Annotated in this window: 58 protein-coding genes and 1 pseudogene; 35 read left to right on the top strand and 24 right to left on the bottom strand. The window is 64.2% G+C overall.

Features of this window, described 5'->3' with window-relative positions; all coding sequences use genetic code 11:
- Window positions 1-599: 599 nt before the first annotated feature.
- From ACFQX9_RS19515 to ACFQX9_RS19530, 4 genes are all read left to right on the top strand, one after another.
- Window positions 600-1,220, top strand: coding sequence for a TetR/AcrR family transcriptional regulator (locus ACFQX9_RS19515; RefSeq protein ID WP_039799656.1), 621 nt, complete (start codon window positions 600-602; stop codon window positions 1,218-1,220).
- Between the two features lie 52 nt (window positions 1,221-1,272).
- On the top strand, window positions 1,273-2,466 hold the full coding sequence (locus ACFQX9_RS19520; RefSeq protein WP_018456177.1) for an MFS transporter: 1,194 nt from the start codon (window positions 1,273-1,275) through the stop codon (window positions 2,464-2,466).
- Window positions 2,467-2,602: 136 nt separating this feature from the next.
- Window positions 2,603-3,013, top strand: coding sequence for a hypothetical protein (locus ACFQX9_RS19525; RefSeq protein WP_026233102.1), 411 nt, complete (start codon window positions 2,603-2,605; stop codon window positions 3,011-3,013).
- A 138-nt stretch (window positions 3,014-3,151) separates the two neighbouring features.
- Window positions 3,152-3,361: a hypothetical protein gene (locus ACFQX9_RS19530; RefSeq protein ID WP_018456179.1), complete on the top strand. Its 210-nt coding sequence runs from the start codon at window positions 3,152-3,154 to the stop codon at window positions 3,359-3,361.
- 257 nt (window positions 3,362-3,618) lie between these two features.
- Here ACFQX9_RS19530 and ACFQX9_RS19535 read toward each other — a convergent pair whose 3' ends face one another.
- Complete coding sequence (locus tag ACFQX9_RS19535) at window positions 3,619-4,590, bottom strand: LysR family transcriptional regulator (protein WP_377790125.1); 972 nt, start codon at window positions 4,588-4,590, stop codon at window positions 3,619-3,621.
- 121 nt (window positions 4,591-4,711) lie between these two features.
- Between ACFQX9_RS19535 and ACFQX9_RS19540 the strand changes: the two genes are divergently transcribed.
- From ACFQX9_RS19540 to ACFQX9_RS19580, 9 genes are all read left to right on the top strand, one after another.
- A complete protein-coding gene (locus ACFQX9_RS19540) occupies window positions 4,712-5,749 on the top strand; it encodes a class 1 fructose-bisphosphatase (RefSeq protein WP_018456182.1) in 1,038 nt (345 codons plus the stop codon).
- Between the two features lie 13 nt (window positions 5,750-5,762).
- On the top strand, window positions 5,763-6,638 hold the full coding sequence (locus ACFQX9_RS19545; RefSeq protein WP_018456183.1) for a phosphoribulokinase: 876 nt from the start codon (window positions 5,763-5,765) through the stop codon (window positions 6,636-6,638).
- Between the two features lie 16 nt (window positions 6,639-6,654).
- Complete coding sequence (gene tkt, locus ACFQX9_RS19550) at window positions 6,655-8,676, top strand: transketolase (RefSeq protein ID WP_018456184.1); 2,022 nt, start codon at window positions 6,655-6,657, stop codon at window positions 8,674-8,676.
- Window positions 8,677-8,690: 14 nt separating this feature from the next.
- Window positions 8,691-9,776, top strand: a complete 1,086-nt coding sequence (gene fba, locus ACFQX9_RS19555; protein ID WP_018456185.1) for a class II fructose-bisphosphate aldolase — start codon at window positions 8,691-8,693, stop codon at window positions 9,774-9,776.
- A gap of 31 nt (window positions 9,777-9,807) precedes the next feature.
- Complete coding sequence (locus ACFQX9_RS19560; protein WP_085352576.1) at window positions 9,808-11,268, top strand: form I ribulose bisphosphate carboxylase large subunit; 1,461 nt, start codon at window positions 9,808-9,810, stop codon at window positions 11,266-11,268.
- A gap of 11 nt (window positions 11,269-11,279) precedes the next feature.
- The gene (locus tag ACFQX9_RS19565; protein WP_018456187.1) at window positions 11,280-11,687 is read left to right on the top strand and encodes a ribulose bisphosphate carboxylase small subunit; all 408 of its coding nucleotides are present in this window, start codon (window positions 11,280-11,282) and stop codon (window positions 11,685-11,687) included.
- Between the two features lie 98 nt (window positions 11,688-11,785).
- Complete coding sequence (gene cbbX / locus ACFQX9_RS19570; protein ID WP_018456188.1) at window positions 11,786-12,721, top strand: CbbX protein; 936 nt, start codon at window positions 11,786-11,788, stop codon at window positions 12,719-12,721.
- Window positions 12,718-13,455, top strand: a complete 738-nt coding sequence (rpe, locus tag ACFQX9_RS19575; protein WP_018456189.1) for a ribulose-phosphate 3-epimerase — start codon at window positions 12,718-12,720, stop codon at window positions 13,453-13,455. The genes cbbX and rpe overlap by 4 nt, the downstream gene beginning before the upstream one ends.
- Before the next feature lie 279 nt (window positions 13,456-13,734).
- A complete protein-coding gene (locus ACFQX9_RS19580) occupies window positions 13,735-13,947 on the top strand; it encodes a hypothetical protein (RefSeq protein ID WP_018456190.1) in 213 nt (70 codons plus the stop codon).
- 114 nt (window positions 13,948-14,061) lie between these two features.
- On the opposite strand, the gene ACFQX9_RS19585 is transcribed toward ACFQX9_RS19580, so the two are convergent.
- On the bottom strand, window positions 14,062-14,898 hold the full coding sequence (locus tag ACFQX9_RS19585) for a universal stress protein (RefSeq protein WP_377790129.1): 837 nt from the start codon (window positions 14,896-14,898) through the stop codon (window positions 14,062-14,064).
- A 209-nt stretch (window positions 14,899-15,107) separates the two neighbouring features.
- Between ACFQX9_RS19585 and ACFQX9_RS19590 the strand changes: the two genes are divergently transcribed.
- Together ACFQX9_RS19590 and ACFQX9_RS19595 are read left to right on the top strand one after the other, a co-directional pair.
- Window positions 15,108-16,646 (top strand): Do family serine endopeptidase, encoded by a 1,539-nt coding sequence (locus ACFQX9_RS19590; protein ID WP_377790131.1) that lies wholly within the window; start codon window positions 15,108-15,110, stop codon window positions 16,644-16,646.
- Between the two features lie 267 nt (window positions 16,647-16,913).
- Entirely contained in the window at window positions 16,914-17,288 is a 375-nt protein-coding gene (locus tag ACFQX9_RS19595) for a hypothetical protein (protein WP_026233103.1), read from the top strand.
- A 6-nt stretch (window positions 17,289-17,294) separates the two neighbouring features.
- Here ACFQX9_RS19595 and ACFQX9_RS19600 read toward each other — a convergent pair whose 3' ends face one another.
- Window positions 17,295-17,612 (bottom strand): DUF6496 domain-containing protein, encoded by a 318-nt coding sequence (locus ACFQX9_RS19600; RefSeq protein ID WP_018456194.1) that lies wholly within the window; start codon window positions 17,610-17,612, stop codon window positions 17,295-17,297.
- Window positions 17,613-17,697: 85 nt separating this feature from the next.
- Window positions 17,698-17,892, bottom strand: coding sequence for a DUF3072 domain-containing protein (locus tag ACFQX9_RS19605; protein ID WP_377790133.1), 195 nt, complete (start codon window positions 17,890-17,892; stop codon window positions 17,698-17,700).
- Window positions 17,893-18,007: 115 nt separating this feature from the next.
- Here ACFQX9_RS19605 and ACFQX9_RS19610 point away from each other — a divergent pair, with 115 nt between their 5' ends.
- Entirely contained in the window at window positions 18,008-18,229 is a 222-nt protein-coding gene (locus ACFQX9_RS19610; protein ID WP_018456196.1) for a hypothetical protein, read from the top strand.
- Window positions 18,230-18,247: 18 nt separating this feature from the next.
- Entirely contained in the window at window positions 18,248-18,457 is a 210-nt protein-coding gene (locus ACFQX9_RS19615) for a hypothetical protein (protein WP_039799669.1), read from the top strand.
- Between the two features lie 130 nt (window positions 18,458-18,587).
- On the opposite strand, the gene ACFQX9_RS19620 is transcribed toward ACFQX9_RS19615, so the two are convergent.
- Window positions 18,588-18,836, bottom strand: coding sequence for a hypothetical protein (locus ACFQX9_RS19620; RefSeq protein ID WP_377790136.1), 249 nt, complete (start codon window positions 18,834-18,836; stop codon window positions 18,588-18,590).
- Between the two features lie 95 nt (window positions 18,837-18,931).
- Window positions 18,932-19,189 (bottom strand): hypothetical protein, encoded by a 258-nt coding sequence (locus tag ACFQX9_RS19625; protein WP_018456199.1) that lies wholly within the window; start codon window positions 19,187-19,189, stop codon window positions 18,932-18,934.
- 138 nt (window positions 19,190-19,327) lie between these two features.
- Between ACFQX9_RS19625 and ACFQX9_RS19630 the strand changes: the two genes are divergently transcribed.
- Complete coding sequence (locus ACFQX9_RS19630; protein WP_018456200.1) at window positions 19,328-19,549, top strand: hypothetical protein; 222 nt, start codon at window positions 19,328-19,330, stop codon at window positions 19,547-19,549.
- On the opposite strand, the gene ACFQX9_RS19635 is transcribed toward ACFQX9_RS19630, so the two are convergent.
- Both ACFQX9_RS19635 and ACFQX9_RS19640 read right to left on the bottom strand, forming a co-directional pair.
- The gene (locus ACFQX9_RS19635; protein WP_085352570.1) at window positions 19,546-21,036 is read right to left on the bottom strand and encodes an HWE histidine kinase domain-containing protein; all 1,491 of its coding nucleotides are present in this window, start codon (window positions 21,034-21,036) and stop codon (window positions 19,546-19,548) included. The two genes, ACFQX9_RS19630 and ACFQX9_RS19635, sit on opposite strands and share 4 nt — an antisense overlap.
- A 13-nt stretch (window positions 21,037-21,049) precedes the next feature.
- Window positions 21,050-27,337, bottom strand: coding sequence for a HAMP domain-containing protein (locus ACFQX9_RS19640; RefSeq protein ID WP_085361356.1), 6,288 nt, complete (start codon window positions 27,335-27,337; stop codon window positions 21,050-21,052).
- 282 nt (window positions 27,338-27,619) lie between these two features.
- Between ACFQX9_RS19640 and ACFQX9_RS19645 the strand changes: the two genes are divergently transcribed.
- Entirely contained in the window at window positions 27,620-27,916 is a 297-nt protein-coding gene (locus ACFQX9_RS19645) for a hypothetical protein (RefSeq protein ID WP_085352568.1), read from the top strand.
- A gap of 4 nt (window positions 27,917-27,920) precedes the next feature.
- On the opposite strand, the gene ACFQX9_RS19650 is transcribed toward ACFQX9_RS19645, so the two are convergent.
- The gene (locus ACFQX9_RS19650) at window positions 27,921-28,433 is read right to left on the bottom strand and encodes a DUF4142 domain-containing protein (RefSeq protein WP_377790138.1); all 513 of its coding nucleotides are present in this window, start codon (window positions 28,431-28,433) and stop codon (window positions 27,921-27,923) included.
- A gap of 96 nt (window positions 28,434-28,529) precedes the next feature.
- Here ACFQX9_RS19650 and ACFQX9_RS19655 point away from each other — a divergent pair, with 96 nt between their 5' ends.
- Both ACFQX9_RS19655 and ACFQX9_RS19660 read left to right on the top strand, forming a co-directional pair.
- Window positions 28,530-28,724, top strand: a complete 195-nt coding sequence (locus tag ACFQX9_RS19655) for a hypothetical protein (protein WP_026233106.1) — start codon at window positions 28,530-28,532, stop codon at window positions 28,722-28,724.
- Window positions 28,725-29,039: 315 nt separating this feature from the next.
- A complete protein-coding gene (locus ACFQX9_RS19660; protein WP_007594775.1) occupies window positions 29,040-29,246 on the top strand; it encodes a hypothetical protein in 207 nt (68 codons plus the stop codon).
- Window positions 29,247-29,383: 137 nt separating this feature from the next.
- Here ACFQX9_RS19660 and ACFQX9_RS19665 read toward each other — a convergent pair whose 3' ends face one another.
- The gene (locus ACFQX9_RS19665) at window positions 29,384-29,632 is read right to left on the bottom strand and encodes a hypothetical protein (RefSeq protein WP_018456205.1); all 249 of its coding nucleotides are present in this window, start codon (window positions 29,630-29,632) and stop codon (window positions 29,384-29,386) included.
- A gap of 175 nt (window positions 29,633-29,807) precedes the next feature.
- On the opposite strand from ACFQX9_RS19665, the gene ACFQX9_RS19670 reads away from it, so the two are divergent.
- The gene (locus ACFQX9_RS19670; protein ID WP_162847273.1) at window positions 29,808-29,975 is read left to right on the top strand and encodes a hypothetical protein; all 168 of its coding nucleotides are present in this window, start codon (window positions 29,808-29,810) and stop codon (window positions 29,973-29,975) included.
- Here ACFQX9_RS19670 and ACFQX9_RS19675 read toward each other — a convergent pair.
- From ACFQX9_RS19675 to ACFQX9_RS19705, 7 genes and pseudogenes are all read right to left on the bottom strand, one after another.
- On the bottom strand, window positions 29,972-30,460 hold the full coding sequence (locus ACFQX9_RS19675; RefSeq protein WP_018456207.1) for a DUF3147 family protein: 489 nt from the start codon (window positions 30,458-30,460) through the stop codon (window positions 29,972-29,974). The two genes, ACFQX9_RS19670 and ACFQX9_RS19675, sit on opposite strands and share 4 nt — an antisense overlap.
- Window positions 30,460-30,807: a DUF3147 family protein gene (locus ACFQX9_RS19680; protein WP_018456208.1), complete on the bottom strand. Its 348-nt coding sequence runs from the start codon at window positions 30,805-30,807 to the stop codon at window positions 30,460-30,462. The genes ACFQX9_RS19675 and ACFQX9_RS19680 overlap by 1 nt, the downstream gene beginning before the upstream one ends.
- Complete coding sequence (locus ACFQX9_RS19685) at window positions 30,804-31,388, bottom strand: phosphatase PAP2 family protein (RefSeq protein WP_018456209.1); 585 nt, start codon at window positions 31,386-31,388, stop codon at window positions 30,804-30,806. The genes ACFQX9_RS19680 and ACFQX9_RS19685 overlap by 4 nt, the downstream gene beginning before the upstream one ends.
- Window positions 31,389-31,522: 134 nt before the next feature.
- A pseudogene (locus ACFQX9_RS19690) lies at window positions 31,523-31,621 on the bottom strand (NAD(P)-dependent oxidoreductase); the annotation flags it as partial.
- 188 nt (window positions 31,622-31,809) lie between these two features.
- Window positions 31,810-32,361 (bottom strand): DUF4142 domain-containing protein, encoded by a 552-nt coding sequence (locus tag ACFQX9_RS19695; protein WP_085352563.1) that lies wholly within the window; start codon window positions 32,359-32,361, stop codon window positions 31,810-31,812.
- An 87-nt stretch (window positions 32,362-32,448) separates the two neighbouring features.
- Window positions 32,449-32,676 (bottom strand): hypothetical protein, encoded by a 228-nt coding sequence (locus ACFQX9_RS19700; RefSeq protein ID WP_018456212.1) that lies wholly within the window; start codon window positions 32,674-32,676, stop codon window positions 32,449-32,451.
- Window positions 32,677-32,684: 8 nt separating this feature from the next.
- A complete protein-coding gene (locus ACFQX9_RS19705; protein ID WP_018456213.1) occupies window positions 32,685-34,472 on the bottom strand; it encodes a thiamine pyrophosphate-requiring protein in 1,788 nt (595 codons plus the stop codon).
- A 156-nt stretch (window positions 34,473-34,628) separates the two neighbouring features.
- Between ACFQX9_RS19705 and ACFQX9_RS19710 the strand changes: the two genes are divergently transcribed.
- The 7 genes from ACFQX9_RS19710 (at window position 34,629) to ACFQX9_RS19740 (ending at window position 40,837) form a co-directional block, all read left to right on the top strand.
- Window positions 34,629-35,003 carry a PRC-barrel domain-containing protein gene (locus tag ACFQX9_RS19710; protein WP_007594753.1) on the top strand — a complete coding sequence of 125 codons (375 nt, stop codon included), beginning with the start codon at window positions 34,629-34,631 and terminating at the stop codon, window positions 35,001-35,003.
- A gap of 24 nt (window positions 35,004-35,027) precedes the next feature.
- Window positions 35,028-35,186 (top strand): hypothetical protein, encoded by a 159-nt coding sequence (locus ACFQX9_RS19715; RefSeq protein ID WP_204513880.1) that lies wholly within the window; start codon window positions 35,028-35,030, stop codon window positions 35,184-35,186.
- 198 nt (window positions 35,187-35,384) lie between these two features.
- Complete coding sequence (locus tag ACFQX9_RS19720; protein ID WP_377790144.1) at window positions 35,385-36,539, top strand: HlyD family secretion protein; 1,155 nt, start codon at window positions 35,385-35,387, stop codon at window positions 36,537-36,539.
- Window positions 36,536-38,155: a DHA2 family efflux MFS transporter permease subunit gene (locus ACFQX9_RS19725; RefSeq protein WP_018456216.1), complete on the top strand. Its 1,620-nt coding sequence runs from the start codon at window positions 36,536-36,538 to the stop codon at window positions 38,153-38,155. Before ACFQX9_RS19720 ends, ACFQX9_RS19725 begins: the two co-directional genes overlap by 4 nt.
- 107 nt (window positions 38,156-38,262) lie before the next feature.
- Window positions 38,263-39,264 (top strand): nitronate monooxygenase family protein, encoded by a 1,002-nt coding sequence (locus ACFQX9_RS19730; protein ID WP_018456217.1) that lies wholly within the window; start codon window positions 38,263-38,265, stop codon window positions 39,262-39,264.
- 107 nt (window positions 39,265-39,371) lie between these two features.
- Entirely contained in the window at window positions 39,372-39,791 is a 420-nt protein-coding gene (locus ACFQX9_RS19735; RefSeq protein ID WP_026233109.1) for a hypothetical protein, read from the top strand.
- A gap of 227 nt (window positions 39,792-40,018) precedes the next feature.
- Window positions 40,019-40,837 carry an aldo/keto reductase gene (locus ACFQX9_RS19740; protein WP_085352693.1) on the top strand — a complete coding sequence of 273 codons (819 nt, stop codon included), beginning with the start codon at window positions 40,019-40,021 and terminating at the stop codon, window positions 40,835-40,837.
- A 235-nt stretch (window positions 40,838-41,072) separates the two neighbouring features.
- Here the strand turns inward: ACFQX9_RS19740 and ACFQX9_RS19745 are convergent, their stop codons facing one another.
- Window positions 41,073-41,300, bottom strand: coding sequence for a hypothetical protein (locus tag ACFQX9_RS19745; RefSeq protein ID WP_026233110.1), 228 nt, complete (start codon window positions 41,298-41,300; stop codon window positions 41,073-41,075).
- A 96-nt stretch (window positions 41,301-41,396) separates the two neighbouring features.
- A complete protein-coding gene (locus ACFQX9_RS19750; RefSeq protein WP_377790146.1) occupies window positions 41,397-41,849 on the bottom strand; it encodes a hypothetical protein in 453 nt (150 codons plus the stop codon).
- A gap of 157 nt (window positions 41,850-42,006) precedes the next feature.
- Here ACFQX9_RS19750 and ACFQX9_RS19755 point away from each other — a divergent pair, with 157 nt between their 5' ends.
- On the top strand, window positions 42,007-42,279 hold the full coding sequence (locus tag ACFQX9_RS19755) for a helix-turn-helix domain-containing protein (RefSeq protein WP_018456224.1): 273 nt from the start codon (window positions 42,007-42,009) through the stop codon (window positions 42,277-42,279).
- Window positions 42,280-42,283: 4 nt separating this feature from the next.
- On the opposite strand, the gene ACFQX9_RS19760 is transcribed toward ACFQX9_RS19755, so the two are convergent.
- Window positions 42,284-43,516, bottom strand: coding sequence for a PLP-dependent aminotransferase family protein (locus ACFQX9_RS19760; protein ID WP_377790147.1), 1,233 nt, complete (start codon window positions 43,514-43,516; stop codon window positions 42,284-42,286).
- Between the two features lie 91 nt (window positions 43,517-43,607).
- Window positions 43,608-44,135, bottom strand: a complete 528-nt coding sequence (locus tag ACFQX9_RS19765; RefSeq protein ID WP_026233112.1) for a DUF3124 domain-containing protein — start codon at window positions 44,133-44,135, stop codon at window positions 43,608-43,610.
- Window positions 44,136-44,202: 67 nt separating this feature from the next.
- On the opposite strand from ACFQX9_RS19765, the gene ACFQX9_RS19770 reads away from it, so the two are divergent.
- From ACFQX9_RS19770 to ACFQX9_RS19785, 4 genes are all read left to right on the top strand, one after another.
- Entirely contained in the window at window positions 44,203-45,930 is a 1,728-nt protein-coding gene (locus tag ACFQX9_RS19770) for a cation:proton antiporter (protein WP_085352555.1), read from the top strand.
- 153 nt (window positions 45,931-46,083) lie between these two features.
- Window positions 46,084-47,160 carry a 3,4-dihydroxy-2-butanone-4-phosphate synthase gene (gene ribB / locus ACFQX9_RS19775; RefSeq protein ID WP_018456228.1) on the top strand — a complete coding sequence of 359 codons (1,077 nt, stop codon included), beginning with the start codon at window positions 46,084-46,086 and terminating at the stop codon, window positions 47,158-47,160.
- Window positions 47,161-47,320: 160 nt separating this feature from the next.
- Entirely contained in the window at window positions 47,321-48,535 is a 1,215-nt protein-coding gene (locus ACFQX9_RS19780; RefSeq protein ID WP_007594720.1) for an acyl-CoA dehydrogenase, read from the top strand.
- A 149-nt stretch (window positions 48,536-48,684) separates the two neighbouring features.
- Window positions 48,685-49,608: an MBL fold metallo-hydrolase gene (locus tag ACFQX9_RS19785; RefSeq protein WP_085352554.1), complete on the top strand. Its 924-nt coding sequence runs from the start codon at window positions 48,685-48,687 to the stop codon at window positions 49,606-49,608.
- Between the two features lie 7 nt (window positions 49,609-49,615).
- On the opposite strand, the gene ACFQX9_RS19790 is transcribed toward ACFQX9_RS19785, so the two are convergent.
- Complete coding sequence (locus ACFQX9_RS19790; protein ID WP_018456230.1) at window positions 49,616-50,470, bottom strand: DUF1499 domain-containing protein; 855 nt, start codon at window positions 50,468-50,470, stop codon at window positions 49,616-49,618.
- A 242-nt stretch (window positions 50,471-50,712) separates the two neighbouring features.
- On the bottom strand, window positions 50,713-52,341 hold the full coding sequence (locus tag ACFQX9_RS19795; RefSeq protein WP_018456231.1) for a fatty-acid--CoA ligase: 1,629 nt from the start codon (window positions 52,339-52,341) through the stop codon (window positions 50,713-50,715).
- Window positions 52,342-52,406: 65 nt separating this feature from the next.
- On the opposite strand from ACFQX9_RS19795, the gene ACFQX9_RS19800 reads away from it, so the two are divergent.
- Entirely contained in the window at window positions 52,407-53,543 is a 1,137-nt protein-coding gene (locus ACFQX9_RS19800; protein ID WP_247363551.1) for an extensin family protein, read from the top strand.
- A gap of 37 nt (window positions 53,544-53,580) precedes the next feature.
- Here ACFQX9_RS19800 and ACFQX9_RS19805 read toward each other — a convergent pair whose 3' ends face one another.
- Window positions 53,581-54,267 carry a L,D-transpeptidase gene (locus ACFQX9_RS19805; protein ID WP_018456233.1) on the bottom strand — a complete coding sequence of 229 codons (687 nt, stop codon included), beginning with the start codon at window positions 54,265-54,267 and terminating at the stop codon, window positions 53,581-53,583.
- Window positions 54,268-54,455 lie beyond the last annotated feature (188 nt).

Genomic DNA, 54,455 nt, shown 5'->3' on the forward strand with positions numbered 1-54,455 from the left:
TGGTCAAGCTCTTGCGAATGCGGCATCCGCGTCAACCGGCGCGGTGCCGGTGACTTTCGCAGGGGTGAGGGAGGCCAGCAGGAACTCGGCTCCCGGGAGAGCACGGCATAAGCCGTCCAACCATCGCGCAGGGAAGGCCGAGTGATTGGCTACACCTGTATGCTGCTGTGCGGTTTCCTTGCGCTACATTTTCGCGCAGCGGACCGCGGGTGCCAGCCGGCACCCGGCCTTCCCTGCGCCCTCTTGGACAAGAGGGTGAAGCGACGAAGCAAAGCTCGGGCGGAATCAGCCGCGAGGATGAGAAGGCATGTCTGCAAGTTGAAATGTGCGCAGGACCGCGATGTGGCCTGCGCCGTGGCGATGCCCGGCAGTCAGGCATAACAACCTCAAATGTCGTCGTGGCGAAGGCCAGGACCCATACCGCGAGGTCTATCGATTTAAGGCGATATCAATCCCACCGAACGAATGTCCGCCCAACCCCTTCCCTGGGATAATGGGTCCTGGCCTTGGCCAGGGGCGACGCCGGAGTTAGTGGCCCTACCGCCCCAATCACAACCAAGTGTCTTTGTTTGGAAACAAACATTCCCTATTATCCTGCAATGCAAAAAGCGGCCCGCAAATCCCCGCCCATTGGCCGTCCGCCTGGCCGTCCCCGGGAGTTCGACATGGACACCGCGCTCGACAGGGCCGTCCGCGTGTTTTCCGAGCGCGGTTATCATGCCACCTCGATCGGCGATCTCACCGCGGCGATGCGGCTGGCGACCGGCAGCGTCTACAAGGCGTTTCGCGACAAGCATGCGGTGTTTCTCGCCGCCTTCGAGCGCTACGCCGCGCTGCGCCAGGAGCAGACGCGCAGCGCGGCGGCAAAAGGCGACAATGGCCGCGAGCGGCTGCGCAACATGCTGCTGTCGTATGTAGAGCATTCCCAGGGCAGCGAGGGGCGGCGCGGCTGCCTCGTGGTCGGCAGCGCGGTCGAATTGTCCGCGGTCGATCCGGTGGTCGCCGCCCTCGTCAGCGCGCGGCTCGAGACCAACGAAGGCTTCATCGCCGGCCTCATTCGCGAGGGGCAGGCCGACGGCTCGATTCCCCGCCATGTCGCCGCCGCCGACACCGCGCGCCTGATGATCTGCATCACGCAAGGCCTGCGCGTGGTCGGCAAGGCGGGCCTTTCGCTCGACGGCAAGCGCCTGGTCGCCGTCGCGATGAAGCTGCTCGCCTGAATTTTTTGTCATATTAGGAAACGACCGTTTCCGATATCTGGAGAGCCTGTGAATGACGATGAATGCCACGATCGAGACCGCGCCGGATCCGGATGCGGTGTCGCAGCGACTGACCTTCGTGCTTGCCGCGGCCTGTGGCATGGTCGCCGCCAACATCTATTACGCCCAGCCGCTGATCGCCCCGATCAGCGCCGCGCTCGGCCTGTCGCATGAAGCGGCGGGACTGATCGTCACCATGACGCAGATCGGCTACGGCGTGGGGCTTCTCTTCATCGTCCCGCTCGGCGACCTCGTCGAGAACCGTACCCTGATTTGCTCCGTCATCACGCTCGGCGCGGCAGCCCTGCTCGCCGCGGGGTTCGCGTCCCACGCGCTGCCCTTCCTGATCGCCGCGTTGTTCATCGGACTCGGCTCGGTCGCGGTGCAGATCATCATTCCCTATGCGGCGCATCTTGCGCCGGCAGCCATTCGCGGCCGCGTCGTCGGCAACGTCTCGACCGGCCTGATGCTCGGCATCATGCTGGCGCGGCCGGTGTCGAGTTTCGTCACGGCGATGCTGTCGTGGCATGCAGTGTTCTTCTGCTCGGCCGCGTTGATGATCGTGCTCGCAGCGGTACTCTGGATGACGCTGCCGAAGCGCAGGCCGGTCGCGCGGATGCATTACGGCGAGTTGCTGCTGTCGATGCTCCATCTGGTGCGGACCACGCCGCTGCTGCGCCGCCGCGCGCTGTACCAGGCCAGCCTGTTCGGCGCCTTCAGCCTGTTCTGGACCGTGACGCCGCTGCTGCTCGCGAGCGAATTCGGCTTCACCCAGCGCGGCATCGCGCTGTTCGCGCTTGCCGGTGTCGCCGGCGTGTTCGCAGCCCCGATCGCGGGACGGCTTGCCGATCGCGGCCATAGCCGCATGGCCACGCTGGTCGCGCTGCTACTCGCGGCCGTAGGATTCCTGATTACGCATGTCGGCGCGCCCGGATCGGTGCTGAACCTCGCCTGCCTGGTCGTGGCTGCGATCGCGATCGACATCGGCGTGCAGGGCAACGTCGTGCTCGGCTTCCGCGCGATCTTCGCGCTGGGGCATGAGCACCGCAGCCGCCTGAACGGTCTCTACATGGCGACCTTCTTCACCGCGGGCGCGGCGGGCTCGGCGGTCGGCGCGTGGGCGTTTGCACAAGGCGGCTGGACGCTCGCATCGGCCTTTGGCCTCGCGCTGCCCGTCGCAGGCCTGGTCTATGCGGCCACCGAGTAGGGGCTGGTTGCTCCAATTAGCGATCCGGCCCGTTTACCAAGGCCGCCGGGTCGGCAATTTCCACCTCGCAGTTTCCCTGCCGCTGTAGTACTTTGGTCGCAAGCGAGCCTGGTTAACGGGCGGCAGGGGGAGGCTGATGAGGCGTGCGGGGCTGGTTGGCGTACCGCGGGTACGACCATGGTCGTGGCAGGCGTTTCTGCTTGGATTCATCGTTGTCGCAATGTCGGCTGCGCTCCAGGGCGGCTGTGTCGCGCTCGGCGCAAAACTCTATTTCGCGGCGTTCCTGCCCAGCCTGTTCGTGCTCGGCATTATTGCGGGCGCACCGGCGGCGGCGTTCGCCGCACTACTCACCATTCCGCTGGTATGGTGGGCATTCATGCCGCCCTTCTTCGAGTTCAATTCGCTGACCAGCGCGCATGCCGATTCCATCAAGCTGTTCTGCCTGCTCGCCGTGCTGGTGATCGGCCTTGCCGATCTCTGCCGCGAGATCATCAGCCGCGGTGGGTTGAAGCCGCGGGGCGAGAGCGCGGCGACGAATTCGCAATAGATCGGCCTTGTGCGGCCGCGCACGTTGCGCGCGGGCAACAGTCCGGAAACCATTCGCACGCTTGCTGTGCGGCGCTAACTTTTCGAAAAAGATTTGGCCGCAATTTCTCCCTCGGGAATGACGAGGGAGTTTTCGGACATGAACGGCCAAATCACCGGTCACGCCATCTTGGAGAACGTGCGCCGCTACCGCGGTATCGCATCGCTCTATCGCCAGACCGCTGCATTCCGCCCGGACCAGAGCTGGTCGCTGCTCGAGCAGGCGAAGGATTGGGAAGCGCGGGCGCTGCTGGAGCTGGAAGCCTATTTCGCCGCGCGGATGGACTACGCCCCTACACGCGCGGCCTGATCGTTAACCATCGGCGCGGCCTTGCGCCGGCCCGCCGAAGGGCCGGTCGTCGGGTCGTGCACGGAAAACACGGGGCGATTACGGAGTTATCTCGTCGCCCGTCTGTGCTAGCAACGTCCCGACCGAGACATCCCAATTCGGCCGGGGCAAGCGATGACCACCTTCAACCGCATCTTCACGACCGAGCGCCTGCTCCAGATCATCGTCATTCTCGCGGCTACGGTCGCGATGAAGCTGATGGGCTGAATTTCGACGGGCTATCGCGCGCCGAATTCGGGCACGTCGGGAAGATAGTTCGACCCCTCCGATCCCAAGAAATCGAACATCGCCTGCGCCGGCGGCAACAGCACCTTGTCGCTGCGGCGGATCACGTACCATTGCCGCACGATCGGCAGGCCCGCGACGTCGAGCACGATCAGCCGGCCCTCGGTGAGCTCGTGCGCCACGGTGTGGGCCGAGATGAAGGCGATGCCGAGCCCGGCGATGACCGCCTGCTTGATGGTCTCGTTGCTGCTCATCTCCATGCCGATGATCGGCTCAAGATCCGACCTCTGGAACATGCCTTCCATCAGTGTCCGCGTCCCCGAGCCGGGCTCGCGGGTGAGGAAGGTCTCGTGCACGAGGTCGGTGAGGTTGAGGCCGGAATCCTTCTCCAGCCAGTGCCCCTTGCGCGCGACGATGATGTGCGGATTGCGCCCGAGCTGCCGGACGTCGACGCTGACATCGGCCGGTGGCCGACCCATCACCGCGAAGTCGAGGTCGTAGCCGTGCATGGCCCCGCGGATCTCCTCGCGATTGCCGACCGTGAGCTTGATCTCGATCTTCGGATACCGCTTCGAGAATGCCGCGATCGCGTGCGGCACGAAATATTTCGCGGTCGAGACCGCGCCGAGATGCACCGTGCCGCCGGTTCGCCCCGCAAGCAGGTCGAGCGAACCCTGGCAGTCCGCGATTGCGGCCTCGACGCGCTCGGCGAGCGCCAGCACCTCCTTGCCGGCTTCCGTCAGCAGCATGCCGTCGCCGGTCCGCTGCAGCAGCGGCAGTCCGGCGAGATCCTGCAGCTGGCGCAATTGCTGGGTCACGGCCGGCTGCGTCAGGCCGAGCTGGGTCGAGGCTGCCGTGACGCTGCCTTTTGCCGAGAGCGCCGCAAGCGAGCGAAGCTGCCGGATCGTGAGATGCCGGAGCTGTGCCGCCGAATGGACATTATAAGATAATTCTTTAGCCCTCATTATGAATAGAAATTTTCCTTATTAAGCCGCCTCTGTCAATCTCGTCGTTGTTGGCACTGACCGCACCGACCTCCCAGCGAGGAGGGAACTGGATGCGGCGCCTGCAAAGGGATGGACGCAGATGACCGGGCAACTCAGGCTGGACGACCACCTTCAGCGGTATTCCGAGACGGCGCCGCATGCGCTGGCCGTAGCGGCCGCGGTCGATGCCATCGCGGCGGCCGCGATCGAGATCGCCGATCTTATCGCCACGGGAGACCTTGCGGATGCGTCGGGCCTGACCACCGGCCGCAACAGCGACGGTGACGTGCAGCGCGATCTCGACGTGCAGGCGGATGCGATCCTGCGCCGCTGTCTCGGCAAGCTGCCGATCGCGGCACTGGCGTCGGAGGAGATGCGTGAACCGCAGATCGGTGACCGCGCGGCGAAGATCTGCGTCGCGATCGATCCGCTCGACGGCTCCTCCAATATCGACATCAACATGACCGTGGGCACGATCTTCTCGATCCTGCCCGCGCCCGACGATCTCGCGCTCGCCTTCCATCAGCGCGGCTCGGCGCAGCTCGCGGCGGGATTCGTCACCTACGGCCCGCAGACCTCGCTGGTGCTGACGCTCGGCGAGGGCGTCGACATCTTCACGCTTGACCGCGGGTCCGGTTGCTTCCGTCTCGCGCGTAGCGCCGTGCAAATCTCCGAGACCTGCGAGGAGTTCGCGATCAACGCCTCGAACCGCCGGCATTGGGAACAGCCGGTGCGCGCCTTCGTCGACGAATGCCTCGCCGGTGTGGAAGGGCAGGCCAACCACAATTTCAACATGCGCTGGGTCGGCTCGCTGGTGGCCGAGGCCTATCGCATCCTTACCCGCGGCGGCGTGTTCCTCTATCCCTCCGATGCACGGCCTGGCTATGGCGACGGCCGCCTGCGCCTCGTCTACGAGGCGCATCCGATGGCTTACATCGTCGAGCAGGCCGGCGGCTCGGCTTCGACCGGGCGCGAGCGTATCCTCGAACTCTCGGCGCAGAGCCTGCATCAACGCGTGCCGCTGATCATGGGTTCGAACAACGAGGTGCAGCGCGTCGAGGAACTGCATTGCGATCCCTTGCTGGTCGCCAGCGTCTCCGCACCGCTGTTCGCGCGGCGCGGCTTCTTCCGGCTCTGAGCGAGGCGCCCCGATGTCCAGGAAGCATCCGATCATCTCCATCACCGGCTCTTCCGGCGCCGGCACCACGTCGGTCAAGAAGACCTTTGAGCAGATCTTCTTCCGCGAGAGGGTCAACGCCGCCTACATCGAAGGCGACGCCTTCCATCGCTACGATCGCGCGGAAATGCGCACGCAGATGGCGAAGGAGGCCGATCGCGGCAACAGGCATTTCAGCCATTTCAGCCCCGAGACCAATCTGTTCGAGGAGCTGGAGCGGGCGTTCCGCGACTATGGCGAGACCGGCACGGCGACGACGCGGCACTACGTCCACGACGCCGAGGAATCCGCGCTGCATGGCGCCGCACCCGGCACCTTCACCGAATGGAAACGGCTGCCGGAGAGCTCCGACCTTCTGTTCTACGAGGGCCTGCACGGTGCTGTCGTTACCGACAAGGTCAACGTCGCGCGTTATGCCGACCTCAAGATCGGCGTCGTGCCCGTTATCAATCTCGAATGGATCCAGAAGCTGCACCGCGACCGCAGTGCGCGAGGCTATTCGACCGAGGCCGTTACCGACACCGTTCTGCGGCGGATGCCCGATTACATCCACTACATCTGCCCGCAATTTTCCGAGACCGACATCAACTTCCAGCGTGTGCCGACGGTGGACACCTCCAATCCGTTCATCGCGCGCTGGATCCCGACGCCGGACGAGTCGATGGTCGTGATCCGCTTCAAGAACCCGCGCGGCATCGACTTCCCCTATCTGCTCTCGATGCTGCCGCAAAGCTGGATGTCGCGTGCCAATTCGATCGTGTGTCCCGGCGCGAAACTCGATCTTGCGATGCAGCTGATCCTGACGCCGCTGATCATGCAGCTGATCGAGCGTAAGCGAAACCTGAAGTGAACGAGGGGAGGATCCGATGAACATCTCCGTCCACGCCGACGCTGACCTCACGGCGGTATCGCATGGCGATCTCGCCAACGCCGTCCGCTTCCTCGCGGTCGACGCCATCGAGACTTCGCAGTCCGGCCACCCCGGACTGCCCATGGGCATGGCCGATGTCGCCACCGTGCTGTTCTCGCGCTTCCTGAAGTTCGACTCGGCTCACCCCCATTGGCCGGATCGCGATCGCTTCGTGCTGTCGGCGGGCCATGGCTCGATGCTGCTCTATGCATTGCTCCATCTCACCGGCGGCGACGTCAGCCTCGATGACATCAAGGCGTTCCGGCAATGGGGCTCGAAGACGCCGGGCCATCCGGAATACGGCCATACGCCGGGCGTCGAGACGACGACCGGTCCGCTGGGGCAGGGGATTGCGACCGCGGTCGGCATGGCACTCGCCGAGCGCATGGCCAATGCGCAACATGGCGACGGCCTCGTCGATCATTTCACGTACGTCATCGCCGGCGACGGCTGTCTGATGGAAGGCATCAGCCAGGAAGCGATCTCGCTCGCCGGGCATCTCGGGCTGGGCCGCCTGATCGTGCTGTTCGACGACAACGGCATATCCATTGACGGCCCGACCTCGCTTGCGACCTCCGATGACCAGCTCGCGCGCTTCGCTGCCTCCGGCTGGTCGGTGCGCGGTGTTGACGGGCACGATCCCGAAGCAGTTGCGCAGGCGATTGCCGAGGAGCGTGAGAGCACAAGACCGTCGCTGATCGCCTGCCGCACCATCATCGGCTTCGGCGCGCCGGATCGTCAGGGCACCGAGAAGGCGCATGGCGCGCCGCTCGGCACGGAGCAGACGGCCGCGGCGCGGCGAACGCTCGGCTGGGACTATCAGCCCTTCGTGGTGCCTGTCACGATCCTGAAAGCATGGCGGATGATCGGGCAGCGCGGGCAGGTCGAGCGTCTCGCCTGGCTCGATCGCTATGAATGCGCGACGCCCGAGCAGCGCGACCTGTTTATCGAGGGCAAGGCGGTTGCCCTGCCGAACGCCTATGCCCAGGCCTCGGCGAAATTGCGCGAGCGCTTTGCCACCGAGCGTCCGAAGCTCGCGACGCGGCAGGCGTCGCAACAGGTGCTCGACGGCATCGCCGAGACGATTCCCGGATTTGTCGGCGGCTCGGCGGATCTCACGCATTCGAACCTGACGCATGCCAAGGCGCAGACCCCGGTCAAGCGCGACGCGTTCGCCGGCGATTACATCCATTACGGCATCCGCGAGCATGGCATGGCGGCCGCGATGAACGGCCTCGCGCTGTACGGGGGCTTCATTCCCTATGGCGGCACCTTCCTCGCGTTCTCCGATTACAGCCGGCCGGCGATCCGCCTTGCGGCCTTGATGCGGATCCGCGTCATTCATGTGATGACCCATGACTCCATTGGCCTCGGTGAGGACGGCCCCACGCACCAACCGGTCGAGCATCTCGCAGCGCTCCGCGTCATTCCGAACCTGCTTGTTTTCCGGCCGGCCGACGCGGTTGAGACGCTGGAAGCATGGGACTGCGCGCTCCAAGCTGAAAATCGTCCCTCCGTGCTGTGCCTGTCCCGTCAGGCGCTGCCGACCTTCCGCAGCGATGTCCGCGGGAGGAACCGCGTCGCACGCGGCGCCTATCTGATCGTTTCGCCGGACGGTGGCCGCGACGTGACGCTCATCGCAACGGGTTCGGAGGTGTCTATTGCGCTGGAGGCGGCCCGCCTGCTCGCTACCGAGCACGTCCGTGCGGCCGTGGTCTCCGCGCCCTGCTTCGCGTTGTTCGAGGAGCAGCCGGAGGATTACCGCGCCGCTGTGCTCGGCACCGCGCCGCGGGTTGGCATCGAGGCGGCAGTCGTCGGCGATTGGCACCGCTGGATCGGCACCGAGGGCGAATTCGTCGGCATGCGCGGCTTCGGCGCTTCGGCGCCGGCCCCGGTGCTCTACCGCGAATTCGGCATCACGCCGCAAGGCGTTGCGGAAGCCGCCCGGCGGGCGATGGCCCGCGCCGGCAAGCAATAACAGGAGGATTTGTCGTGGCCCGTATCACTCTTCGTCAGCTGCTCGACCACGCCGCCAGTCACGGCTACGCGGTGCCGGCGTTCAACATCAACAACATGGAGCAGGGCATCGCGATCATGCAGGCGGCGGCCGAGGTCGACGCGCCCGTCATCATCCAGGCTTCGCGCGGCGCGCGCAGCTATGCCGGCGACCTCATGCTCTCGCACATGATCGATGCGCTGGAGCGGACCTATCCAGACATCCCGCTCTGCCTGCACCAGGACCATGGCAATGACGAGGCGACCTGCGCGTCCGCGATCGCCCATGGCTTCACCTCGGTGATGATGGACGGCTCGCTCAAGGCCGACGCCAAGACCGCGGCCGACTACGACTACAACGTTGCGATCACCCGCCGCGTCGTCGATCTCGCGCATTGGGTCGGTGCCTCCGTCGAAGGCGAGCTCGGCGTGCTCGGCTCGCTCGAGCATGGGGGCGGCGAGCAGGAGGACGGTCACGGCGTCGAAGGCACGGTCAGCCATGATCAGTTGCTCACGGATCCCGACCAGGCGGTCGACTTCGTCCGCGCCACCAAAGTCGATGCGCTCGCGATCGCGATGGGCACCTCGCACGGCGCCTACAAGTTCAGCCGCAAGCCGGACGGCGACATTCTGGCGATGCGGGTGGTCGAGGAGATTCATCGCCGGCTGCCGAACACGCATCTCGTGATGCACGGCTCTTCCTCTGTGCCGCAGCCCCTCCAGGACATGTTCAACCAGTTTGGCGGCGAGATGCCGCAGACCTGGGGCGTGCCGGTCGAGGAGATCGTCCGCGGCATCACGAGCGGCGTGCGCAAGGTCAATATCGACACCGACTGCCGGCTGGCAATGACCGCGGTGTTCCGGAAAGTGGCCGCGCAAACGCGCTCCGAGTTCGATCCGCGCAAATTTCTCAAGCCCGCCATGGATGCGATGCGCGAGCTCTGCCGCGAGCGCTTCGAGCAGTTCGGCACCGCAGGCCACGCCAGCGGTATCAAGGTCGTTCCCTTGAGCGAGATGGCGCGGCGCTACCGCGCCGGCGATCTCGATCCGCGCGTCGACGCCCGCGAGCCCGTCGCGGCCTAATCATTCAGAGAGAGAAGAGCAGGAGAGAGCCATGAATGCACATGCAGGAACCGTCCGCGGCAAGGAAAGATATCGATCGGGCGTGATGGAATACAAGCGCATGGGCTATTGGGAGCCCGACTACGTGCCCAAGGACACCGACGTCATCGCGCTGTTCCGCGTCACGCCGCAAGAGGGCGTCGATCCGATCGAGGCGTCAGCCGCAGTCGCCGGCGAATCCTCGACCGCGACCTGGACGGTGGTGTGGACCGATCGGTTGACCGCCGCCGAGAAGTATCGCGCGAAATGCTACCGCGTCGATCCGGTGCCGGGCACGCCGGGCTCGTACTTCGCCTACATCGCCTATGACCTCGACCTGTTCGAGCCGGGCTCGATCGCCAACCTCTCGGCCTCGATCATCGGCAACGTATTTGGCTTCAAGCCACTGAAGGCGCTGCGGCTGGAGGACATGCGTTTCCCGGTCGCGTATGTGAAGACGTTCCAGGGACCGGCCACCGGCATCGTGGTCGAGCGCGAGCGGCTCGACAAGTTCGGCAGGCCGCTGCTCGGCGCGACCGTCAAGCCTAAGCTCGGCCTCTCGGGCCGCAATTACGGTCGCGTGGTCTACGAGGCGCTGAAGGGCGGGCTCGACTTCACCAAGGATGACGAGAACATCAACTCGCAGCCGTTCATGCACTGGCGCGACCGCTTCCTTTATTGCATGGAGGCGGTGAACCGGGCGCAGGCGGCCTCCGGTGAGGCCAAGGGGACCTACCTGAATATCACCGCGGGAACCATGGAGGATATGTACGAGCGCGCCGAGTTCGCGAAGGAGCTCGGGTCCTGCATCGTCATGATCGATCTCGTGATCGGCTACACCGCAATCCAGTCGATGGCGAAATGGGCGCGCCGCAACGACATGATCCTGCATCTGCATCGCGCCGGTCACTCGACCTACACGCGGCAGAAAAGCCATGGGGTGTCGTTCCGCGTCATCGCCAAGTGGATGCGGCTCGCCGGCGTCGATCACATCCATGCCGGCACCGTGGTCGGCAAGCTCGAAGGCGATCCCAACACCACGCGCGGCTATTACGATGTCTGTCGCGAAGACTTCAACCCGGCCAAGCTCGAACACGGCCTGTTCTTCGACCAGTCATGGGCGAGCCTGAACAAGATGATGCCGGTCGCCTCCGGCGGCATCCATGCCGGCCAGATGCACCAGCTGCTCGACCTGCTCGGCGAGGACGTCGTGCTCCAGTTCGGCGGCGGCACCATCGGCCATCCCATGGGCATCGCGGCCGGCGCGATCGCCAACCGTGTGGCGCTGGAAGCGATGATCCTCGCCCGCAACGAGGGCCGCGACTACGTCCACGAAGGACCGGAGATCCTGGCCAGGGCGGCCGAGACCTGTACGCCGCTGAAAGCTGCACTTGAGGTTTGGAAGGACGTCTCCTTCAATTATGAATCCACCGACACGCCGGACTTCGTGCCGACCGCGCTCGAAACCGTTTGAGGAGATTTGACATGAAGCTGACCCAAGGCTGCTTCTCATTCCTGCCCGATCTGACCGACGACCAGATCACCAAGCAGGTGCAGTATTGCCTGACCAACGGCTGGGCGGTGAACATCGAGTTCACCGACGATCCGCATCCCCGCAACACCTATTGGGAGATGTGGGGCCTGCCGATGTTCGATCTCCAGGACGCCGCCGGCGTGATGATGGAGCTCGCCGAATGCCGCAGAGTGTATGGCGACCGATACATCCGCCTCAGCGGCTTCGACTCCAGCCATGGCTGGGAATCGGTGCGGATCTCGTTCATCGTCAACCGCCCGCCGCAGGAAGCCGAGTTCGAGCTGGTGCGGCAGGAGGTGAGCGGACGCGCGATCCGCTACACCACCGTGCGCCGGCAGCTCGCGCACGCACCAACCTAAGTCATTCTCCTCCGCGCGGAGCACTCCCTGCTCCGTTTCCTTGGCGGACCACTGCTTCGCCGCTCCCCCGCGGCGAAGCCCTTTTCTTCGAGGTGCCGATGCTGGATGTTCCCCACGCCATGACCACTGAGCCCGGCGAGACCAGTTTCGATCTCCGCAAGGAGGCCGAAGAGGCTGGAATCACGGGCACGCTGCAGCAGCTCGAGCAGGAGCTGATCGGATTGAAGCCGGTGAAGAGCCGCGTGCGCCAGATCGCGTCGCTCTTGCTGATCGAACGTATCCGGCAGCGTGCGGGATTGGCTTCGTCGCCACCGACGCTGCATATGTCGTTTACCGGCAATCCCGGCACCGGCAAGACGACGGTCGCGCTGCGCATGGCAAAGATCCTGCACGGCCTCGGTTTCGTGCGGCGCGGGCAGGTGATCTCGGTGACGCGCGACGATTTGGTCGGCCAGTATATCGGCCACACCGCGCCGAAGACCAAGGAGATCCTGAAGAAGGCGATGGGCGGCGTGCTGTTCATCGACGAGGCCTATTATCTGCACCGTCCCGACAACGAGCGCGACTACGGCCAGGAGGCGATCGAGATCCTGCTCCAGGTGATGGAAAACCAGCGCGAGGACCTCGTCGTGATCCTTGCCGGCTATGGCGAGCGGATGACGAGCTTCTTTGCCTCTAATCCCGGCTTCCGTTCGCGGATCGCGCATCACATCGACTTTCCGGACTATGCGGAAGCCGAGCTGCTCGTCATCGCCGAGCTGATGCTGAAGGAACGGGGTTATCGCCTCTCGGCGGCGGCGCGCGAGGCGTTCGAGAAATACATCGCGCTACGTCGGACCCAGCCGTTCTTCTCCAATGCGCGCTCGATCCGCAACGCCGTCGACCGCATCCGCCTGCGGCAGGCCGATCGGCTGGTGTCCGATCTCGACCGCATGCTCGATATCGCCGACCTCGAAACGATCGATCCCATGGACGTCCTGGCGAGCCGCGTCTTCAGCGGCGGTGCGGACGCGCAGGGGAGTGCGAAGCCATGACGAGAGAAATCCTCATCGCGCCGTCAATCCTGGCTGCGAATTTCGCCCGCCTCGGCGAGGAGATCGTGGCGATCGATGCGGCGGGTGCCGACTGGATTCACTGCGACGTCATGGACGGGCATTTCGTCCCGAACATCAGTTATGGCGCGGACGTCATCAGGGCGATCCGGCCGCTGACGAAGAAAATGTTCGACGTGCATCTCATGATCGCGCCCGCCGATCCCTATCTCGAAGCGTTCGCGAAGGCCGGCGCGGATGTCATCACGGTGCATGCCGAAGCCGGTCCGCACCTCGATCGCTCGCTCCAGGCCATCCGCGCGCTCGGCAAGAAAGCCGGCGTCAGCCTGTGTCCCGCGACTCCCGAAAGCACGATCGAATATGTGCTCGATCGCCTCGACCTCGTCCTGGTGATGACGGTCAATCCGGGCTTTGGCGGCCAGTCCTTCCTCGAATCCCAACTCGAGAAGATCGGGCGTATTCGAAGCATGATAGGCGACCGGCCGATCCGACTCGAGGTTGACGGTGGCATCACGCGCGACAATGCCGCCGCCGTGGCCGCTGCGGGCGCCGATACGCTTGTAGCGGGCTCCGCCGTGTTTCGCGGCAAGAGCAGCGCGGACTATGCCGGCAACATCGCGGCCATCCGCGCCGCTGCGGAAGCCGGCAGGGTTCCGATGCTGCAACATAGTTCGGCGCAGACAATGCGTGCCGGTGAGCCCGCGCTCATCCGGTAGACTGCCGGATACAGGCGGGCGAGCCGGCACCGTAATGGGGTGTGCCGGGGCGTGCCCCTTTGCACTGCAGATATACGAGGATGACCCACAACCCTAGCCTTGGCCTGCGGTAAGGTCCGAAGCGTTGAGTCCGCGCTGATTGGAACTTTCGCCTCGATACGCGTTTGCCTAGAAACAAGCGAGTCCAGCGCGCGGCGGGCGCAGCAAATCTTTTGCACAACCGCCATCGCCCTGACGCAAATAAGGGCAATAAGCTCTGTGAATGCGAGGGAGGGTCTCATGGACAACGTACGTCGCTACCGCGCGCTAGCGTCCCTCTGTCGTCAGCAGGCCGCCTACCGGCCGCTCCAGAGCTGGGAACTGCTCGGCCAGGCCGAACATTTCGAACATCTCGCCGAAGTCGAACTCAAGGCGCATTTCGACGCGTGCAATGCGCAACAAGACGAGGACGGCGTCGAGGCCACGGCGTGGGAGAGACCCGCCGCGGCGTGACGGTCCAACTTGTTCGAATATGACCTGAACTTGCCGACGCCGGCACCGCTCAAGACGCGGTTGTCAGCCCGAACGACAAGGCTTGTGACCGGCCCGACCTGGATAAGCCCTCGATTAATGCGACATCAGCGTCAGGACGGTCATGGCTTCCAGCATGGCGCGGGTGACGCCGCCGAGGAACCGTTCTTGCAAACGCGAATGGCCGTAGCCGCCCATGATCAGAAGATCCAGGTTCTCATCGGCTGCCAGCGACAGCATGGTCGGCTGAATGTCAGAGCGCGCCGCCGACAGGTTGACCGTGTGGGTCGACAGTCCGCGCCGGCCGAGATGCCTTGCCAGATTGCGCGTCGAGACTTCCTCGGGAACCATATCTGTTTCGTTGATCGCAATGATCACGATCTCCTCGGCGCGGGCCAGGAATGGTGAGGCGTCGCGCATAGCGCGCGCGGCGAGGCGGCTGCCATCCCAGCAGATGCCGATCCGTTTCGCCTTGAACGCTCCATGGAAGGTGTAGGGCAGGAAAAGCACCGGGCCACCCGCCTGGAACAGGATCTCGCCGGGCACATCGTTGTCGAGTGAGCCTTGCGCCGGATCCGGCTGGAGCACGATGCTGAGATCGTGCAGCCGCGCCATCTCGCCGAGCAAGCCGACCGCATCCCCCGGCATCGCCCCGAGTGGGTGGCATGTGTAGGAAATGCCGGCGTTCATCGCTTTGCTCTTGAATACCGCGAGCGCCGCCTCGGCCCGCTCCACTGCACTCTCGCGCTCCATCTCGAACACCGCCGCCACCGCAGCGCCGCCCTCCATGATATAGGCCGCACTGGTTGCCACATAGCCAACCGCAACTGCATCGAGATGGGCGTTGAGGCCCGCTGCGAGCGAGATCGAGCCGTCGATCACCGGGCGGATCGGCCGCTCGGTGGGGATGTGGACGAGAATGTCTTTGTACATGACGTGCCTCCGATGGACATCATCCGGTGGCCGCAGTCTTCCACGGTGCGCATGGCCCGCGTTGAGCTGCATCAAACGTGCAGCCTTGACCTTTGGCCGTATCGCCGGCCCGGCTACTTTGCCAAGATTTAATCGCGTGGACGGGACGCTGTAAGGTGGCGACCACCATGTTGGGTGCAAGGCGACTTACCCAACATGGACATATCGACATGAGCGATCACGTCAATTCCGACACCACAACGTCCCGCAAGGTCCTGAGGCCGCGCCGGCTCGCGCTGCTCGGCACCGTGGCCGCGCTTGGCGTGGCCGTGCTGGCGACTGCTCCCGGCTCTTCGCCGTTCAGCGCGACCTCCTTCATTGCGCCCGCCCAGGCCGCGGAGACCGCCGCGACACCGCCGGGCTTCGGCGACCTCGTCAGCAAGGTCAAACCCGCCGTCATTTCGGTGCGGGTCAGGATCGACCAGGACAATGATAAGAGCGCGATGCTGCAACAGAACCGGATGGATTCGGACGAGGCGACGCCGTTCGACCAGTTCTCGCGGCAATTCGGCTTCCGCGGCCCGGGGGGCATGGAGGGCATGCCGCGCCAGCGCCGCCAGATGATCACGGGTGAGGGCTCCGGCTTCTTCATCTCCGCCGACGGCTATGCCGTGACCAACAACCACGTCGTCGATCACGCCGAATCGGTGCAAGTGACGATGGACGACGGCACCATCTACAGCGCGAAAGTGGTCGGCACCGATCCGAAAACGGATCTCGCGCTGATCAAGGTCGAGGGCAAGAAGGATTTTCCGTTCGTCAGATTCTCCGACCAGAAGCCGCGTATCGGCGACTGGGTGGTCGCGGTCGGCAATCCCTTCGGCCTCGGCGGCACCGTGACCGCCGGCATCGTCTCGGCCAGCGGCCGCGACATCGGCAATGGTCCCTATGACGACTTCATCCAGATCGACGCGCCGATCAACAAGGGCAATTCCGGCGGCCCGGCCTTCGACATGAATGGCAACGTGATCGGCGTGAACACTGCGATCTTCTCGCCCTCCGGCGGCTCGGTCGGCATCGGCTTCGACATTCCGGCTTCGACCGCAAAGCTCGTCGTCGCACAGTTGAAGGACAAGGGCGCGGTCACACGCGGCTGGCTCGGCGTCCAGGTGCAGCCGGTGACGTCGGATATCGCCGACAGTCTGGGCCTCAAGGAGGCGCGCGGCGCGATCGTCGACAATCCGCAGGACGGCAGCCCGGCGGCGAAGGCGGGCATCGAGGCGGGCGACGTCATCACCGCCGTCAACGGCACCGCGATCAAGGATTCCCGCGATCTCGCCCGCACCATCGCCACCCTGGCGCCCGGCACGTCCGTGAAGCTCGATGTCGTCCACAAAGGCGACAGCAAGACGGTGACACTGGCGCTTGGCGAGTTGCCGAACGAGCGGCAGGCTAGGGCCGACGAGGGCAAGTCGCAGCCAGATGCCGGCATGCCGCCGCGTCTGGGGCTCAGCCTGGCTCCGGCCGGCGACGTGCAGGGCGCCGGCCAGAAGGGCGTCGTCGTCACTGAAGTCGATCCGCAAGGGCCGGCCGCGCAACGCGGCATCCAGACCGGCGACGTCATCCTCAATGTGGGCGGCAAGGCCGTCGCCAATATCGGCGATGTCCGTTCGGAACTGGCGCAGGCGAAATCGTCCGGCAAGCGCAGCGTGCTGCTGCAGGTCCGAAGCGCACAGGCGACCCGGTTCGTCGCGGTGCCGCTCGCATAAGGCGAACGTCGATCGGCGCAACTCCAAAAAGGCGGCCTTCTGGCCGCCTTTCCCGTTCGCCTTCAGGATTTCCGCAGATCGCCGATAACATTCTCGTTAACGGCAGGGAGGATGACCCGGTTTCGTCCGAAAAAGCCGTGTTCGCTCATCACATTTGCGGATCTCGTACAGACTCGGCGGCAATGAAGCCGCCGACGATTGCAAGCGTGGAACTTCGAACTTGCCGCCGCTGAGCCGGCCGGCAATTCGTATTTGATCGGTGCCGACATGGATCGATTGAAGCTCTCGCTGAGAAGTGCGCTGCTTGTGGCGCCGTTGGTAGCGCCACTCGTGCTATGGGGTGGAAACGCTCTCGGGCGCGACGACGGCCGCTACGCGGACTCACCTCTCAAGCCGTGGTTCGACGGCCTGCGCAGCCATCTCGGTCCGTGCTGCTCGGATGCGGATGGGTTTGCGGTCGCCGATCCCGATTGGGACTCGCACAATGGACATTACCGCGTGCGGCTCGACGGCGAGTGGGTCGAGGTACCGGACGAAGCCGTGATCACCGAGCCGAACCGGGCCGGCCGCACCATGGTGTGGCCGGTGAAGACCGCGTTCGGCGTTTCGATCCGCTGCTTCATGCCGGGCAGCATGATCTGACTGAGGTCAGCGCGACCGTTTGGAGGATTTGCGCTTCGACGTCTTCTTCGAACTCTTTCTCGAAGTCTTCTTGGATGTTTTCCGAGATGTCTTCTTTGACGTCTTCTTGGACGTCTTTCGTTTCGCGGCCTTCTTCGGGACCTTCTTGCCCTTCTTGCGCGCTTTCGACAGGCCGATCGCGATTGCCTGCTTGCGGCTCTTCACGCGTCCGCCTCGACCGCCCGGTCCGCTTTTCGCGGTCCCCTTCTTGTAGCGCTTCATCTCGCCTTCGACATCGCTGCCGGAGCTGCGCGAGTAGCGGCGCTTCTTTGCCTTGCGTGCCATGCATGTTCTCCCTTGGCCTGGGAAAACAATCCGGGACAGGCATGGTTCCGAAAGCGCAAGCAACGTTCCGGATGGGCGACCTAGCCTAGAACGAATCCGCCAGCTCGATCTCCGCTTCCAGCACCTGAATGCGCCGTGCTGCCTCGCTGGAGGACAGATCCCGCGCGTATTGCGCGGGCTGATACGCCTCTTCGCTCAGCCGTTTCAGCCGGAGGCCCTGCGCCCGCGTCATCTGCTCGGTGAGGAAAGACTTGGCATCGTATTTACCTTCAACCTGCATGTCGCTTCTCCCTTCTGAAATCGTGACTTGACTATATGTTCTTATTTTGTTCTAACAAGTCATGGACAACAAAATTAATGAAATTCGACGTAAAATCAGCGCCTTGAGGCTGGAAATGGCCGATGTCGAGGCGGCCGTACGCGAGCTTGTCGAGCGCGATCGGGACTGCACGGAGAAGGCCCTGGCGCAGATGGATCTGCGCCGGAAAATCAATCTGCTGATCGGCGAATGGAAGGCTGCAGGTGGCGGCGATGTCCTGCCGAATGTCCGCGATAGGATGCGCCTTCGTTCCGCGAAGACATCAGGTAGTCCTCTGCGCGTGATCGCGCGCCGCTGAGAGCCTTGGGAGCGCACGGTGGAGGAAGACCCGGATGCATACCGGATTCTAAAGCTGCGCGCCGAGATTCTCGAACTGGGCTCTGCCATCCGGCAGCTGCAACGCGAGGGGCTCGACGACGCCGCGGCCCAGCTCTTGATCGCGCGCAAGCGCGCACGACTCGACCATCTGGTGAAGTCAGATCCTGCAGGCGTTCATCCTGACATCCTGGGCAGCCATCGTAGCTGAAGCCTGCGCGCAACGCGAGGTGCGGGGCTCGTCGATACCGCATGTTGACGAAGCGGCCCGAGAGAAGTCTGTTCGAATACCAAAGCAAAAGGCCCCGCGATCGCGGGGCCTTCGTGTTTTCGCCGAACGCCTACTTGGTGTTGCTCATACCGGCCTTGTTGTTCGTCATGGTGCCGCCCTGGTCGGAGCCGGGGCCGGAGCCGCCCTGACCGGAGGGATCAACACCCTTGGAGGACTTGGTGTTGGCGCCCGTGGTGGTCTGCGACGATGACATCGATGATCCGTGTTTTGCCTTATGCGACTTGGCCTGCACGGCGAACGGTGCGGCGGCGAGGCCGGTTGCCAACATCACGGCAAGAGCGAGCTTGGTGGTCTTCATCTGCGGGAACTCCCTGAGTTGAATTGACGCAGGCAGCCAACTGCCATTCGTCGCAGGAGTTCCGAACGAAGAAATTCCGGTAAAGCACGCATAGTTCAAGATTGCTTGTCCTCGGCGAGGATGAATACGACGCCGGTCAGTGTCGCGCCGATCGCGAACGTCGTCACCAAGGTGAGGGCGAAAACGACCACGGCCTGCCTTCCGCCGTGACTCAGCAAATTGGCGACGCCGGGATTGGACAGCACGAGCAAGAGGCTGAAAGCGAGTCCTAAGGCTGCGCCCATCATCGCGTGCGTCATCAGCTTGACGAGCCCGCTGGGAGAGATCAGGTCAGACGACTTCTTCGCGCGCATGGAACTCTATCCCAATCTCGCATGCAACGCCTGCGACACTCGCCGGTTCCACCCGCATGAAGGAATTGTCATCGTCCGCTTCATCCGACGTTCATGCCGGGTGGGCGAGAATGAGCGCGCAACACGGGAACATTCGATATGGGTAAGGTGGTCTTTCTCTATCGCTCTCTGGCTTATCGTAACGCCGCTGCGGACATCCTCCGCAAAGCGCGCAAGCTGCCCCGCGGCGCGGAGCGAAGCGCGGCGTGCCGCTATGCCAAGGCTCTGCGCGATCTCGCCCAAACGGAAGCCTGGCTCGAAGGACGGGTCGCGCGCGAGCCGCAAACGACGCAGCGCAGGAAGAGCGCGGCCTCCGGTTAGCCGGAAGCGCGCTGCAATTCGGCGGAGCTGGCGGCTTCGAAGTTGCCGGGCGCGGTCGTCGCGGCAGTCTTGCGGACCAACGGCACCTCGAGCCGGCACAGCAGACCCTCGGCGCGCCAATCGAATCGCGCCTGCCCGCCGAGCTGGGACTCGACGCTCGCAAGCAGGCTCCGCGTACCAAAGCCGCGGGATTTCGGCGTCATGACGAGCGGGCCGCCGGATTCCTCCCAGGTCAGCGTGAGCAGCTCGTCCTCGACCTGCCAGCCGATTGCGAGCCGTCCCGTCCGCGTCGAGAGCGCGCCATATTTCGCCGAGTTGGTGAAAAGCTCATGCAGCGCCAGCGCCAGCGTCTGGGCGGTTGCCGGCAGCAACTGAACTTCCGACCCCGCCAATTTGATCTGGCCGCCGAGGGAATAGGGCGCAAGCTCCTCGTCGATCAGCTTCGAGAGTTCGGCGCCCTGCCAGCTCGATAGCGACAGGATCGTGTGCACGCGCGCCAGTGCATTGATGCGTCCCTCGACGGCGCTGACATAGGCTTTGACCTCGTCGGCGCGGGTGAGGCGCACGATCGATTGCGCCAGCGCCAGCGCATTCTTGGCGCGATGATCGACTTCCCGCGCCAGGAGAGTCTGCCGTTCCTCGGCGCGCTTGCGTTCGGTGATGTCCACCGTCACGCCGCTGACGCGCATGACCCGACCGCTATCGTCAACCGTGGCGGCGGCCGTGCCGACACACCAGCGCACATCGCCGTCGGGCCGCACGATGCGGAACTCCGTTTCATAGGAGCGCGTGCCCTTGTTGAATTCGGCGATCGCCTTGCGCAACTGATCGACGTCATCCGGATGCAACAGCGCCTGAACGTTGGCCGGATTCACCTCGAAGCTCTCCGGGCCAACACCAAAGATGCGGTATTGTCCCTCGTCCCACATCCAGTCGCCGGTGATCCAGTCCCAGTCCCAGGAGCCCATCTTGCCGGCGGCGATCGCCATGCTGCGCCGCTCTTCGCTCTCGCGCAGCTTTGCTGTGGAATTCTCAAGCTCGGCGGTGCGTGCACGCACGCGGTCCTCGAGGTCCTGATTCAGCCGTTCGAGCTCGCGCGTCTTGCGATAGAGCTCTGCAAACACCTTGACCTTGGCGCGTAGCACCTCCGGCACGACCGGCACCGGGACGTAGTCGACGGCGCCCATCTCGTAGCCGCGCAGGCGGTCGATGTCGCTGACTTGAATGGCCGAGATGAAGATCATCGCGGTCTTCTGGAAGCGCGGGTGCTCGCGGATCATCGCGGCGAGCTCGAAGCCGTCGAGCTCGGGCATGCAGACGTCGACCAGGATCACCGCGATCTCGGTCTTGAGCAGCACCTCCAGAGCCTCGCGACCGGATGAGGCGATCACGAGGTTCTGGCCGAGATCCTTCAGGATCACCTCATAGGCGAGCAGCTTGGCCGGCTGGTCGTCGACGAGGAGGATGTTGACCTTTTCGTGGTCCATACGGGCATCCAACTCAGCGGTGCAGCCACATGCGGATTGCAAGCAGCAATTGATCGGTGTTGACGGGTTTGGCGAGATAGTCAGACGCGCCGGCCTCGAGGCATTTCTCGCGGTCGCCCTTCATGGCCTTGGCCGTCAACGCGATGATCGGAAGACGGGCGAAGATGGGGTTTTCACGAATGACGCCGATGGTCTGATAGCCATCCATCTGCGGCATCATGATGTCCATCAGCACGATGGCGATCTCCGGGTTGGATTCGACCAGGGCCACCGCCTCGTTGCCGGTCGTGGCCGTCAGCACCTTCATGCCGCGCCGCTCCAGCACGCTCGACAGCGCGAAGATGTTGCGGGCGTCGTCGTCGACGAGCAGGGCGGTCTTGCCGATCAGGTCTTCGTCGGAACTGTTCAGCTTCTCGAGCATGCGCTGCTTCTCGATCGGCAACTCCGTGATCACGCGGTGCAGGAACAGCGCGGTCTCGTCGAGCAGGCGCTCCGGCGATTCCACGCCCTTGACAACGATGCTCCGCGCCATGGTGTGGAGCTCCGCATCTTCCTCGGCCGACAGCTCGCGGCCGGTGAAGACGACCACCGGAACGTTCGAGAGCGCCTCGTCATTGCGGATCTGGTCCAGCACCTCGAAGCCGGTCATGTCGGGCAGGCGCAGGTCGAGCACGACGCAATCACAGGGGTTCTCACGCAGCATCGAGAGCGCGTCGGCACCGGTGCCGGTCGTCACGATCTCGATGTCGTCGTGATGCAGGAGCTCGCGGATCGAGAGCTGCTCGGCCTCGTTGTCCTCGACGATGAGCAGCCGCTTGCGCCGCGGTCGCGCATATTCCTTGATCTGGGTCAGCGCGGCCGAGACACCCTCGGTCGTCGTCGGCTTGTTGACGAAGGAGAAGGCGCCGCGCGCCAGCGCATGCTGGCGGTCCTCGTCGAGCGTGATGATCTGCACGGGGATGTGGCGGGTCAGCGGATTGTGCTTGAGCTGGCTCAACACGGTCCAGCCGAGCATATCCGGCAGGAATACGTCGAGCGAGACAGCCCTCGGCTGGTACTGCTTTGCAAGCTCCAGCGCCTCCGCGCCGCGGGCCGCGACCAGCACCTTGAATCCCTTGTCGCGGGCGAGGTCGACCAACACGCGCGCGTAGTGCGGGTCGTCCTCGACGATCAGGAGGATGCTATCGCCGGGTTCGAGGTTGAGCCGGTCGTCGGGAAGCTGCTCGATCACGCGCTGCGGTTCGGCTGTCGCGGGCTGCAGCGCCGGCGGCTGGCTCTGTTGGGGCGTTGCGCGGGGCGCGAGCGTCGGGCCGGAATATTTCAGCGGCAGGTAAAGCGTGAAGCACGAGCCCTTGCCCGGCAAGCTGCGCAGGTGGATCTCGCCGCCGAGCAGGCTTGCGAGTTCGCGGCTGATCGCAAGGCCGAGGCCGGTACCGCCATATTTGCGACTGGTGCCGGCATCCGCTTGCTGGAACGCCTCGAAGATCAGCTTCTGCTTCTCCAGCGGAATGCCGATGCCGGTATCGGACACTTCGAATGCGATCACGGCCGGCGCCGAGTTCAGCACGGGATGATCCGTGCCCCAGCCGCCGACCGCGGCGGCGACCTTCAGGCGCACTTCGCCCTCGGCGGTGAACTTGAAGGCGTTGGAGAGCAGGTTCTTCAAAACCTGCTGCAGGCGCTTGGAATCGGTGACGAGGCTGCGCGCAAGATTCGGATCGACGTCGATCTTGAACGACAAATTGCGGTTCTCCGCCTCGTGACGGAACGGCCGCCCGACCGTCTCGAGCAGATTCGCGGTCAGGATTTCCTCGGCGTCGACCGTCACCGTACCGGACTCGATCTTGGAGAGATCGAGAATGTCGCTGATGAGATTGAGCAGGTCGGTGCCGGCGCCATGGATGGTGCGGGCGAATTCGACCTGCTTGCCGGTAAGATTGCCGTCCGGATTGTCGGTGAGCTGCTGGCCGAGGATCAGGATCGAGTTCAGCGGCGTGCGCAGCTCGTGGCTCATATTGGCGAGGAATTCGGACTTGTACTTCGAAGTCAGCGCGAGCTCGGTTGCCTTTTCCTCCAGTGCGCGGCGGGCCTGCTCGATCTCCTGGTTCTTGCGCTCGACTTCGACATTGCGCTCTGCGAGCTGCTGCGCCTTCTGTTCGAGCTGGTCGTTGGTCTGCTGCAATTCGCGCTGCTGGGTCTGGAGCTCGCCGGCGAGCTGCTGCGACTGCTTGAGCAGGCCTTCGGTCTGCATCGTCGCCTCGATCGAGTTGAGCACGATGCCGATCGAGTCCGTGAGCTGCTCCAGGAAGGTCATCTGCGAGGTCGTGAAGGAGGTGAGCGAGGCGAGCTCGATGACCGCCTTGACCTGGCCTTCGAACAGCACCGGCAGCACCACGAGGTTCTTCGGCGCGACGCGAAGCAGCGCCGAATTGATCGGCACCACGTCAGGCGGAATGTCCGCGATCACGCGTGGGCGCCGGTCGAGCGCGCATTGGCCGATCAGGCCGTCGCCGAATGGCAGCACGCGCGGATACGGATAGACGCCGTCGCCGGCATAGGAGGCAAGCAGCAGGAGCCGCGGATTCTCTTCATTCTCGACCTGGTAGATCACGCCGGTATGCGCGTTCACCAGCGGCGACAATTCGGTCAGCAGCAGGCGACCGACGGTGGTGAGGTCGCGCTGGCCCTGAAGCATGTTGGTGAATTTCGCCAGATTGGTCTTCAGCCAATCCTGCTCGGTGTTCACGTCCGTCGTGAGACGGAGGTTCGTGATCATCGTGTTGATGTTGTCTTTCAGCTCTGCGACCTCGCCGCGGGCGTCGACCTGGATCGACCGCGTCAGGTCGCCCTTGGTCACGGCGGTCGCCACTTCCGCAATCGCGCGCACCTGCGAGGTGAGGTTGGCTGCCAGCAAATTGACGTTGCCGGTGAGGTCCTTCCAGGTGCCCGCGGCGCCGGGCACGTCGGCCTGACCACCGAGCCTGCCCTCGACGCCGACCTCGCGCGCCACCGACGTCACCTGGTCGGCGAAAGTCGCGAGCGTCTCGGTCATGTTGTTGATGGTGTCGGCGAGCGCCGCGACCTCGCCCTTCGATTTCACGGTGAGGTTCTGCTTGAGATCGCCGTTGGCGACCGCGGTCACCACCTTGACGATGCCGCGGACCTGCTCGGTCAGGTTCGCCGCCATGAAGTTGACCGTGTCGGTGAGATCCTTCCAGGTGCCGGCGACACCGGGCACCTGGGCCTGGCCACCGAGTTCGCCTTCGGTGCCGACCTCGCGGGCAACGCGCGTGACTTCGCCGGCGAAGGCATTGAGCTGGTCCACCATGGTGTTGATGGTGTTCTTGAGCTCGAGAATTTCGCCCTTCACGTCGACGGTGATCTTGCGCGACAGGTCGCCGCGCGCGACGGCGGTGGTGACTTCGGCGATGTTGCGGACCTGGGTGGTGAGGTTCGCGGCCAGCAGGTTGACGTTGTCAGTGAGGTCCTTCCAGGTGCCGCCGACGCCGGGCACGACGGCCTGGCCGCCGAGCCGGCCCTCGGTGCCGACCTCGCGCGCGACGCGCGTCACTTCGGCGGCGAAGGAGCGGAGCTGCTCGACCATGGTGTTCAAGGTGTCCTTGAGCAGCAGAATTTCGCCGCGCACGTCCACCGTGATCTTCTTCGACAGGTCGCCGCCGGCGATCGCGGTCGCGACCTCGGCGATGTTGCGGACCTGCGCCGTGAGGTTCGAGGCCATGAAGTTGACGTTGTCGGTGAGATCCTTCCAGGTGCCGGCAACGCCGGGCACCTCGGCCTGGCCGCCGAGCTTGCCTTCGGTGCCGACTTCGCGCGCGACGCGCGTCACTTCACCGGCAAAGCCGTTGAGCTGGTCCACCATGGTGTTGATGGTATTCTTCAGCTCCAAAATCTCGCCACGGACGTCGACGGTGATCTTGCGCGAGAGGTCGCCGCGCGCCACGGCAGTGGTGACTTCGGCGATATTGCGGACCTGGGCGGTGAGGTTGCCCGCCATCGAGTTGACGCTGTCGGTGAGGTCTTTCCAGGTGCCGGCGACGCCGGGCACGTTGGCCTGGCCGCCGAGCCGACCTTCAGTGCCGACCTCGCGCGCCACGCGCGTCACCTCGCCCGCGAAGCGGTTGAGCTGGTCGACCATCGTGTTCAGCGTGTCCTTGAGCTGAAGGATCTCGCCGCGCACGTCCACGGTGATCTTGCGCGACAAGTCGCCGCCGGCGATCGCGGTCGCAACTTCGGCGATGTTGCGGACCTGGGCGGTGAGGTTGCCCGCCATCGAGTTGACGCTGTCGGTGAGGTCCTTCCAGGTGCCGGCGACGCCGGGGACTTCGGCCTGGCCGCCGAGCTTGCCTTCGGTGCCGACTTCGCGCGCGACGCGCGTGACTTCGCCGGCGAAGGCGTTGAGCTGGTCCACCATGGTGTTGAGCGTTTCCTTCAGCTGAAGGATTTCGCCTGACACGTTGACGGTGATCTTCTTCGACAAATCGCCCTTGGCCACCGCGGTCGCGACTTCGGCGATGTTGCGGACCTGGCCGGTCAGGTTCGAGGCCATCGAGTTGACGCTGTCGGTGAGATCCTTCCAGGTGCCGGCGACGCCGCGCACCTGGGCCTGGCCGCCGAGTTTGCCTTCGGTGCCGACCTCGCGGGCAACGCGCGTGACTTCGCCGGCAAAGGCGTTGAGCTGGTCCACCATGGTGTTGATGGTGTCTTTCAGCTCGAGGATCTCGCCGCGGACATCGACGGTGATCTTTTTCGACAAATCGCCGCCCGCGACCGCGGTCGTCACCTCGGCGATGTTACGGACCTGCGCGGTGAGGTTCGAGGCCATCGAGTTGACGCTCTCGGTCAAGTCCTTCCAGGTGCCGGCGACGCCGAGCACGTTGGCCTGGCCGCCGAGCCGGCCCTCGGTGCCGACCTCGCGCGCGACGCGCGTGACTTCGCCGGCGAAGGCGTTGAGCTGGTCGACCATGGTGTTGAGCGTTTCCTTCAACTGAAGGATTTCGCCCGAGACGTTCACCGTGATCTTCTTGGAGAGGTCGCCGCTCGCGATGGCGGTGGCAACGTCGGCGATGTTGCGGACCTGCGCGGTGAGGTTCGACGCCATAAAGTTGACGTTGTCGGTGAGGTCCTTCCAGGTACCGGCGACGCCCGGCACCTGCGCCTGGCCGCCGAGCTTGCCTTCGGTGCCGACCTCGCGCGCCACGCGCGTCACTTCCGAGGCGAACGAGTTGAGCTGGTCCACCATGGTGTTGATGGTGTCCTTCAGCTCCAGGATTTCGCCGCGCACGTCCACCGTGATCTTGCGCGACAGGTCGCCGCGAGCCACGGCGGTGGTGACGTTGGCGATGTTGCGCACCTGTGCGGTGAGATTGCCGCACATCGCGTTGACGCTGTCGGTGAGATCCTTCCAGGTGCCGGCGACGCCTGGCACGATGGCTTGGCCGCCAAGCTTGCCGTCGGTGCCGACCTCGCGCGCCACGCGCGTCACTTCCGAGGCAAAGGAGCGGAGCTGGTCCACCATCGTGTTGATGGCTTCCTTGAGCTGAAGGATCTCGCCGCGGACGTCGACCGTGATCTTCTTCGAGAGGTCGCCGTTCGCAACTGCGATCGTCACCTCGGCGATGTTGCGAACCTGGTTGGTCAGGTTGTTCGCCATCGAGTTGACGCTCTCGGTCAGATCCTTCCAGACGCCGGTCACTTCCGGGACCTGGGCCTGGCCGCCGAGCTTGCCTTCGGTGCCGACCTCGCGCGCCACGCGCGTCACCTCTGAGGTGAACACGCCGAGCTGCTTGATCATGGTGTTGACGATAGTCGCCGACTGCAGGAATTCGCCGCGCAGGGGGCGTCCATCGACGTCGAGCTTGACGGTCTGGAGCAGGTCGCCCTGCGCCACGGCTGCGACCGCGCGCGTCACCTCGCGCGTTGGCCACAGCAAATCGTCGATCAGCGTATTGACCGAGCCTTCCATGTCGGCCCAGGAGCCGGAGGCCAGCCCAAACTTCACGCGCTGGCGGGTCTTGCCCTCGCGGCCCACCACCTGGCCGACCAGTTCGAGCTGCTGCGCCATGCGCTGATTGGCGGCGATGATGTCATTGAAAGTGTCGGCGAGCTTGCCGTCGATGCCGAGATAGTCGCCGCTCATGCGCACGGAGAAATCGCCGTTGCGCATGGCCTGCAGGGCGAGCAGCAATTCTGCCCGGGAATCGGGCTCCGACATGCCGTTGGTTTTTGGCTTTGGAACGCGACGACCGGAACGTGATGCAGATCCGGGATCGAGGTCGCTCATAATTTGTCCCCCGCAGGCGTCAGCCGATTCCCAGGCAAGACGCGGATTATCAAAATAGAGCGTCAGCCAAATTCGAAATCAAGCGCCAACGTTACGGCGCCAGGACGTGGAACCTGCTTTGCTCAGCCCGATTAACATAATAGCGATACCTCGGAATGGTTCCATTGGGTTCCTGATTTCTGCCGAGGGAAGACACCTTGGGGGCCCGTTTCGGGCCTCGGTCATCGCTTCCGGAACGGACCGCTGGTCCTGCTGTTAGCCTCGAATACAGGGAGAGCGCACATGAAAGCAGGATTTGCCGTGATCGGCACCGTGATGTTGTTGGCTGGATCGGCGTTCGCACAAGGCGGCGCGCCCAGCGGCCGTGGTGCGGTGACCGGCGACCCCGCCGCAAGCTCCGCCACCCCACGCGCGGACACACCAACTACGGGTGCGTCGACCCGGTCCAATCCCAGCGGTAGCGGCACCTCGACTTCGGGCGGCAAGGATGACAATGGGGATGCCGGCCGGGACCGGATGCCGGAGAGCGACCGCACCGTGCGGCCGGAGAGCCAGCAAAGTCATCCGAACAATAAATAAACGGCTACTTGTCTGCCATGGTGCGCTCGGCGTCTTTGACCTGTGAGCGCAACAGTGGGAGCTGCTCGCGCGCGAATGTTGCAAGCACGGCATTGTCGGGCGCCTTCAGATAGCGCTCGAGCAGGTCGATCACCGATTCATACTCGGGAATCTGCGCGGCATAGAAGCTTCTGACGAAAGTCGGTCCGTCCGAACTTTCGGGCTCGACCAGGCTCGCGCTCGCCGAGGTCGTCTTGGCGACGCGCGGTTCGGTGCCGATCGTCTCCTGAATCTGTTTCAGGGCCTTGTCGCGCCGGGCTGCTTCTTCGGCGCGCAGGGCGGCGAGGTTCTTGACCTCGGCATTGCCCTTCAGGTCGGTGCTCTCCAGCAAGCCCTGCTGAAAGCGGCTGAAAGTGTAGAGGTCGCTGATGGTCTCGGTTGCGGTCGGCGTGCGGCCGGTCGGCCGTCGCTCTCCGGTGCTGTCGGCAAGCGGTGCAGTGCTGATGAACGCCAAAACCATCGCGAGAAGAATCCGCATGGACGTCCAATGGCGGACGGCGGTCGAAAGTTCCGCAGATGTTACGATCCGGTAAGGGCGGTTGCGACGCGTCGGTTCCGTCCCCAATTCATGTTGATGAAACAGTCCGAGATCTTCAGGGATAACGCCGACAACTGCCTCCAGCTCGCCGAAAGGGCCGAAGCACAGCCGGCACACAATCGTTTTCTGCGCATGGCGAATGCGTGGACGGCACTTGCCGACGAGCAGGATTGGCTCGACGGCGAGGTGCCGCCCGTTCCAACGCGCAGGCCTCAAAAGCAGGATGCGTAATTCTGTCGTGTTCGTGGATCTGCGTGTGAGACTGCGCACGGACAACAAGCAGGATCATTCGTAACAGTCGATCGCGTTGATTTCCTATTTCAGGAGGTTTTTGCAATGGCTCCACGTCTGGCTCTTCTTTCGCTCATCCTCGCCTTTGGCGTGTCGGTCGCGTTCGCCACCGTGACGACAGTGCGGCAGGTGCATCACGAAAATGCATCGACCCCGGTGCACTCAGCGCACAGTTAGCAGTCTGATCTCGCGGGTCGGAACCTTCGACGCTCCGGCGCGTAAGCGCTTCGAGACAGCAAAGAGGCGAGAGCTATCATGGCCCATTCCGACCAAGGCATCATCAGAGATCAGCGCGGTGAACAGCAGCCGCGGGACAAGCAGCGTGCGCAGACCGTGCACAAGTCGGAGCCAAAGGGCTCGCCCTCTCGTGAGGCCACGCGCGATCCCAAGCTGAACGACAACAGCAAGACGCCCGGTTCCGGCATGGCGCCCGATGATTCCGGCGACGCGCCGAGCGGCTAATTCCTTCAGGAACGAATTCGCACGCGAAGAGTCGAGGGATTGCTTCCGGTTGTCATGCCCCCGGTGATCCGGAAGTAATCTCCAAGGACGGCCCTGGCACCCCGTGCCGGGGCCGTTTGCTTGAGCATCAGGCTGGACTAATCCTCGGAGCCGCGCTCGGGATGCGGTTGCGTATGGCCGTCCGGGCCGCGCCCGAAAACTCCGAACCTGCTCGATTTGACATTCGCCCCTGCATCGACTGCGGCGGTGGCCAGTCCGAGCTTCAGGAGCTCGCGCACGGCCGCGGCTCGCGTCGGCATGCGATGTTTGAACCGGAAGTCGTCCACCGCGGCCAGTTCTTCCGGTGACAGCATGACCTGGAGCCGCTCGGCGCGAAGGTCGTTCATGATCAATCACCCAAAATGAGCAAGTTGAGTAGTTTACTCAACGAACTCATTCGGCCGCGGTTCCACAAGATGCGGCTATGACGCCAAGTTAGCCAGAAATATAACGAAATCAATAACTTATGTGATGCAAAGATCCTTTGACAGGTGTATACTCCCGGCAAATGGGAGAGACGTCATGACGAACGAAGTCAGATTGCCCCGCACACATGTCGAAGAGAGCGAAGCACCCAGGCCGGTGCGCCCCAGCCACCAGAAGGTCATCGAGCAGGTCGAGCGCTGGGCCAACAGCCCGGGCCTTCAACCGCCGAGATTGCAGCCGTCAATGCATGCCAAAGCGGGCTAACGCTTCGTAAGGGGAGAACCCTTTGCTGATGGCGAATGGGCTGACCGGTGCGGTTTGCGGGAGACGATGCGCAGCTTGCGCCTGAGCCCCCAGGCCAATACCGAAACCACGGCCCAAGCTATCAACGCGGCGGCGAAAGCGCCCGGAACGCTTGCGGCCACGGTAACATGAAAGACGGCGGCGAATGCCAGGAGACCGATGCTTCCCCAGGCGGCACCAGCCGCGTCGAGCCCGGCGGCCTCTTGTCCGCGGCGCGTGCCGCTGAGGCCGGCCTTCTCCTTGGTGCGGCGTTCATGGCTTTCGACCAGCGTTGCGCTCGCGCAGAAGATGGCGGGAAGCGCAAGGAAAAGTCCGCCGACGGAAACACCGAAGCGCGCTCCCAGAACCCCCGTGAGCACGGTCGCCAGGCCACCGAGCAGGAAACGAATGCCGTATTCGTACCAGCGCGTCTGCTTCAGCGCGGAGAGCGACAGCTTGACCGGCATCAGGCCGCACCTCCAAAGCCGGCGAGCAGGCCGAAGGCGACCGCAAGCCACACGATACCAGCAAGGACGGTCGCCGGCAGCGCGGACACACAGTATCTGATCAGCAGATGGCAGACGACGACGCTGTAGCAGCCGAGCGCGACCGCGCCATAGATCATCGTCCAGCTTTCTGCCGCGGCGTATTGCGGGCCGTGCTGGACGACGGCGATGCCGAGCGTCGCCAGTGCAACTGACGGTGCTGCGCCGAGCAACCCCGCAAAGCTTTTGGGTTTGAGCATATCGCCCAAGATCGCAAAAGCGGAGACGATGATGCCACCGGCGATGAAGCGCACGACATATTCGGTCATGGCCGTTTCCGCCAAGTGAGCTGCTTGCGCAACGATTGCGTCAGTGTCCATGGCCGCAAGAGTCTCTCTACGGCCGCGCCCAGCGCAAAGCCTGCGACGACGTCGCTTGCCCAATGCGCGAGTACCGCAATCCGTGTCAGCGAAAGTGCGACCGCAATCGCACGCACCAACCGACGCGGCGTTTTTGGCAGCAGGCCCGCCGCCGAGGCAAGTGCGCCCATATGGACCGCGTGACCGGACGGGAAGGCGTCGCGCGCCTGTCCTGAGATGGGTACTCCATGTCGGTGTCCGCGTATGGTCAGCCGGTCTGGCCTGGTCTGATCGAATATGGATTTCAGGACATGCGGGAGGACGGCAGTCGCCAGCGACACGGCCAGAACGTGATTTGCAACGGGGCGCTGTTGGGGCTGCCAAATATGAGTGTAGAGCCACCCTGCCGCGGCCAGCGCGAGCAGCACGTGCTCGTCGGCAGCCCAGGTCAATGTCTGCGCCGTGTGCTCGATGCCTGAATTGGTGTGATCAGCGATCGTATCCGCGATCGCGGTGTCGATCCGGCTAGGTTTAACCTCTACTAATGCCATCGGTCTGCAAGCGTGATGTCCTTCATGACAGTTTTGTAAAGCCCGGAGACAAAGAAGGTTCCTGGGCTCTGCCTCGTGGCATAAGTCTGCCGCGCCGACTACGGCTGTCCCGATCCACCAGCGGACCCATACACCTAGCCGGTCGCATTGCTCGCGTCGGCCGCGGCACGCTGCACATAAATCGAGGCCAGTTCGGCGGGCTGGCCGGAACGGCCGAGCGGCGTCATGCCTCCGCTGTCGAAGAGGCCAGCGAAGCAGCAGCGAGCGTTGCGCTCGCCGCTTGGACGACGTGCCGGCGGGATACTGAAGTCTTGTCGTGATGTGTCATGACGATCTCCGCGATCTTCGATCTCACTGCGCGGAGACAGGCATCGTTGCAAAACGAGAGGACGCCGGTAGGGCCGGCGTCCTCGTAAGATGTTTACTTGGTCTGACCGACGCTCGGCGCCTTGCCGAGCTCCTTGGCCATGTCGAGATGGTGCTTGAGCGCCGGCAGCGTCTTGCCGGCCCAATCCTTCAGGTCGGAATTGTCGCCGCCCTTGGCGTAACGCTCGAACAGCGAGACCGCGTCCTCATGGGCGCTGACCTGGTACGAATTGTAATCCGAACTGAAGTCCTTGCCATTCGCGCTCTTGAGCTTGTCGAGTTTGCTCTGATGCGAGCTGTCGAGTGCTGTCGGCAGCGTCGCCTGCACCTTGCCGCCGCTGACAAGGCCCTTAAGTTCGCTGCTGGTCTTGGTGTGGTCGGTCACCATCTGTTGCGCAAAGGTCTTCTCCTGCGCGTTGCCTTTCTGCTCGGCGAGCTTGCTCGACTCGATCTCGAACATATCGCTGATGGCGACTTCCTTGACGAAGTCGGCGGTGGCGGGCGCGACGCCGAGCGCCGAGTTGACGCCGGTTTTCTCGCCGAGCGACTGGGCGAGTGCGGGGCCTGCGAGCAGCACGCAAGCAGCTGCGATAATCATTCGTTTCATGGTCCGATCCCTCCGAATGGGCGCGCAGCCTCTCGCCGCGCGACGTTGCGCCCACCAACACACTGCAGCGGCCGGAGTTCCTAACGGCTAATCCGTCGGTCTCCGCCCGCTCCGCGGGTTGATTGGATCGGTAGGCTTGCGCCGAAGCCGTTCGGGCAGAAATGGCTCGCTCGGCGTGGCAGTGGCCTCGGCACGCACGTCTGCATGGCGTTGTGCCCGTTCATGCGGCGTCCGGTTGTCGTTGATCTGCCGCTTCACGTCGAGGCCATCCACGGGATCGTTGACGCCGTGCTGGATATCGCGGAAATCGCTCATGCTTCACCTCATTCGTTTCCAGGTAGGATCTTTTCCAGCACCTGCCGCGCCGCCCCCTTGATCACTCCGCTCTCGTTGGGATCGCCCTTCAGCAGCGCAAGCGAGAAGTTCTTGGCCTGCTGCAAGGTGATGTGCGGCGGCAGCGGCGGCACTTCGGGATCGGTCTTCACCTCCAGCACCACCGGCATCTCGCTCGCCAGCGCCTGCTCCCAGGCCGAGCCCAGCAGCCGCGGGCTGTCGACATAGATGCCGGAGAGGCCGATCAGTTCGGCAAAGCGCGAATAGGACACGTTTGGTATGCGCTGCGATGCCTCGAATTTCGGATCGCCGTTGATGACGCGCTGCTCCCAGGTCACCTGGTTGAGGTCTTCATTGTTGAAGACGCAGACGATGAAGCGCGGATCCTTCCAGTCGCGCCAATACTTGGCGGCGGTGATCAGCTCGGCCATGTTGTTCATCTGCATCGCGCCGTCGCCGACGAGTGCGATCACCGGGCGGTCGGAATGGGCGTATTTCGCGGCGAGCGCATAGGGCACCGCGGCACCCATCGAGGCGAGCCCGCCTGAGAGCGAGGCCGTCATGCCGCGGCGCATCTTCAGGTCGCGCGCGAACCAGTTGGCGCAGGAGCCGGAATCGCTGGTGACGATGGCGCGGTCGGGCAGGCGCGGAGACAGCTCCCAGGCGACGAGCTGCGGATTGACCGGTGCTGCGGGCTGATGTGCCCGATCATCGAGCGTCTTCCACCATTTCGCGACGTCGTCCTGGATACCCTGGCGCCAGGCGCCATCGCTCTTGGGTTTCAGTCGCGGCAGCAGGGCGCGCAGCGTCTCGGCGGCATCGCCGACGAGGCCGACCTCCATGGGAAAGCGGATCGACATCATGCTGGCGTCGATGTCGATCTGCACGCCGCGCGCCGCGCCTTCCTTCGGCAGGAATTCGGCATAGGGAAAGGCGGAGCCGACCATCAGCAGTGTGTCGCATTCCATCATCATGTTGTAGCTGGGTTCGGTGCCGAGCAGGCCGATCGAGCCGGTGACCCACGGCAGATCGTCGGGGAGCGCCGCCTTGCCGAGCAGCGCCTTGGCGCAGCCGGCGGACAAGCGGTCGGCGACCGCGATCACCTCCTCGGTGGCGTGGAGCGCGCCGGCGCCGATGAGCATCGCGACCTTCTTGCCGGCATTGAGCACCTCGGCGGCACGGTCGAGGTCAGCGTCACGAGGCTTGATGCTTGGAGCGCTATAGCCAATGCCGGAGTGCAGAGTGCCGTGAGCGCGCGGCGGGTCCTCGTAGGGCTCCTCCTGGATATCGTTGGGCAGGATGATCACCGTTGGCGTCCGCCGGGCCAGCGCGATCCGGATCGATCGATCGATCAGATGCCGGATCTGCGCCGGCGAGGAGGCCTGCATGACGTAGGCGCCAGCCACATCCTTGAACATCGAGACGAGATCGAGTTCCTGCTGATATTGCCCGCCCAGCGCATTGCGTGCCTGCTGGCCGACGATCGCGAGCACGGGCTGGTGATCCAGCAGGGCATCGTAGAGCCCGGTGATCAGATGCGAGGCGCCGGGGCCCGAAGTTGCGATACAGACCCCGAGTTGGCCAGAGAACTTCGCATAGGCGCTCGCCATGAAAGCGGCCATCTCCTCATGCCGGGTCTGAACAAAGCCGATCTTGCCCTCAGCACGCTGAAGGGCTCCGAACACGCCGTTGATGCCATCGCCAGGATAGCCAAAGAGGTGGCGCACGCCCCATTGATGCAGACGTTGAACGATGAAGTCGGAGACGGTCTGGGACATCAAGGGCGGCCCTTCGTTTCCGGTATTTGGTTTCCGGGATTTGAAGTTGAGAGAACCACCCGTTTCCGGCGATGTTCCTCAAGTCTGACGGAACATGCCGGAACGATCGCGCACCTCTTCGGGTTGTCTCCACAACTGGCTGAGTGGAGAATTGAGATGTTGAATCAGGGTGAACTGGACCAAAACGAGATGGGTCGGTTGATCGGCAGCGACAAGGTCGAGGGAACATCGGTCTACGGTGCCGATCGCAACAAAATCGGCTCGATCGAACGCGTGATGATCGACAAGATCAGCGGCAAGGTGTCCTACGCCGTGCTCGGCTTCGGCGGATTTCTGGGCCTCGGCAACGACCACTATCCGCTGCCGTGGCAGTCGCTGAAATACGACACGGAGCTCGGCGGTTACGTCACCGGCATCACCACCAAGGAACTGGAAGGCGCGCCCAAATACGGCGAACGGAGTGATTGGAACTGGGGTGATGACGCCGCGGTTCGCGGGATCAACTCCTATTACGGTGTCCCCTTCGCGTAAGCGTTTCCAACGAAAGGAAGCTCGATGAGCAAGGAATGGCCTAACGACGATCCCCGGCAGCAGAGCGACTGGGGTTCGCACAAGCAGACGGACAAGCCCTGGAAGGGCACTCCGGAAAAGGAGCAGGGATCGGACGAGGTGAAACCCGATCTCGAGAAATGGCACGCGACGAAGACGCACTGAGACCGGGTGCGCTTCCCATGAGATATCGAGGCGAGCGCGGCATGCACTGTGCCGCGCTCGCTTTTTGGGCAGGCGTTCACGAACGCGATGGTGCTCGCAACAAGCGGAACCATGATCAGGAGTTGCAGTTGGGCTCGCGGCGCGTGTGCCGGCTTGGCGGCTCTGCCGCCAGTTTGATCCCCGAGAAAGGTGTTCACCGTGGATGCTCAAACACGGGAGCGTGGACCGTCCGCGGAGCAGCCGCAGAGGGCGAAGGAAGCTCCGAAGATATCTCCTGATCAGGCCCATGACGCCACGGACTCGAAGCCGGCCAAGGCGCCGTCGCTGCGAGAGCGGATTCGCGAGCATTGGTTGCTGGCAAGCGTTGGCACCATCGTCTTGCTCGCGGCCCTTATCGGCGGAGTGCTCTATTGGCTCCAGGTGCGCCACTATGAATCCACCGACGATGCCTTCGTCGCCGCGCGCAGCTTTTCCGTGGCCTCCAAGGTTGGCGGCTACGTGACCGACATACCCGTGACGGACAACCAGCATGTCAAAGCCGGGGACCTTCTCGCCAAGATCGACGAGCGCGACTATCGCATCGCCATCGATCAGGCCAATGCGCAGGTCGCGGTCGCCAGGGCGAACATCGCCAATGTCGAGGCGCAGATCGTCTCCCAGCAGGAGCAGATCAAGCAGGCGGAGGCGCAGCTCGAACAGGCCCAGGCCCAGCTTCAGTTCTCGCAGGAAGAATTCGCGCGCGCCCAGGATCTGGTCGAGAAGGGCGCCGGCACCGTGCAGCGCCAGCAGCAGACCCGCTCCGATCTTCAGGCGCAGCAGGCCAACACGGAACGCGCGAAGACCGCTGTGACGGCCGCGCAGGTCGGCATCAAGACGCTGCAGGCGCAGCTCGAGGGCGCCCGGGCGCAGCTCCAGCAGTCGCAGGCGCAGCTCGATCAGGCCAAGCTGAACCTGCAATATACCAGCGTGGTTGCGGCGCAGTCCGGCCGCGTCGTCAAGCTCAGCGGCGCCAAGGGCACTTTCGTGACAGCCGGACAGAGCCTGATGATGTTCGTGCCTGACGAGGTCTGGATCGTCGCCAACTACAAGGAGACGCAGCTCAACGACATGCGGCCGGGTCAGCCGGTCGAGATCCGCATCGATGCCTATCCCGCGCGCAAGCTCACCGGCCATGTCGACTCCGTGCAGCCGGGCTCCGGCACCGCGTTCAGCCTGTTGCCGGCGGAGAACGCCACCGGAAATTACGTCAAGGTGGTGCAGCGCGTGCCGGTGAAGATCGTGGTCGACAGCTGGCCGGCCGATCTGCCCGTTGGTCCCGGCATGTCGGTCGTGCCCTGGACCAGGGTGCGATGACCGACACGGCGCAGGGCAGTGCATCCGCGGGCGGCTGGTCGCCGGAGCGCTCGGCGGCGGGCGGTCATAATCCCTATCTCATCGCGTTCGTCGTCTCGATCGCGACCTTCATGGAGGTGCTCGACACCACCATTGCCAACGTTGCCTTGCGCCACATCGCCGGTGGGCTTGCCGTCGGCATCGACGAGAGCACCTACGTCATCACCAGCTATCTCGTCGCCAACGCCATCGTGCTGTCGATCTCGGGCTGGCTGTCGACCGTGATCGGCCGCAAGCGCTTCTACATGATGTGCGTTGCGATCTTCACGGTCTCCTCGCTTTTGTGCGGCTTCGCCTGGAATCTGCAGGCGCTGGTGCTGTTCCGAATCCTTCAGGGCCTTGGTGGCGGCGGCATGGCGACCAGCGAGCAGGCGATCCTCGCCGACTCCTTCCCGCCGCACAAGCGCGGCCAGGCGTTCGCGATCTATGGCGTCGCGGTCGTGGTCGCGCCCGTGGTCGGTCCGACGCTCGGCGGCTGGATCACCGACACCTACACCTGGCACTGGGTGTTTCTGATCAACGTCCCCATGGGATTGCTGTCGCTGTTCCTGGTCGGCACGCTGGTCAAGGAGCCCTCGGGCGCGGAGGAGGAGAGGGAGAAGCTGCTGAGCAAGGGCCTGCGCGTCGACTATGTCGGCTTCCTGCTGGTCGCGATCGGGCTCGGCTCGCTCGAATACGTGCTGGACGAGGGCCAGCGCAACGACTGGTTCGGCTCGAACATGATCGTGTTCTTCGCGGTACTTTCGGCCATGTCACTGCTTGCGCTGATCCCGTGGGAGCTGACGCGGGAGGATCCCATCGTCGATCTCCGCCTGCTGGGCCGTCGCCAGTTCGCCGCCTGCTTCCTGGTCATGCTTGCGACCGGCGCGGTGCTGATCTCGACGACACAGCTTTTGCCGCAACTGCTCCAGAGCGATTTGAACTACACCGCCATGCTGGCCGGTCTCGCTTTGTCGCCCGGCGGCGTCGCGACCCTGGTGCTGATGCCAGTGGTCGGCCGCCTCGTCAGCAGCGTGCAGCCGAAATATCTCATCATGTTCGGTGCCGCCATCGTCGCCTTCTCGATGTGGCATCTCACGGGCCTTACCGGCGATATCACCTACGGCTATGCCGCGATGTCGCGGATCTTCCTCGCGCTCGGTCTTCCTTTCCTGTTCCTGCCGGTCACGACCGCGTCCTATGACGGTGTGCCGCCCGACAAGACCAACCAGGCGTCGGCGCTGATCAACGTCGCCCGCAATATCGGCGGCTCCATGGGCGTCGCGCTGGCGCAGACAATTCTGGCGCAGCGCCAGCAATTCCACCAGAGCCGCCTGATCGAGCACGCCGCGCCATCGGACCTCGGCTATCAGCAGACCATCGAGATGATGACCCGCTTCTTCCAGGCTCAGGGCTCGAACGCGAGTGATGCAGCCTCGCAGGCGGTCGCCTGGGTTGGGCGCACCTTGCAGCAGCAGGTCGATTTGCTCGCTTATATCGACGTGTTCTGGACGCTCGCGATCATCGCGGTGCTGATGATCCCGACCGCCGCGGCGCTGCGCCCGATCAAGCTGGGCGCTCCCGCGCGGGGGCATTGAGCCTACGGCCGTTCTGAGAGAAATGGCGAGAGAGAAAGGATGACCGCGGCGCAAAAGTCCGGCTAGACTGGCGCGAACGTCAAGCAAAAGCCCGGGAGGTAATTTAAGTGAAGACCGCGATCACCGAACTGTTCGGCATCGAGCACCCCATCATCCAGGGCGGCATGCATTTCGTCGGCTTTGCCGAGCTGGCGGCTGCCGTCTCCAATGCCGGCGGACTCGGCATCATCACCGGTCTCACGCAGAAGACGCCGGAGCTGCTGGCAAAAGAGATCGCACGCTGCCGCGATATGACCGACAAGCCGTTCGGCGTGAACCTCACTTTCCTGCCGACCTTCGCCGCGCCGCCTTATCCGGAATACATCGCCGCCATCGTCGAAGGCGGCATCAAGTCCGTGGAGACCGCCGGCCGCAGCCCGGAAGCCTACATGCCGGCGCTGAAGGCCGCCGGGATCACGGTCATCCACAAATGCACCTCGGTGCGCCACTCCTTGAAAGCCGAGCGCATCGGATGCGACGCGGTCAGCGTCGACGGCTTTGAGTGCGGCGGCCATCCCGGCGAGGACGACATTCCCAACATGATTCTGCTGCCGCGCGCGGCGGAGGAATTGAAGATTCCGTTCGTCGCATCCGGCGGCATGGCGGACGGCCGCAGCCTCGTCGCGGCGCTGTCGCTGGGGGCGGCCGGCATGAACATGGGCACGCGCTTCATCGCGACCAAGGAAGCCCCGGTGCATCAGAACGTCAAGAACGCGCTGGTCGCGGCGACCGAACGCGACACCCGCCTCATCATGCGGAGCCTGCGCAACACCGAGCGCGTGCTGAAGAACGCCAATGTCGACCGCCTGCTCGAGATTGAACGCGAGAAGGGCGACAAGCTGAAGATCGACGACATCCACGACCAGGTCGCGGGCGTCTATCCCAGGATCATGCTGGACGGGCAGATGGACGCCGGCGCCTGGAGCTGCGGAATGGTCGCAGGCCTCATCCACGACATCCCCACCTGCAAGGAACTCGTCGACAGGATCATGGCTGAGGCGGAAACCATCATCCGTACCCGTCTAATGGGGTTTCTTGAAGAGACGGGTGCACCGCGAAAGGTCGCCTGACACCGCCAAACTTCTTAACCACGGCGGCAGCTGACCGCTGGAATTGCGCGCGACGCCTCCTAAATAGAGGTAAATTACCTCTTAACAATCAATTTCAGGAGGCGTCCGTGATTCTGAAGAGCGCTCCTTTTGCAATGGCCGTTGCCCTCGTGCTCGCATGGGGCGGCGTCGCGCGCGCTGACGACTACAAGCCCGACGACTATCTCGGCCTCGATCTTTCGAAGGCGGTGTTGTCGCCCAAGCGGCTCGGGCCCGAAACCCGGTTCGCGCCTGTCGCGCTGGAGGCGCGCGGTGGCAACGAGGCGCAGGCGCGCGCCGAGCCGGTCGACGTGCCGAAGAAGGTCGCCGCCGAACGCGTGCGCGTGTCGGAGCCGAAGGTCGCGCACGTCAAGCCCGCGCAGCCACGCGGCGCGGCACGCACCAAGCTCGCGCATCGCCACGGCAATCCGCTCGACGCGCAGGCGATGGACACCCGGATCCAGACCTGGCCGTGCCGCAGCGGCGGCATCTGCAACTGGAAGCACTAGGTCAGCTCCGAGCCGTCATCCGGCACGTTGCAAAACCGTAGGCCCGCGGTCAAGAAACCGTAAGCCGGGGGACGGTGAGGAAGCACCTAACCCGATCTTGATTGGCCGCCGTGCGTCTGCCGCACTATGCTGTCCGCTCCCGCCACCTCTTTTCCATCCCCGAAGAGTCTGCTCACGCAGCATCGCTGCTGGCCTCCGGCGGGCCGAACGATGTCAGGAACTTGTTCATGGATAATCTCAAGACACAGGGCATCAGCATGCCCAAGCTCGGCCTCGGGACCTTCCGCATGCAGGGCGATACCTGCCGCGCGGCGGTCGAGAGCGCACTGTCGATCGGCTATCGCCATATCGATACCGCCGAGATGTACGGCAATGAAGAACCGATCGGCGCGGCGCTCGCCGCGGCCCGGCTGCCGCGGGGCGAGCTGCACGTCACGACGAAAGTCTGGCACGAGAACCTCAGCCCCGACGCCATCCGTCGCTCTTTCGACGCCAGCCTGACCAAGCTCGGGCTCGATCATGTCGACCTCTATCTCGTGCACTGGCCGTCCAAGGCGGCGAACTGGGGTGCTGTGTTCGAGACCTTGATGACGCTGAAGCAGGAGGGGCGGACGCGGGCGATCGGCGTCGCCAATTTCACCACGGCGCTGCTGAAGATCGCGGTCGAGGACATCAAAGCGCCGATCGCATGCAATCAGATCGAATACCACGCCATGCTCGATCAATCGAAGGTGCTGGCCTATCTCAACGCCAAGTCGATCCCGCTGGTCGCCTATTGCCCGCTGGCGCAGGGACGCATCGCGTCAGATGCGGTGCTGGCCGAGATCGGCGCCAAGCATAATGCAACTGCGGCGCAGGTCGCGCTAAAACGGCTGCTGGACCAGGACGGTGTCGCCGCGATCCCGAAAGCCTCGCGCCGAGAGAGCCAGCAGGCCAATCTCGACGCGCTGAAGATCACGCTCGACGATGCCGACCGCAACAAGATCGCCGCGCTGCCGAAGGACAGGCGCTGCGTCAATCCCGGCTTCGCGCCGGCATGGGACTGAGAGTCGACGCTGGGCCGCACCGCCGGACCCTCTCCCCTTGTGGGAGAGGGTGGCTCGCCGCGCAGCGGCGAGACGGGTGAGGGGTCTCTCTCCGCGCGCACATTTGTCAGTTTGAATTCGCCGAGGGATACCCCTCATCCGGCGCTTCGCGCCACCTTCTCCCACAAGGGGAGAAGGAAGAAGGCACGCAAAGAAAATGGCCCCGTGAAGGGCCATTTCCATATTGCGTTGCGCATTAGTCCCAATGATGACGGTGACCACGCTTGATCACGACGACGCGGTCGCGATGGCGCCAGCCGCGATGCCAGCCGTGATCGCGATGCATGCCGTATTCGGCGCGGGCGCCATACATGCCGTGATGATGACCACCGCGCTTGATCACTACCGTCTCCGCGCTGGCGAGCGTCGGCATTGCAACCGCGAGCGCGCCGACAGCGGCAAGCACATAACCAATCTTCTTCATGATGTCCTCCTCCAATGGAATGCAAATCTAAACGGCGCATTCGCGGGAACGTTCCGGAGGAATCGCAGGAGAATTCTGAACGCCTGTTCAGGTGAGTTAATCGCAGCGCTGTTGTGCAGGTGTTGGCGCGCCAGTGGCGACGTATTTGCCATCCCTGATCGTGTATTCGCCGCGCTCACTGCGATTGTAGATTGCGCGCAAGCTGCCTTGCTTCGAGAGTAGGAGGCCGAACTCGCGGGTCTGCTGCAGCAAGGGGAAGTACACCATCACATTGAGCAGGCCGTCGGCGCTGACCATCGCCGATACCACTTCGTTTTCGTCCTTGGCCTCGCCGAAATTGCGCCGGTACATCACCCTTCCGTCCTTCCGGATCTCGTAAGTCAAGAGCGCGCCCTTCTCGCGGTCGGGCCGGCCGGCGCAATCGACCGCCCATGAGCCAAGCAGGCCCCATTGCTCGACGGTCGCCGCAAGCGACTCGGCACCGGCCGCGGGCGTGAACGCAACCCACAGCACTGCTGCCGCGATAGAGCGGCACAAACAACGTCTCATGTCCTGAAAGGCCCCACCTGCAAAGAATTCCGAAGTGTAGCATCCCGCGCGCCATCGTCCACGCTGACCGCCATTCGCGCGCGAATTTGATCCGCGTCAATGAGGCAGCCCGTTTCCCCGGTAGGATGGCGCTCCCGAAGGGAAATTGGATAAACCGATGCTGAATCAAGTCAGGGATTTCGCAGGCGAGGTGCTGCCGGGGAGCTGCGCCGTGCCGCCTTATTCCGAGAGCGCGTTTCTAGCCGAGCTGGGCGACCGCTTGAAGTCCTCGCGCATGCGCTGCGTCCTGTCGCGGCGGGAGCTCGCCCGCCGCTCCGGGATATCCGAGCGCTACATCGCCCAGATCGAGGCCGGAAAGGGCAACGTCTCGATTGTGCTGCTGCTGCGGCTGGCCTCCGCGATCCACGGCAGCCAGCCCCAGATCGTCTGAAGGCTCAAGCTCGATTCTCCACATTGGCACTGCGGGCCGGCACGCCGAACTCCTTGCGGCAGACCTCGGCCAGCACGGCCACGCCCTCGCGGATCTGCTGATGCGAGGGGCTCGCAAAGCACAGCCGCAGTCGCGATCTGGAGTGGTTTTTGTCAGTCGACCATTCCGGCCCCGGATTGATCGATACGCCGGCGGCAAGCGCGGCCTGATACAGCTTCAGCGTATCCACCTGATCGGGCAGCTTCACCCACAGGAAGATCCCGCCCTTGGGCTCCTCGAACTCGGCGGCCGTCCCGAACTGCTCGTTGACGGCCTCCATCAGCGTATCAAGCTTGGTCCGTAGCGCCTTCGTCAGTGCCGGCACGTGGGTCGAAAAATGCGGCTTGCAATAGGCAGCGAGCACCATCTGCTCCAGCGCGCCTGAGCCGGCGTCCGTCTTCAGCGCCAGCATCCGCGACATCAGATCCCAGGGCGCGACGATGAAGCCCACGCGCAGCGCCGGCGCGATCGACTTGGAGAACGAGCCGATATGGATCACGCCGCCGTTCGGGCTCATCGCATGGATCGCCGGCGGCCGCTGTCCCGACCAGACCAGATCGGCATAGCAATCGTCCTCGAAAACAGGCACGCCGTAGTCTGCCGACAGCCGCAACAGCTCGGTGCGGCGGCCCTCCGGCATGATGCTGCCGGTCGGGTTCTGCACGGTCGGAATGGTGTAGATGTATTTCGGACGGATGCGGCGGCCCTTGAGGTCGGCCAGCGTCGTGGCCAGCACGTCCATGCGCATGCCGTCGTTGTCGAGGGGAATGCCAATCACGTTGACTCCGAGCCGTGCCAGGCGGGTCAGCGAGCCCTGATAGCTATCCTGCTCGAAGATCACGGTGTCGCCGCGCGTCAGCAGCGTGGCGTTGACGAGGTCGAGCGCCTGCAGCGAGCCGGACACGATCAGGAGATCGTCGACCGTGCAGTTGATGCCGGCATCGCGCTTGAGTTTTGCCACCAGGAATTCGCGCAAGGGCAGATAGCCCTGGGGACCATGTGCCAGCCCGTAAGTGGCGAGCGAGCGGCCTTCGCGTTGCAGAGCCAGATTGGCCGCCTCGATCAGATCATCGAGCGGCACCTGCTCGGAGTCGTTGTTGCCGCCGACAAAACTGTATTTGGCGAGGCCCGTCCAGCGCGCAGAGGGGGCCGGCAGCCCTGCGGGAAACAGGGGCGCAAAATCGAAGCTGGACGTCATGGGAGCGTTCCTCGTTGTTTTCTTTTTGAGCCGGCCGGCGTTGCGTCGGCCATGCCTATTTCTTTTGCCCGCATCCGGCGGACAGACGGCCTTAGTTCTTGCCGGCCGTCCGGGTCGGACGGCCCTGGCTGATGAAAGCGTAATGCGCATTGGCGACGCCGCCAACCATCAAGGCCTCGACAGCAGGCTCGGCGATCTCGCTTGCTGCGGCCCAATCGACCAGGAAATTGGCTCCGGTCCCGCCGCGTACGTCGTCGGTCGGAATGAAGATTGAGACGGTGGCGAGGGGCTTCAACGCGACGGGCGCCTTCAGATAGCTCTCGACCTGCTTGCCTGCGGTGTCGAAATAGGCGATGCGTTTGACAACCAGTGCTTGCGTCTCGGAGGCGTTGTGCACGCTCAGGGTCACCGAGAAGTCGACGCGCAGCTTGCCCTGGCTCATCGCGACACTGGAATAGGCGGGCACGTAGAACCCGCCGGCGACGGCGAGTTCTTCTTTCGGCAGTGCGGTGAGGGAATCTGCAAAGTTTTGTTCGATATTCACCTTGGATTGAGCGGCTGCGGGCACGGAGCAGGCGAGGGGGCATAGCAGCAGTGCAATGGCGAGCCCCATCCGCATGTGACGAATTGCTCGCTTGCCGCAACGCACTCGATCACTAGGGTGCGGCAAAACGGACCAATCTGGCATGCACGAGCTCATTCGCGACATCACTCTCTGTATCCTGTTTGCCTGGATGCTGGGCCTGCTTGCCCACTTCTCCAGGCAACCGCTGATCCTGGCCTATCTTATCGCAGGCTTCTGCATTGGTCCATTTGGCGCCGGCTGGGTCAAGTCGCAGGAATCGATCAGCGTCATCTCCGAGCTTGGCCTGATCTTCATGCTGTTCATGATCGGCCTGGAGATCGACCTGAAGAAGATCGTGCGGGCGGGAAAGGTCATCCTGTTCGCGGCGGGCGGCCAGCTCCTCGGCGGCTGCCTGCTCGGGGTGCTGTTCTTCGTCGGCATCGGCCTGTCGCTCGGGGGCGGACAGTTCGATGCGGTTTACCTCTGTGTCGCCTGCGCGCTGTCGAGCACCGTCATCATCGTCAAGGTGCTCTACGAGAAGCGCGAGCTCGACACGCTGCCCGGCCGCATCACCCTCGGCGTGCTGGTGCTCCAGGACATCTTCGCCATCCTGTTTCTGGCGGTGCAGCCGAGCCTTGCCAATCTGGAAATCAGCGTGATCCTGCTCTCGATCGGGCGGGTCGCGGTGCTGGTCGCCGCGGCACTGCTGGTGAGCCGCTACGTGCTGCCGCGCCTGTTTCACCAGATCGCCCGCCGCCCCGAGTTGATCCTGCTCGGCGCGCTCGCCTGGTGCTTCCTGGTCGCCGAGACCGCCGAGCGGCTGTCGCTGTCGCGCGAGATGGGCGCCCTGATCGCCGGCGTCTCGCTCTCGACCTTTCCCTACGCGCTCGATGTCACGGCCAAGGTCACCACGCTTCGCGATTTCTTCATCACGCTGTTCTTCGTCGCGCTCGGCATGACCATTCCCGTGCCCGGCCTCTCCGTGATCGGACTTGCCCTGATGATCGCGGCGTTCACGGTGGTGAGCCGCCTCGTGACCACCTTCGTCCCGCTCTATCTGATGAAGCAGGGCCTGCGCGCCAGCCTGTTGCCGGCCCTGAATCTCGCGCAGATCTCCGAGTTCTCGCTGGTGGTGATCCAGACCGGCGTTGCCGACCACCACATCGCAGCCCAGACGGCGAACGCGGCCTCCTTCGCCTTCGTGGTGCTGGCGGTGCTCTCGACCTTCGTGATGACCCGCAGCGACGAGATCACCCGCTGGGCGATCGGTCCCCTGAAGCGGATCGGCCTGCGCGATCTCGACCACGGCAATGGCCACGGCGAGGAAGGACACGAGGGCCATGGCGAGGCGCGCCGCATCGTCATCCTCGGCTTTTTCCGTGCGGCGAGCGCGCTGCTGGCCGAGATCGAGCGGCAGGCACCGGTGCTGCTCGAGCAGATCACCGTGATCGACTTCAATCCCAATGTGTACCAGACGCTGCTGTCGCGCGGCCTGCACGTGATCTATGGCGATATCAGCAGCGCCGACACGCTGCTCCATGCCGGCGTCGGCAAATCCGAGATGATCATCCTCAGCGTCCCGGATGCGCTTCTGAAGGGTGCCAGCAACGAGAAGCTGGTCCGCCACGTCCGCACCCTCAACCCGACCGCCATGATCATTGCCACGGCCGATCTGTTGTCGGATGTAGACGAACTCTACGCGGCTGGCGCCAGCTATGTCACCGTGACCCGGCTCAGCGACGCCCATGAGCTGTTCACGGTGATCGAGGCCGCCCAGGCCGGCCTGTTGGCCGACAAGCGGGCCGAGCTCGATCAGCGGCTCGGCGAGCGGCGCGAAGTGCTGCCCTGACCGCTCCCGGCCGGCTTCTCACCGGGCTTAGGCCCGACGCGAGCCGCCCGTCGGGCAGGGCTGCGGTCCGGCATATGCGGTTGCGCCGGGGACACTAGCGCCCCGGCTCAAGTCCGGCTAAGCCTCCGGGCCATAACCGATAGAGATTGGGAAATGCCGGATAACGTCCAGGAAGTCTTGCAGGCCTTTGCCCGGGGTGAGCTCGTGGTCGTCACCGACGACGAAGACCGCGAGGGCGAGGGCGATCTGATCGTCGCCGCCTCGTTCTGCACCGCCGAGAAGATGGCGTTCATCATCCGCCACACCTCCGGCATCGTTTGCGCCCCGATCACCAGCGAAGATGCGCGCCGCCTGCGGCTCGATCCGATGGTGGCCCACAACGACTCAGCGCACACCACCGCATTCACGGTCTCGATCGACTACAAGCCCGACGGCGGCACCGGCATCTCGGCCGAGGAGCGCGCCTCGTGCTGCCGCGCGCTGTCCAATCCCAATGCCGGCGCCAACGACTTCGCCCGTCCCGGTCACATCTTCCCGCTGATCGCCAAGGACGGCGGCGTGCTGCTGCGCTCCGGCCATACCGAGGCCGCGGTCGACCTGTGCAAGCTCTCCGGCCTGCCGCCGGTCGGCGTCATCAGCGAGTTGATGAACGACGACGGCAGCGTGATGAAGGGCGAGCAGGTCGCCCGCTTCGCCGCCCAGCACAAGCTCAAGCACGTCACCATCGCCGACATGATCGCCTACCGCCAGGTGCGCGAGAAACTGATCGAGCGGGTCTCGACCTTCGTCACCGAGAGCCCGATCGGGCCGCTGCAGGGCTATGCCTACCGCTCGCCGTTCGATTCCATCGCCCATGTCGCCTTCGTCTACAACGGCGTCGGCGACGGCAAGAACGTCCTGACACGCTTTCACAAGCCGAACATCGTCAAGGACATCTTCACCGGCCACAAGCGCATGGCGGCGGTGCTCGAGCACTTCAAGAAATCGGGCCGTGGCGTTCTGGTCTATCTGCGCGACGGTGCGGCCGGTGTCCCTGTGGCGCCGCTGCCCGATGAGAGCGCGACCGAGGCCGACCGCAACCGCCAGTGGCGCGAAGTCGGCGTCGGTGCACAGATCCTGCGCGATCTCGGCGTCACCTCGATCCGGCATCTCACCTCCTCGGTGCACGACTACAAGGGCCTTTCGGGCTTCGGCATCGAGATCGTCGCCAACGAGCTACTCGAAAGCTAGCGCTGTCATCCAGGGGTGCGCGAAGCGCATCCCCCGAGGCGCGCCTCGCGGGTCCCCGGGAATCACGCAGACCCGTACATCTGCAACGCAATTGCACTTGTTGCCGCGGCGCTTTACTTTGTCGGGCAAATTTTGACGGAACCAGACGAAAGGACGTTTCATGACCGCGCGCCCTCAGGCCAAGGACAAGCCGGCTTCGGCTTCTTTCCAGTGGGACGATCCGTTCCTGCTCGACGAGCAGCTCACCGAAGACGAGCGCATGGTGCGCGACACCGCGCGCGCCTACGCCCAGGACAAGCTGCTGCCGCGCGTCGCCAAGGCCTATCTCGAAGAGAAGACGGATCGCGAGATCTTCAACGAGATGGGCGAACTCGGCCTGATCGGCATCACGTTGCCGGAGGAATATGGCTGTGCCAATGCAGGCTATGTCGCCTATGGTCTGGTCGCGCGCGAGATCGAGCGGGTCGATTCCGGCTACCGCTCGATGAACTCGGTGCAGTCCTCGCTGGTGATGTATCCGATCTACGCCTATGGCGACGAGAACCAGCGCAAGAAGTACCTGCCGAAGCTCGCCAGCGGCGAGTGGGTCGGCTGCTTCGGGCTGACCGAGCCTGATGCCGGCTCCGATCCGGCCGGCATGAAAACGCGCGCCGAGAAGGTGTCGGACGGCTATCGCCTGACCGGCAGCAAGATGTGGATCTCGAACGCGCCGATCGCCGACGTGTTCGTGGTCTGGGCCAAGTCGGCCGCGCACGACAACCAGATCCGCGGCTTCGTGCTGGAGAAGGGCATGAAGGGCCTGTCGGCACCGAAGATCGGCGGCAAGCTGTCGCTTCGCGCCTCCATCACCGGCGAGGTCGTGATGGACGGTGTCGTGGTTCCGGAAGACGCGCTGCTGCCCAACGTCTCCGGCCTGAAAGGCCCGTTCGGCTGCCTCAACCGCGCCCGCTACGGCATTTCCTGGGGTGTGCTCGGCGCGGCCGAGGACTGCATGCACCGCGCCCGCCAGTATACGCTCGACCGCAAGCAGTTCGGCAAGCCGCTCGCCGCGACCCAGCTCGTGCAGAAGAAGCTCGCGGACATGCAGACCGAGATCGCGCTGGGCCTTCAGGGCTCGCTGCGCGTCGGTCGCCTGATGGACGAGGGCAAGTTCGCTCCCGAGATGATCTCGATCATGAAGCGCAACAATTGCGGCAAGGCGCTCGACATCGCCCGCGTCGCGCGCGACATGCACGGCGGCAACGGCATCTCGATCGAGTATCACGTGATGCGCCACGTCCATAACCTCGAGACCGTCAACACCTACGAGGGCACCCACGACGTCCACGCCCTGATCCTGGGCCGCGCGATCACGGGCATTCAGGCGTTTTTCTGAGCAAACCGCCCCAGTGTGGGATGCGACTGAACTCTCCAATCGCGTCATGGCCGGGCTTGTCCCGGCCATCCACGTCTTAGACCACGCGAAGAACGTGGATGCCCGGCACGAGGCCGGGCATGACGAAGTCAGCAAGGTACGAGCAAGCCATGTCCGACAACGACGACGTCCCGTTCAACCGCGACTTTCCGCTGAAGCCCGGCATCGTCGAGGAAGTCCGCCCCGGCGTGCGGCGCGTGCTCTGTAACAATCCGAGTCCGTTCACTTTCACCGGCACGGTCAGCTACATCGTGGGCCGGGGCAACGTCGCGATCATCGATCCCGGTCCGGACGACGAGGCGCATGCGGCGGCGCTGCTCGATGCCGTCAGCGGCGAGACGGTGAGCCATATCTTCGTCACCCACACCCACCGCGACCATTCGCCGAACACCGCGCGGATCAAGCGGTCGACCGGCGCGCCAGTTTACGCCGAAGGCCCGCACCGCGCCTCGCGCCCGCGCTTCGAGAGCGAGAAGCACAACCCGGAATCCGGCGCCGACCGCGACTTCGCGCCCGATATCAGGATCGGCCATGGCGACGTGGTCGAAGGAGATGGCTGGCGGCTCGAGGCCGTGGCGACACCCGGCCATACCGCCAACCACCTCGCTTTTGCCTGGCCCGAGCGAAAATTCAACTTCGTCGGCGATCACGTGATGGGATGGTCGACCTCGATTGTGGCCCCGCCCGACGGCTCGATGATCGACTACATGGAATCGCTGGATCGTCTCGCCGCGCGCGAGGAGGATGTGTATTTCTCCGGTCACGGCCCCGAAATTCCAGAAGGCCCGCGCTTCGTGCGCTTCCTGATCCGTCACCGCAAGGCGCGCGAGGCCTCCATCCTGCACCGCCTTGCGAAGGGCGAGACCGACATCCCGACCATGGTCCGGGCGATCTATATCGGCATCGATCCGAGGCTCACCACCGCGGCGGGCTATTCCGTGCTGGCGCATCTGGAAGACCTGGTCGCCCGCGGCGTGGTGGCGACGGACGGCGATCCCGTGATCGGCGGGACCTATCGGATGGCGAACGCTTAGCCTTCCGTCACTTCTTCACCGTCTTTGCCGGCGCCTTCGGCGGCGCCACCGGCGTCTTCTTCACCGGTTTGAGTGCGTCGGCATCGGCGGCGGTGTTGAGATCGTCGATGAATTTCTTCACGCGTGCGGCGTTGCTGCCGAGGTCGCTCTCGAAATAGCGCGAGGCGGAGCGGATATCGACGCGGGAATCCTCGCCGTCGGGCACGACCCGGATGGCGATGTCCTCGCGGAAACCCATGATCGGTGAGCGCGCCACCGCCTCGATGCGGCCGATGCGGCGCGGGGGCTGCGGCGCGCGCTCGTCGATGATCAACCATTTGCGCTTGTTGACCAGCTGAAGCGCGATCGCATAGGCGCGGTCGACTGAAATCTCGAGCTCGATCGGCTCGATATCGGGATAGAATTGACGCTGCTGCTCGGCCGAATAGAGGCCGGCATACACAGCGGTATTGGCACCATCGCCGGTGCGCAGGCGGGCCAGCGCGTCGAAGCGCGGCGGGTCGATCGGGTCGGTGGTGATGTCGTGGATCGCCGGCAGCTTGCGGTATTGCAGGCCGAGATAAGCGGGATAGGCGAGGATCGCGCCGTCGATCAGGAACGCAAGCAGGATGCGCGCCATGCCGCGCGAGCCGTTCTGCCAGATCGCGGCGAAGCCGGCGAGCCCGAACAGGATCGAGAGCGCGGCAATCCCGAGCCCGCCGAAGAAGGTCGCGAGCGCCGGCTTCATCTCCAGGAAGCCGAACCGGACGATGATGATCGAGACCACCACCGCTACCAGGGCGAACACGGCCAGATTGCGCGCCCAGCTCGCGAGGCTGGACACGGGCTCCGACTGGTAGGGAGCGGAAAACCTGCGGGCCATCGGGTCAGCTCTGCCGGGATCTTGGGGACGGTGCCGGCCGATCTGGCACGACGATGGGCCGTTGAGACCACGGCCGGCGGGCAAATTCAAGAGTTCCGCAGAAGGCTGCATCGTCATGGCCGGGCTTGACCGGCCATTCACGTCTTTTTGCCATGAGGACGCGGATGTCCGGGCCGTCGCCGCGCCGAAGGGGCTTTGACCCCGCAGGCGCGACGAAGCCCGGGCACGACGTCCGAGATGGCCTACGCCGCCGCGTTCGGGAAGCGGTATTCCCTAAACTGATCGCGCAGCGCGGTCTTCAGGATCTTGCCCGTCGCCGTGTGGGGTATGCCGTCGACAAAGGCAACGTCGTCGGGCATCCACCATTTGGCGATCTTGCCATCCATGAACTTCAGGATGTCCTCGCGGCTGGCCTGCTGGCCCTGCTTGAGCTGCACGATCAGCAGCGGACGCTCGTCCCATTTGGGATGGAACACGCCGATCACGGCGGCTTCCGCCACGGCGGGATGGCCGACGGCGAGGTTTTCCAGCTCGATCGAGGAGATCCACTCGCCGCCGGACTTGATCACGTCCTTGGAGCGGTCGGTGATCCGCATGTAGCCGGCTTCGTCGATGGTCGCGACGTCTCCGGTGTCGAAGAAGCCGTCCTCGTCGAGAATATCAGTGTCGACCCGGTAATAGGCCTTGGCGACGGCCGGGCCGGCGACCTTGAGGCGGCCGAAGGTCGTGCCATCCCACGGCAGCTCCTTGCCCGCATCGTCGGTGATCTTCATCTCGACGGCGAAGGGCGCGTAGCCCTGCATCTGGAGCACGTCGAGCCGCGCCTCGCCGATCGCATTCTGGAACGGCGGCTTCAGCGCCGCGACGCTGCCGATCGGGCTCATCTCGGTCATGCCCCAGGCGTGGCGGACGTTCGAGCCCATGTCGAGGAAGGCCTTGATCATCGAGCGCGGCATCGCCGAGCCGCCGCAGATCACCATCTTCAGGTCCGGCAGCTTCAGATTGTTGGCGGTCATGTGCTGGAGCAGCATCAGCCAAACCGTGGGCACGCCGGCGGTATGCGTCACCCTCTCGGTCGAGAGCAGCTCATAGACCGAGGCGCCGTCGAGCTTGGCGCCCGGCATCACGAGCTTGGTGCCCTGCGAGGGTGCGGAGAAGGCGATGCCCCAGCTGTTGGCGTGGAAGAGCGGCACCACGGGGAGCATGGTCTCGGAGGCGCTGGTACCGAGCGCGTCGACATTGTTGGCCATCATCGCGTGCAGCACGTTGGAGCGATGCGAATACAGCACGCCTTTGGGATCGCCGGTGGTGCCCGATGTGTAGCACATCGCGGCCGCCGTGTTCTCGTCAAAGTCCTTCCATTTAAACTTGCCGTCGGCTTCCGCGATCCAGTCCTCGTAGGCGACCACGTTCTTCAGCGTCGTCTGCGGCATGTGCGCCTTGTCGGTGAGCACGACGTAGCGTTCCACGCTTGTCAGCTTGTCGGCGATCTTCTCCAGGACCGGAACGAACGTGATGTCGGTCATCACGATGCGGTCCTGCGCATGGTTGATGATCCAGGCGATCTGCTCGGGGAAAAGGCGGGGATTGACGGTATGGCAGATGGCGCCGATCCCCATGATGCCGTACCAGACCTCAAGATGGCGCCAGGTGTTCCAGGCGATCGTTGCGACACGGTCGCCGAGCTTGATGCCGTCGCGCTCCAGCATCTGCGAGACCTTGAGCGCGCGCTTGTGGATATCGGCATAGGTGGTGCGATGGATCGGTCCCTCGACCGAGCGCGTCACGACCTCCTGCTTGCCATGAATCTTGGCGGCGTGTTCGATGATCCTGTGGCAGAGCAGGGGCCAGTCTTGCATCAAACCAAGCATTCCGTCGTTCCTCCGAGAAGCCGCTGGGCGGATTGTCGCTCTCAGCGTTGGGCCAAAGAATTGTCATGAGTTTTAGCCTGCCCGCCTTTCGCCGCAAATGGTCTTGTCGCGGCTATATGTCCGTCGGCGCGGCAATGGTTACCGTCGCGCTCGGGCTCGCGGATCGGGCAGAGGCGCGCAAATATGGGTCCCCGCTGGACATCTTTGGTATTGCTGCACCACGGCCGCGCGCCACGGTTCATTCTGCCAATATCTCTGGCAGGATCCCGCTCCCAAAACCTCGCCCCGAGGAGGCCCCCAAGGGGTCGGCTAAGGCATCGGACGAGGCTCCTGCGGAGACCGGCGGCAAGCCTTCCGCGGAAAAGCCTTCCGCGGACAAACCAGGCGCCACCAAGCCCGCCGAGGCGGCGCCGCCGCCCGAGAAGCAGGCCTCGGCGTGCCGCCTCGCGCTGACCGAGGAGATCGCGATCGCGCCTTCGATCCCGGATATCCGCGGCCCCGGCGCCTGTGGCGGCGAGGATCTGGTGCGGCTCGAGGCCATCGTGCTGCCGGACAAGCGCAAGGTGGCGGTCAAGCCGGCGGCGATCCTCCGCTGCACCATGGCATCCGCAATCGCCGATTGGGTGCGCAAGGACGTGGTGCCGCTGGCCGCGAGCCTCGGCTCGACCATCAGCGATCTCGACAATTTCGACAGCTTCGAGTGTCGCGGCCGCAACCGCGTCGTCGGCGCCATGCTGTCCGAGCACGGCAAGGCCAATGCGATCGATGTGCGCGCCATCAAGCTCGCTAACGGGCAGTCGATCGGCCTGACCGACCGCACCATGCCGCGCGAGGTGCGCGAGCGCGTGCTGCATTCGGTCTGCTCGCGCTTTTCGACCGTGCTCGGCCCCGGCTCGGATTGGTACCACGAGGACCATATCCATCTCGATCTCGCGCAGCGGCGCAACGACTACCGGATCTGCCAGTGGAACGTCTGGGATCCGCTGCCGCAGGTTGCCCCGCTGCTGCCGGCGGAACGGCCCGAGGAGGCGCCGCCGCGTGAGGTCGCGGCCAAACCCGAAGCGAAGCCCGAGGCCAAGCCCGAGACGAAGCAAGGAATTGACGACGAGGCGGCGGAGACATCGGCTGCCTCTGCGGACAAGCCGGCGGCCGACGGCCACAAAGCCCGGCCGCACAAGCCGGCAACAAAAAAGCGCCGGTGAGACCGGCGCTTTTGAATGTCAGAGATCAGGTACCTGATCAGTAGCTGCCCGCCTGGCCAGTTTGGCTGCCGCCGAGCGCAAGCCGTGAATTGTAGGGCGAGTCGCCATGCTTGGGCTCGAGCACCACAACGAGGGTGCCGACCTTGACGCGATCATAGAGGTCGATCGCGTCCTCGTTGGTCAGGCGGATGCAGCCCGACGAGATCGACGCGCCGATATATTCCGGCTGGTTGGTGCCGTGAATGCGGAACAATGTGTCCTTGCCGCCCGAGTAGAGATACATCGCGCGGGAGCCCATTGGATTGTCCGGACCGGGGGCGACGAAGGTGGGCACGCCCAGGCGCGAAATTTCGCCGGGGGTGGGGTGCCAGGCCGGCCACTCGGTCTTGCTGCCCACCTTGGCGATGCCCGACCAAGCCATGGCTTCTTCACCGACGGTGATGCCGTAGCGGATCGCCTTGCCGCCATCCAGAACGTAGTAGAGGTAATGGTTGTCGGAATCGACCACGATCGAGCCCGGCGATTCCTTGCGGTGGTACTCAACGATGGCGCGGCGGAACGGCTCTGCGACCGGGGTGTTCTCGTACCGAACCTTGGCAAGGAGTTCCTTGTCCTTCGGCTTGAAGGCCTTGGTGTCGGTCGCTTCAAAATGCGTGGCCTGCATGCAGCCCGACAGCATCAGGCCAGCAGCCAAAATACCCAGCGTAACTTTCAGCGACGACATGATTTGGTTCCAATCGACAACAACAAGCTTTCGTGGAGCTTGAGTAAGCCCAATTCCACGATTCCGTTGGCCCCATTATCGTTGAAATCTGCCACAATTCCAGCCTCACGACGCTTCTCCCGCGCTGCGAGACCTTACCTGTGGCTTTTCTGCCGCAAGTTTTGCGGGCCAGAGCCGATTTCTGGGCA

Source organism: Bradyrhizobium sp. GCM10028915, from assembly GCF_042666195.1.
Classification (GTDB): domain Bacteria; phylum Pseudomonadota; class Alphaproteobacteria; order Rhizobiales; family Xanthobacteraceae; genus Bradyrhizobium; species Bradyrhizobium canariense_D.

Excerpts from the sequence above, each read along its gene's own strand:
- ACFQX9_RS19515 (WP_039799656.1), top strand. The coding sequence starts at position 600 with ATGCAAAAAGCGGCCCGCAAATCCCCGCCCATTGGCCGTCCGCCTGGC.
- ACFQX9_RS19520 (WP_018456177.1), top strand. The coding sequence starts at position 1,273 with ATGACGATGAATGCCACGATCGAGACCGCGCCGGATCCGGATGCGGTG.
- ACFQX9_RS19525 (WP_026233102.1), top strand. The coding sequence starts at position 2,603 with ATGAGGCGTGCGGGGCTGGTTGGCGTACCGCGGGTACGACCATGGTCG.
- ACFQX9_RS19530 (WP_018456179.1), top strand. The coding sequence starts at position 3,152 with ATGAACGGCCAAATCACCGGTCACGCCATCTTGGAGAACGTGCGCCGC.
- ACFQX9_RS19535 (WP_377790125.1), bottom strand. The coding sequence starts at position 4,590 with ATGAGGGCTAAAGAATTATCTTATAATGTCCATTCGGCGGCACAGCTC.
- ACFQX9_RS19540 (WP_018456182.1), top strand. The coding sequence starts at position 4,712 with ATGACCGGGCAACTCAGGCTGGACGACCACCTTCAGCGGTATTCCGAG.
- ACFQX9_RS19545 (WP_018456183.1), top strand. The coding sequence starts at position 5,763 with ATGTCCAGGAAGCATCCGATCATCTCCATCACCGGCTCTTCCGGCGCC.
- tkt (WP_018456184.1), top strand. The coding sequence starts at position 6,655 with ATGAACATCTCCGTCCACGCCGACGCTGACCTCACGGCGGTATCGCAT.
- ACFQX9_RS19560 (WP_085352576.1), top strand. The coding sequence starts at position 9,808 with ATGAATGCACATGCAGGAACCGTCCGCGGCAAGGAAAGATATCGATCG.
- ACFQX9_RS19565 (WP_018456187.1), top strand. The coding sequence starts at position 11,280 with ATGAAGCTGACCCAAGGCTGCTTCTCATTCCTGCCCGATCTGACCGAC.
- cbbX (WP_018456188.1), top strand. The coding sequence starts at position 11,786 with ATGCTGGATGTTCCCCACGCCATGACCACTGAGCCCGGCGAGACCAGT.
- rpe (WP_018456189.1), top strand. The coding sequence starts at position 12,718 with ATGACGAGAGAAATCCTCATCGCGCCGTCAATCCTGGCTGCGAATTTC.
- ACFQX9_RS19580 (WP_018456190.1), top strand. The coding sequence starts at position 13,735 with ATGGACAACGTACGTCGCTACCGCGCGCTAGCGTCCCTCTGTCGTCAG.
- ACFQX9_RS19585 (WP_377790129.1), bottom strand. The coding sequence starts at position 14,898 with ATGTACAAAGACATTCTCGTCCACATCCCCACCGAGCGGCCGATCCGC.
- ACFQX9_RS19590 (WP_377790131.1), top strand. The coding sequence starts at position 15,108 with ATGAGCGATCACGTCAATTCCGACACCACAACGTCCCGCAAGGTCCTG.
- ACFQX9_RS19595 (WP_026233103.1), top strand. The coding sequence starts at position 16,914 with ATGGATCGATTGAAGCTCTCGCTGAGAAGTGCGCTGCTTGTGGCGCCG.
- ACFQX9_RS19600 (WP_018456194.1), bottom strand. The coding sequence starts at position 17,612 with ATGGCACGCAAGGCAAAGAAGCGCCGCTACTCGCGCAGCTCCGGCAGC.
- ACFQX9_RS19605 (WP_377790133.1), bottom strand. The coding sequence starts at position 17,892 with ATGCAGGTTGAAGGTAAATACGATGCCAAGTCTTTCCTCACCGAGCAG.
- ACFQX9_RS19610 (WP_018456196.1), top strand. The coding sequence starts at position 18,008 with ATGGCCGATGTCGAGGCGGCCGTACGCGAGCTTGTCGAGCGCGATCGG.
- ACFQX9_RS19620 (WP_377790136.1), bottom strand. The coding sequence starts at position 18,836 with ATGAAGACCACCAAGCTCGCTCTTGCCGTGATGTTGGCAACCGGCCTC.
- ACFQX9_RS19625 (WP_018456199.1), bottom strand. The coding sequence starts at position 19,189 with ATGCGCGCGAAGAAGTCGTCTGACCTGATCTCTCCCAGCGGGCTCGTC.
- ACFQX9_RS19630 (WP_018456200.1), top strand. The coding sequence starts at position 19,328 with ATGGGTAAGGTGGTCTTTCTCTATCGCTCTCTGGCTTATCGTAACGCC.
- ACFQX9_RS19635 (WP_085352570.1), bottom strand. The coding sequence starts at position 21,036 with ATGGACCACGAAAAGGTCAACATCCTCCTCGTCGACGACCAGCCGGCC.
- ACFQX9_RS19640 (WP_085361356.1), bottom strand. The coding sequence starts at position 27,337 with ATGAGCGACCTCGATCCCGGATCTGCATCACGTTCCGGTCGTCGCGTT.
- ACFQX9_RS19645 (WP_085352568.1), top strand. The coding sequence starts at position 27,620 with ATGAAAGCAGGATTTGCCGTGATCGGCACCGTGATGTTGTTGGCTGGA.
- ACFQX9_RS19650 (WP_377790138.1), bottom strand. The coding sequence starts at position 28,433 with ATGCGGATTCTTCTCGCGATGGTTTTGGCGTTCATCAGCACTGCACCG.
- ACFQX9_RS19655 (WP_026233106.1), top strand. The coding sequence starts at position 28,530 with ATGAAACAGTCCGAGATCTTCAGGGATAACGCCGACAACTGCCTCCAG.
- ACFQX9_RS19660 (WP_007594775.1), top strand. The coding sequence starts at position 29,040 with ATGGCCCATTCCGACCAAGGCATCATCAGAGATCAGCGCGGTGAACAG.
- ACFQX9_RS19665 (WP_018456205.1), bottom strand. The coding sequence starts at position 29,632 with ATGAACGACCTTCGCGCCGAGCGGCTCCAGGTCATGCTGTCACCGGAA.
- ACFQX9_RS19670 (WP_162847273.1), top strand. The coding sequence starts at position 29,808 with ATGACGAACGAAGTCAGATTGCCCCGCACACATGTCGAAGAGAGCGAA.
- ACFQX9_RS19675 (WP_018456207.1), bottom strand. The coding sequence starts at position 30,460 with ATGCCGGTCAAGCTGTCGCTCTCCGCGCTGAAGCAGACGCGCTGGTAC.
- ACFQX9_RS19680 (WP_018456208.1), bottom strand. The coding sequence starts at position 30,807 with ATGACCGAATATGTCGTGCGCTTCATCGCCGGTGGCATCATCGTCTCC.
- ACFQX9_RS19685 (WP_018456209.1), bottom strand. The coding sequence starts at position 31,388 with ATGGCATTAGTAGAGGTTAAACCTAGCCGGATCGACACCGCGATCGCG.
- ACFQX9_RS19695 (WP_085352563.1), bottom strand. The coding sequence starts at position 32,361 with ATGAAACGAATGATTATCGCAGCTGCTTGCGTGCTGCTCGCAGGCCCC.
- ACFQX9_RS19700 (WP_018456212.1), bottom strand. The coding sequence starts at position 32,676 with ATGAGCGATTTCCGCGATATCCAGCACGGCGTCAACGATCCCGTGGAT.
- ACFQX9_RS19705 (WP_018456213.1), bottom strand. The coding sequence starts at position 34,472 with ATGTCCCAGACCGTCTCCGACTTCATCGTTCAACGTCTGCATCAATGG.
- ACFQX9_RS19710 (WP_007594753.1), top strand. The coding sequence starts at position 34,629 with ATGTTGAATCAGGGTGAACTGGACCAAAACGAGATGGGTCGGTTGATC.
- ACFQX9_RS19715 (WP_204513880.1), top strand. The coding sequence starts at position 35,028 with ATGAGCAAGGAATGGCCTAACGACGATCCCCGGCAGCAGAGCGACTGG.
- ACFQX9_RS19725 (WP_018456216.1), top strand. The coding sequence starts at position 36,536 with ATGACCGACACGGCGCAGGGCAGTGCATCCGCGGGCGGCTGGTCGCCG.
- ACFQX9_RS19740 (WP_085352693.1), top strand. The coding sequence starts at position 40,019 with ATGGATAATCTCAAGACACAGGGCATCAGCATGCCCAAGCTCGGCCTC.
- ACFQX9_RS19745 (WP_026233110.1), bottom strand. The coding sequence starts at position 41,300 with ATGAAGAAGATTGGTTATGTGCTTGCCGCTGTCGGCGCGCTCGCGGTT.
- ACFQX9_RS19750 (WP_377790146.1), bottom strand. The coding sequence starts at position 41,849 with ATGAGACGTTGTTTGTGCCGCTCTATCGCGGCAGCAGTGCTGTGGGTT.
- ACFQX9_RS19755 (WP_018456224.1), top strand. The coding sequence starts at position 42,007 with ATGCTGAATCAAGTCAGGGATTTCGCAGGCGAGGTGCTGCCGGGGAGC.
- ACFQX9_RS19760 (WP_377790147.1), bottom strand. The coding sequence starts at position 43,516 with ATGACGTCCAGCTTCGATTTTGCGCCCCTGTTTCCCGCAGGGCTGCCG.
- ACFQX9_RS19765 (WP_026233112.1), bottom strand. The coding sequence starts at position 44,135 with ATGCGGATGGGGCTCGCCATTGCACTGCTGCTATGCCCCCTCGCCTGC.
- ACFQX9_RS19770 (WP_085352555.1), top strand. The coding sequence starts at position 44,203 with ATGCACGAGCTCATTCGCGACATCACTCTCTGTATCCTGTTTGCCTGG.
- ribB (WP_018456228.1), top strand. The coding sequence starts at position 46,084 with ATGCCGGATAACGTCCAGGAAGTCTTGCAGGCCTTTGCCCGGGGTGAG.
- ACFQX9_RS19780 (WP_007594720.1), top strand. The coding sequence starts at position 47,321 with ATGACCGCGCGCCCTCAGGCCAAGGACAAGCCGGCTTCGGCTTCTTTC.
- ACFQX9_RS19785 (WP_085352554.1), top strand. The coding sequence starts at position 48,685 with ATGTCCGACAACGACGACGTCCCGTTCAACCGCGACTTTCCGCTGAAG.
- ACFQX9_RS19790 (WP_018456230.1), bottom strand. The coding sequence starts at position 50,470 with ATGGCCCGCAGGTTTTCCGCTCCCTACCAGTCGGAGCCCGTGTCCAGC.
- ACFQX9_RS19795 (WP_018456231.1), bottom strand. The coding sequence starts at position 52,341 with ATGCTTGGTTTGATGCAAGACTGGCCCCTGCTCTGCCACAGGATCATC.
- ACFQX9_RS19800 (WP_247363551.1), top strand. The coding sequence starts at position 52,407 with ATGAGTTTTAGCCTGCCCGCCTTTCGCCGCAAATGGTCTTGTCGCGGC.
- ACFQX9_RS19805 (WP_018456233.1), bottom strand. The coding sequence starts at position 54,267 with ATGTCGTCGCTGAAAGTTACGCTGGGTATTTTGGCTGCTGGCCTGATG.